Consider the following 56,364-nt stretch of genomic DNA (forward strand, 5'->3'; position numbering starts at 1 on the left):
AGCGCGCACCGCGGACGACGCCGAGGCCGCGGACCTCACCGCACGGGCCGAGGCCGCGCTCGCCGGGGGGGGGGGGGGGGGGGGGGGGGGGGGGGGGGGGGGGGGGGGGGGGGGGGCCCCCCCCCCCCCCCACACCCCCTTTGCTGCGCGGAGCGCGGCCCGGCGGGCCCGGCGGGCCGCGCTCCGCTAGGCGCGGCCCGGCGCGCGGCTGCGCGGAAGCACAGAGCGGCCGGCGCGGAAGCACGGAGCGGCGGGCGCGGTAGCGCGGAGCGGCGGGCGCGGTAGCGCGGAGCGCGGCCCGGCGGGCGCGGTAGCGCGGAGCGGCGGGCGGGCCGTACGTGGAAAGGGCCGCCCCGTTGGGGCGGCCCTTTGGGGGGAGCGGTCAGACCGCGGTTATGCCGCGCTTTTGGCGGGCCCACAAGAGGGGGCCGCTCAAGAGGTAGGCGCCTACGAGGAGGCCCAGGGTGGTGGTGGGGTCCAGGGCGACGGCTACCGCGCCCAGCGGGAGCAGAAACTTCGGCGCCCGCTTGAGCGCACCGATCTTCAGGTACGGGAACGAGCTCACCATCGCGATGGCCAGCGCGGCCACGAACAGCGGCGCCGCCCACCGGCCGGCGTCCGGCCGCACCAGTACGGCGATCACCGCGATCGCCGCCGCGATCGTCGTCGGCACCCCGGAGAAGAACCGGCCGTTCTTCGGCGACACGTTGAACCGGGCCAACCGGATCGCCGCGCAGATCGCGACCAGCGCGCACGCCGCACCGGCCACCACTGTCGGACTCGGCCCGACCAGCCACGCGAACACCACGACGGGCGTCGCGATGCCGAACGAGCACATGTCGGCCAACGAGTCCATCTGGGCACCGAACGGCGTCGAGACGCCGAACGCACGCGCCAGCGCACCGTCCGCGCCGTCGAACAGCACGCAGCCGAGCAGCACGGCCGCGGCGATCCGCACCTCACCGTGCAGAACCGCGAAGATCGCGGCCAGACCCAGCAGCAGGCTCGCCAGCGTGCACGACTGCACCAGCGCGAACTGGCACCGCCGCGACAGCGTGCGCTCACCCGTGAGCAGCGGCACGTCCTGGGGGGCCTCGTTCGCCAGCACCTCAGCGGCGCTGGGGCTCGCATCGAGGGCGCGCCGACGGACGGGGGCGCCGCGCACGACGTCACCGGCTCTCGGGGCTACCCCGTCGGGCCACGTGAGCGTGGTGTACGGACCGACCGGCTGCACGTCGACGCCGGGCGGAGCGCCCGTGTCGAGCCCGCCGCGCCGCCTCACCAGCACGCGTCGGGCGAATGTGCCGCCGCGACGGAGCCCACGGCTCCATCGTCGGCCAGCCGGACGGGGGCGGTCGGCACGCCGCCGCCAAGGTCTCGCTTGCACCCCGAATTCCTCCTGGGCCTGCGCCGGGTCGATGGCTTCGTCGATTCGGTGCGACGCGCCAACTACGTGGACCGCGAGCGTCTCCTACGCCTGGGTCCCGAACTTGCGGACGTACATTCGCATATACGTAGGACCGCGTTCAGATGTTCGACCAGAAAGTATGAGTTCCCCGTGAACGTGCCGCCCAATCAGAAAGCGACTCAAACATGGGCACACACTGGGCCCGACCCCCACACGGACCCGCCTCCCTCACACGGCCCCGCACGTTCAACCAGCTCATAGCCGTGCGGTGAACTTCACGGTACCGCACTGTAGCCAGCTCGGTGATACTCGTCACAGCCGGCGTGAAGCCCCCAAAGTGTGGGTAAGCAGCGTCACTCCCACTCGATGGTGCCCGGCGGCTTGCTCGTCACGTCGAGCACGACCCGGTTGACGTCACGTACCTCGTTCGTGATGCGGGTGGAAATCGTCGACAGCACCTCGAACGGCACCCGAGCCCAGTCGGCGGTCATCGCGTCCTCACTGGTGACCGGGCGCAGCACGATCGGGTGCCCGTAAGTACGCCCGTCGCCCTGCACCCCCACGCTCCGCACGTCGGCGAGCAGCACGACCGGGCACTGCCAGATGCTGCGGTCGAGCCCGGCCGCCGACATCTCGGCACGGACGATCGCGTCGGCCTCGCGGAGCAGGTCGAGCCGCTCGGCAGTGACCTCACCGATGATGCGGATCGACAGGCCGGGGCCGGGGAACGGCTGGCGCCAGACGATCGCCTCCGGCAGGCCGAGCTCGAGCCCCACCTGGCGGACCTCGTCCTTGAACAGCGTCCGCAGCGGCTCGATCAGCTGGAACTGGAGGTCCTCCGGAAGGCCGCCGACGTTGTGGTGGCTCTTGATGTTCGCGGTGCCCGTACCGCCGCCCGACTCGACGACGTCGGGGTAGAGCGTGCCCTGGACGAGGAACTGCACGGTCTCGCCGTGCTCACCGGCCTCGGCGACGAGCTCGCGCTCGGCGGCCTCGAACGTCCGGATGAACTCGCGTCCGACGATCTTGCGCTTCTGCTCCGGGTCGGTGACGCCCTTCAGTTCCCGGAGGAACTGCTCCTGCGCGTTGACGACCTTGAGCTTGATGCCGGTGGAGGCGACGTAGTCCTTCTCGACCTGCTCGGCCTCGCCGGCGCGCAGCAGGCCGTGGTCGACGAAGACGCACGTGAGCTGGTCACCGACGGCCTTGTGGACGAGGGCCGCCGCGACGGCGGAGTCGACGCCGCCGGAGAGCGCGCAGATGACCTGTTTGTCGCCGACCTTCTCCTTGATCGCCGCGACCTGGTCGGCGATGACGTTGCCCATCGTCCAGTCGGGGCTGATGCCGGCGACCTCGTAGAGGAACTTCTCCAGCATCTTCTGGCCGTCGGCGGTGTGCAGCACCTCGGGGTGGAACTGGACGCCCGCGAAGCCGCGTTCGGTGTTCTCGAAGGCGGCGACGGGTGCGCCCGCGGTGGCGGCGGTGACGACGAAGCCGGCGGGGGCCTGGCTCACGGCGTCGCCGTGGCTCATCCAGACGTTCTGCTCGGTCGGCAGACCGGCGAAGACGACGCCCGGGTCGAGGACGGTGAGCTTCGTGCCGCCGTACTCGCGGTTGCCGGTGTGGGCGACGGTGCCGCCGAGGGCCTGGGCCATGGCCTGGAAGCCGTAGCAGATACCGAAGACCGGGACGCCGGCGTCGAACATGTTCTTGTCGACGCCCGGGGCGCCGTCGGCGTAGACGCTGGACGGGCCGCCGGAGAGGATGATCGCGGCGGGCTTGCGGGCGAGCATCTCGTCGACCGGCATCGTGTGCGGGACGATCTCGGAGTAGACCTTGGCTTCCCGGATCCGGCGGGCGATCAACTGCGCGTACTGCGCACCGAAGTCAACGACTAGCACCGGGGGCGGAAGGCTCATAGCCCACAGGGTAGCGGCCCGTTGAGGGGCTCCAGGTCAAGGCACTCGCGCCTGGCGGCGCTCGACAAACAGCCGAGCTAGCGGTCGGCGGCGGCCGAGGAGGCCTCTTCGGCGGTCGCCTGGGCGGCGTCGGCCGGGGTGGGCTGGTCGCTGGCGGTGCTGGGCTCGGCGGCGCTGGGAACGGTCAGGCGTAGGGCGCCCTCGGCTTCGGCGGGGACTGCCGGGGTGTGGGGCGGGACCGGGGCCACGCGGCGGTAACCCTCGCCTTGCAGAGGGCGGGGATCGGGGTCGGTTTTGTTGGGCCAGAGGGCCATGGCTCGTTCGGCCTGGGCGGTGATGGACAACGACGGATTCACGCCCAGGTTCGCTGAGAGCGCGGCGCCGTCCACGACGTGCAGGTCCGGGTAGCCCCACACCCGGTGGTACGGATCCACGACCCCGGTCGACGGCGAATCCCCGATCGCACAGCCACCGATGAAGTGCGCGGTCATCGGTACGTCGAACGCCTCGACGAGGGTCCCACCCGCCATGCCACCGATGTGCGCGGCGGTCCGCCGCGTGGCCTCGTGCCCCAACGGTAGATACGTGGGGTTCGGCGCCCCGTGCCCCTGCCGCGTCGTCATCCGGCGGCGCCCGAACAACGTCCGCTTGGTGTACGTCGTCAGTGAATTGTCGACCGACTGCATGACGAGCAGGATGATCGTGCGCTCCGACCAACGGCGCAGCCACAGGATGTGCTTCGCCTTACCGACGTTGCGCGCCATCTCACGCAGCCACCCCACCCAGCGCGGCGAACCAGCAGAAGGGGGAGGCAGCACCGTCGTCAACAACCCCATGAAGTTGCTGCCACGCCCGTACCGCACCGGTTCGATGTGCGTGTCCGCGTCCGGGTGGAACGACGACGTGATCGCGACCCCATCGGCGAAGTTGTCGTCCGGCAGCACGGAAAGGCGGTTCGCCCCGAGCAGCGCCTCGGAGTTCGTCCGCGCGAGCACCCCCAACCGCGGCGACAGCGCGGGCAGCGAACCGCTGTCCCGGCACGCGTGCAGCAGTCGCTGCGTGCCCAGTGCGCTCGCCGCCACCACGACCTGCGACGCCGTGAACGTGCGCCGCCCACGCCCCCACCCGGTACGAACCGTGTCCACGGCGTAACCGCCGTCCACCGGGCGGATCCCCGTCGCGGTGGTGCGGTCGAAGACCACGGCCCCGCCCTGCTCGGCCAGGTACAGGTAGTTCTTGACCAGCGTGTTCTTCGCGTTGTGCCGACAACCGGTCATGCACTCGCCGCAGTGCGTGCACCCAACCCGCTGCGGCCCGGCCCCGCCGAAGTACGGGTCGTCGACCCGGACACCCGGCGTTCCGAGGAACACCCCGACCGGCGTCGGATGGAACGTGTCCCCCACGCCCATCGAAACCGCCACCGTTCGCATCACCCGGTCCGCCGGCGTCTCCCGGGGGTACCGGCGCACGCCGAGCATCCGCGAGGCCTGATCGAAGTATGGCGCGAGCTCGGACTTCCAGTCGGTGATGTGCCGCCACTGCGGGTCGTCGTAGAACGCCTGTGGCGGCTCGTAGAGCGTGTTGGCGTAAACGAGCGACCCACCACCCACCCCGGCGCCCGCCAGCACGAGCACGTCCTTCAGGAGCGTGATCCGCTGGATCCCGTAACAACCGAGCCACGGCGCCCACAGATAGCGACGCACGTCCCACGACGACCGGGGCAGCTCGTCGTCAGCGAACCGGCGGCCCGCCTCGAGCACCGCTACCCGGTAGCCCTTCTCGGTCAGGCGCAACGCGCTGACGCTGCCGCCGAACCCGGAGCCGATGACCACGACGTCGAAGTGATCGCCCATGATCCGGAACCGTTACATCAGCTAATGGGACTGTCAACGGTTGCGTGTCCCAGATACGTCGTCGTCGGATCGGGGACGTCGATCTCGTGGAACCCCAGCCGGTCGTAAAAGGCGCGCGCCTTCACGTTGGTCGGCACCATCCCCAGATGCACTGCCTCGACGCCACGCGCAGCCAGCGTGGCGAAGAACCGCTCGATCAGCGCCCTCCCGTACCCACGACCCTGCGCCGAGGGCAGCAGGTCGATGTGCAGGTGTGCCGGATAGGGCTCGAGCTGCGGCCAGAGCATGCGCTCAGGGTTGTGCATGATGCGCACCAGCTCGTCGGTGCGCGACGTCCCGGACGTGACCGGCCACCGCGAAGACACCGACGGCAGCCACTCGCCTCTGAACCGCTTCACGAACGCGACCGTGTCGGCCGTCCCCACGATGTAGCCGACCGCCCGCTCCCCGTCGTCGACGACGTACGCCAACTCCGGCTCGAACGCCACGTACGGGTCGGAGAACGCCGTCGGGAAGATCGACGGGTCCGGGTAGAGCGGACGCGCGTCGCCGCCCTCGTGGCCGGTGCGCACGCAGACGTCGCGCACGGCCTCGAGGTCGGCGTCACCGTAAGGACGGATGACCAGCTCAGGGGCAGACAACCAGATCGACCTTCTGGAACGCCTTCACGTCGGAGTAACCGGTCTTGGCCATCGACCGGCGCAGACCACCGAACAGGTTCAGCCACCCGTTCGGGTCGTCGGCGGGCCCGTCGACGACCGTCTCGAGGCTGCCCAGCGGCCAGTCCGACGACGCCGGGACGTAGGCGCCGCGCGGCAGCTTCGGGTGCGACGCCATCGGGTGCCACCAGGCTCCGCCGGCGGGCGCCTCGGCGGCCACCGAGAGCGGCTGGCCGAGCATCACCGCGTCGGCACCGCAGGCGATCGCGCGGGCGATGTCACCGGAGGTCTGCAGCTCGCCGTCGGCGATGACGTGCACGTACCGGCCGCCGGTCTCGTCGAGGTAGTCACGACGGGCCGCGGCCGCGTCGGAGATCGCTGTGGCCATCGGCACCCGGATGCCGAGCACCGAGTCCTCCGTGGCCCACTTGTCGGCACCGGTGCCGACGATGACGCCAGCCGCGCCGGTACGCATCAGGTGCAGCGCGGTCTGGTAGTTCGCGCAGCCGCCGACGATCACCGGCACGTCGAGGTCGGCGATGAACTGCTTGAGGTTGAGCGTCGGACCGGACGTCGTCACGTGCTCGGCGGAGACGACCGCGCCCTGGATCACCAGCAGGTCGACGCCGGCCGCGACGGCCTCGAGCGCGAGCTCGAGGGTGTGCTGCGGCGAGATGCGCACGGCGGTGGTGACGCCGCCCTCGCTCATGACCCGGATGCGGTCGCTGATCAGCTCGGGCTTGATCGGCTCGGCGTACGCCTCCTGCAGGCGGCGCGTGCGCCGGGGGCCGTCGGAGAGCGAGGCCAGCTCTTCGAGCAGTTTGGTCGGGTCGTCGTACCGGGTCCACAGGCCTTCGGCGTTCAGGACGCCGAGCCCGCCGAGCCGCCCGATCTCGATCGCGGTCTGCGGGCTCATCGTGGCGTCGGACGGCGTGGCCACCAGCGGCAGGCCGAAGCGGAACGCGTCGATCTGCCAGGCCAGCGACGTGTCGTTCACGTCGCGGGTGCGGCGCGAGGGAACGATCGCGACCTCGTCCAAGTGGTAGGCGCGGCGGGCGTTCTTGCCCATCCCGATCTCCACCGACATGTTCACTTCAAGCCCCTTGTCCGTCGGCGCCGCGCCGTCAAAGCTCCGAGTCTATGCGGGGGCCCAGCAGCACCACCGGACCCCCGACTGCTCAGGACTTGCGGGACGCGTAGTTCGGCGCCTCGACGGTCATCTGGATGTCGTGCGGGTGGCTTTCCTTGAGCCCGGCCGCCGTGATGCGGACGAAGCGGCCGCGCTGCTGGAGGTCGGCCACCGTGCGGGCACCCACGTAGAACATCGACTGGCGCAGACCGCCGACCAGCTGGTGCGCGACAGCGGAGAGCGGCCCGCGGTAGGGCACCTGGCCCTCGATGCCCTCGGGGATGAGCTTGTCGTCGGTGGCGACGTCGTCCTGGAAGTACCGGTCCTTGGAGAACGACTGCTGCCGGCCACGGCTCTGCATCGCACCGAGCGAACCCATGCCCCGGTAGGTCTTGAACTGCTTGCCGTTGATGAACTGCAGCTCGCCGGGGCTCTCCTCGACGCCGGCCAGCAGCGACCCGAGCATCACGGTGTCGGCGCCGGCGACGAGCGCCTTCGCGATGTCACCGGAGTACTGCAGACCGCCGTCGCCGATCACCGGCACACCCGCCGCCTTGGCTGCGCGGGCGGCCTCGAAGATCGCGGTGACCTGCGGGACGCCGACGCCGGCGACCACGCGGGTGGTGCAGATCGAACCGGGACCGACGCCCACCTTGATCGCGTCGGCACCGGCGTCGATCAGCGTCTGCGCGCCTTCCTTCGTGGCGACGTTGCCGCCGATCACCTGGGCCCGGGTGTCGGCCTTGACCCGGCGGATCATCTCGGCGACCGCCCGGTTGTGACCGTGCGCGGTGTCGACGACGATGATGTCGCACCCGGCGTCGACCAGCGAACGGGCGCGCTTGTACGAGTCTTCACCGACGCCGACCGCGGCGGCCACGACGAGCCGGCCGTCGGCGTCCTTCGTGGACAGCGGGAACTGGTCCTTCTTGACGAAGTCCTTGTGGGTGATGAGGCCGCAGAGTCGGTTCTCCGAGTCGACCAGCGGCAGCTTCTCCACCTTGTTGGCGCGCAGCAGCCGCAGCGCCTCGTCGGGATCGACGCCGACCGGCGCGGTGACCAGCGGCATCGGCGTCATGACCTCGCGGACGCGGCGCGTCGGGTCGGTCTCGAAGCGCATGTCGCGGTTGGTGACGATGCCGACCAGCACACCGTCGGCATCGACGACGGGAAGCCCGGAGATGCGGTACCGGCCGCAGGCGCGGTCGACGTCGGCGAGCGTGTCCTCGGGCGAACACGTCACCGGGTTGGTGACCATGCCGGACTCCGACCGCTTGACCTTGTCGACCTCCTGGGTCTGGTCGTCGATCGAAAGGTTGCGGTGGAGCACGCCGACGCCACCCTGGCGCGCCATCGAGACCGCCATCCGCGCCTCGGTCACGGTGTCCATCGCGCTGGACAACAGCGGAATACGGACGGTGATCTCCCGGGTCAACCGGGTGCTGGTGTCGACCTCGCTCGGCATCATGTCGGACTCACCCGGCAACAGCAGCACGTCGTCGAACGTGAGGGCCGTGGGGGCGAACAACTCGGCGAGGGAATCCGGCGCGGCGTAAATGTCAGGGAACGAGTCGACCTCAGGCAGCATGCCTCATCGTAGCTGTCAACAGGGGTCCCCTGAGTCACCCCGTCCGGCACCTGTAGGTGCCCCTGTGACCTGGGATAACTAATGAGATTTGCTGAATCGGTGCGGTACGACTGATCCGTTACTCGCCAGTACAGGGGGGTCACCAAGTGGTAGATCTCACCCTCGTGACCGTTCGCCGGATCCTTGTCCCGTTACTCACGCTCGCGGTGGTGCTCGGCGTCACCAGCCCGGCTTCGGCCGCCGCTCCGCCCGCGCCTCGCAACACCACGATCACCTCGTTCGACGGGACGTCGATCGTCGTCAACTTCTTCCCGGCGACCGGCCTGAAGGCCGGGCAACGAGCACCGTCCGTGTTGGTCGGTCCCGGCTGGGGTGGCGCCGGTGAGAGCAATCCGGACGCTCCGGCGGTCGCGGGGCTGCGGCAGAACGGCTACAACGTCCTCACCTGGGATCCGCGTGGTTTCGGGCGCTCGGGCGGCGCCGCGTCGGTGGACTACTACCGCTACGAGGGCAAGGACATGCAGGCGCTGCTGAGCTGGCTCGCCACGCAGCCGGAGGCCCGCCTGGACCGCACGGGCGACCCGCGCGTCGGCATGGCCGGAGGCAGTTACGGCGGCGGCATCCAGTTCGTCACCGCAGCGCTCGACCGCCGGGTGGACGCGATCGTGCCGACGATCGCCTGGAACTCACTGGTCAACAGCATGTACCCGAACCGCACCGCGAAGACGGGCTGGGGCAACCTGCTCTGCGCGTACGGATCGGCCGGCACGAACCGGGTGGCCCAGCAGGTCAAGGACACCTGTGCGCTGGCCCCCACCGGTGCGCTGCCGAGTGCGGCGCTCGAGAGCTGGTGGCGCGACCACGGCCCGGCCGGGCGGCTGATCAGCAGGGTCCGCGTTCCGACGATGATCGTCCAGGGCACCGTCGACACGCTGTTCCCGCTGCGGGAAGGCATCGCGAACTATCAGGCCCTGCGCAGCAACGGCACGCCGGTGAAGATGGTGTGGTTCTGCGGTGGGCACGGCACGTGTCTGACGCCGGCCGGGGCCGCCGGGCACGTGGAGGCGTTGACCGTGGCGTGGTTCGACCGGTGGCTCAAGCGGGCGAAGGTCGGTACGGGGCCGGGGTTCGAGTACGTGGACGATGGTGGGGTGTGGCGCGGGGCGCAGAGGTATCCGCTCAACACCACCCGCCGGGTCACCCGGTCCGGCTCCGGGACACTGGCGTTCAGCCCCGCGGACACCTCCGGCAGCGACATCGCCGCCGCGCCCGCCGCCACGGCCGTGACCGTGCCGGGTCCGGCCTACCGCGGGCAGGTGGTCGGCTCGCCGACGTTGAAGCTCACCTATAAGGGCACCGGCAACAGGACACAGACGTCGCTCTACGCCCAACTCGTCGACGGCGCCCGGGTGCCGGGGAACTTCGCCACCGCGTTCCGGGTGACGCTCGACGGCAAGCAACACACTCTCGAGGTGCCGCTCGGCGCGGTCGCCTGGAACGGGGCCTCGTTGTCGCTGCAGATCGTCGGCGGCTCGCGGCTGTACTTCCCGCAACAGGTCACCGGGTCCGTGACGGTTCGCGCGACAGTGACATATCCAGTAACGCCGCCAGCACACACCGTAAGTTTCAGCGGCAACTGATTCGAAACCCCTCCCACCGTCGTGTCAAGGGGGAAGGCGCGGAGAACCACGTCGGGCTACGGTGGGTGCGTGCAGGAGGAACCGCTAGACCCGTTCGCGGGCGACCCGACCGACCCGACGTCAGCGCTCGAGGACGACGGGCCGGGCCGTGGGGTGCAACCGCTCACGGCCGAGGAGCGGCAGGACGTCCTCGACGACCTCGCGGACCTCGACGTCTACGAGGCGCTGCTCACCGCCCGCGACATCCGCGGGCTGGTCGTGGACTGCGAAGACTGCCGGGTCCCGCACTACTTCGCGTGGGACCTGCTGCGGGCCAATCTCCGGCACCTGCTGGTGGCCGGGCGCACCCGCGTGCACGAGCCGGCGTTCGACCCCGATCCGGCCGAGTACGTCACCTGGGAGTACGCCCGCGGGTACGCGGACGGCATGCAGGACGCCGTCGAGGACTCGGACGACTCTGACGCCTGAGCGTCAACGCGCGCCTGAGCGTTGACGCCGAAAGCTCACTCCGTAGCCGCGGACTCCGCACCCTGCTCGGCCGGCGCCTGATCGTCCGGCTCGGCCGTCGACGGCTGTTCGCTGCTCGGCTCCGGATCGGGGCTCCGCGTCTCCGGCGGCGGCTCGGGGCTCTGCGTGGTGGGATCGGGGTCCGGCGCACCAGTGGTCGGGTTCGGATCCGTCGGCGCCGTCGATCCTCCGCCGGTGGTCGGCGTCGGCACCGTCGACGTACCGGGCGGCGTCGCCTGCGACGTGCCGCGCCCGCCGCGCGGGTTGCGCTGCCACTTCGACCTCGCCGACGAATCGGGCGAGTTGCTGCCACCGCTCGTCGACGGCGATGCGCTCGGCGAGTTCCACCGACTACCGGGCACCGCCGGGAAGTCGGGGATCGCGGCCGTCGTCTCCAGGTCCTGGGCGAGCCGATCGGCCTCGTCGGAACCCTCACGGACACTCTCGTCCATCTTCTGCTGCGCTTCGTCGTAGTACCGCTGGGCGGCGTCGGTGTCGCCGCGGTCGAGCGCCTCGCGTGCCTTCTGCAGCGACGTGTGCGCTTCCTGGCTGGCCTCGATCGAACGCGCGCGCTCCGCGTAGATGACGCGGCTGATCGGCCACAGCTTGTCGCCGGGGTGGGCCGTGGCCGCCGCGGCGACGCTTCCCGCCGAACCGGCGGCGAGTACCGCGGCCACCGCGGCCGTCGCGACGACGACCCGGTCGAACCGCCGACGCCGGACGCGGCGGCGCCCCAGGTCGGCGACCGGCTTCTCGTCGCCGGCGGGAGGCAGCCGGTCGAACGACGGCTGGAACTGCTCGGTCGCCGCTTCGCTCGGACGCACCGGCGGGAGCTGCTCGGTGGGGCGCGCGTAACCGGCGGCGACGAACGCCGAGCGCACCGACTCGTCGATGCGGTCGGGGTCAGCGAACGCCGGAAGCTGCGCGGTGTCGTCGAAGAGAGGCAGGACGTCCGTGTCGTCCTCACGGGCCGGCGCCAGCAGCATCGAGGTCGGCGCCTCGGCCAGCCTCAGCGGCGGCAACCCCTCGTCGAGGTCGTCACGCCAGGTCGTCAGCAGACGTGCGGTGACGTCAGCCCGGTAGGTGGCGGGAAGCTCGCCCCGCCCCAGGGCATCGAGGAGTGCGTCGTCGCGAAGGATGGCGTCCACCCCGGCATCAGTGTCGGCGTCGTGAAATTCGTTCACGCCGTCTCCCGGACCATTGGATCGACGGTGCGGCGCAAGCGGTTGAGCGCCCGGTGCTGGGTGACGCGCACGGAGCCCGCGGTCATGCCCAGCGCCTGACCGGTCTCCTCGGCGCTCAGCCCGACGGCGATGCGCAGGAGCAGGACGTCGCGGTGCTGGGACGGAAGTGTGTCGAGCAGATCGCGCATGCGCCGGGACGCGTCGGCCTCGATGGCGTAGCCCTCGGGCCCGACGCCCGGCGCCGCCGTCTCGGGCACGGTCTGCATCGGAACGCCGAGTTCGCGCGCCGCTACCCGGTGCGCGTCGGTGACCTTGTTCGCTGCAATGCGGAACAGGAACGCGGTGAAAGGGCGCCCCTGGTCGCGATAGCGAGGCAATGCGTGCAACACCGCGAGACACACCTCCTGCGCTACGTCGTCCGCCGTCGTATACGTTCCGCCGCCTGCCCGGCCCAGCCGGGCGCGGCAGTACCGCACCACCATCGGCTGCACCTGCCGGAGCAGCTCCGCCGTCGCGGCCGCATCCGACCGCGCTGCGAGAGCCGCCAGCACGTCCAGGCCGCGCTCGACACCGTCCCCGGTGATCCCAGCCCCGGTAAGCCCTGTCCCGGTCATCGCCGTCCTGTCGAGGGACTGCACTCGTCTCCGCGCCCGCCTGGCTCACACGTGCGGGGCTCACGTCCAAGCCTGACCACGATTCCTGACCGTAGCCTGCCAGCCCTAGTCGCGGGCGGCACCTGTCCGCTCGGCCCAATCGCATCCCCCGGAAGGACGAGGCGGCCTGGCCCGGACTGATTCGTCAATCCGCAGGTCAGAGGGGGACAGATCAAGTTCTCAACTACTCCGTTAGGTCGCGAACACTCCACTCACCACAAACATCGCGGAGCGTGACGACGGTGCCGATGGGAACGCTGAGTGATCAGGACCTGACACATCGGACGGTCCGGAAACTACCCAGGTTGGTATTTCACCCGGGATTGCTCGCTCCGCCAATCGGCCGTCCGGCCAATGCGAGGGGTCGGGCGGGCAGACTGCCTGACGCGAATCGACGCAACCCGATGCCACCGGGGGTCGTTTCGACGCAAGATCGATTCAAAAGGTGCCGCCGGGAGCGTTTCCCGCCTGCTACCAGGGGCATTAGCTGAATCGACCGCACTTGCACTTGGAGGACCCATGGCCGACGTCCGCCGCCTTCCGGGACCCAACACCGATGTATGGGATTGGCAGCTGCACGGTCTGTGCCGCGGCCTCGACAGCGCGTTGTTCTTCCATCCCGACAACGAGCGGGGCCCTTCGCGGGCCAGGCGGGAGTCCGCCGCCAAAGAGATCTGCGCGTCCTGTCCCGTCGTCGACCCGTGCCGGGCGCACGCGCTGGCGGTGCGGGAGCCGTACGGGGTGTGGGGCGGCCTGTCCGAGGCCGAGCGCAACCAACTCCTCGGCACCGGCCGCGGCGACGCCCTGCTCCCGCCGGTCGAGTCCGAGGACGTCGTCCGCACCGTCTGATCCCAAAGACGCAAAGGGCCGGTGGGAAGCCCCACCGGCCCTTTCGCGTACGAACAGCAGGCTCAGAAACCCGGGCCGTGGCTGTGCGAGTGGCCGTGGCCACCGTGCGAGTGCCCCGCGGGCTCCTCCTCGGCCGGCTTCTCGACGACCAGGCTCTCGGTCGTGAGCAGCAGACCCGCGATGGAGGCCGCGTTGGCCAGCGCGTTGCGCGTGACCTTCACCGGGTCGACGACACCCTGCGCGAGCAGGTCGCCGTACTCGCCGGTGGCAGCGTTCAGGCCGGAACCGACGGGCATGTCGGCGACCTTCGACACCACGACGCCACCCTCGAGACCGGCGTTCTCGGCGATGTTGCGCAGCGGGTAGGACAGCGCGGCGCGGACGATCTTGACGCCGGTCGCCTCGTCACCGGTGAGGCCGAGGTCGCCGTCGAGCGCCGGTGCAGCGTGCACGAGAGCGGTGCCGCCACCGGCGACGATGCCCTCTTCCACGGCCGCCTTGGTCGCCGAGATGGCGTCCTCGATGCGGTGCTTCTTCTCCTTGAGCTCGACCTCGGTGGCCGCGCCCACGCGGATCACGCTGACGCCGCCGGACAGCTTCGCGAGGCGCTCCTGGAGCTTCTCGCGGTCCCAGTCCGAGTCGGACGCCTCGATCTCGTTCTTGATCTGGGCGATCCGGCCGGCCAGGCCCTCGGCGGTGCCGCCACCGTCGACGATCGTCGTGGTGTCCTTGGTGACGGTCACCCGGCGAGCGGTGCCCAGCACGTCCAGGCCGACCTGGTCGAGCTTGAGGCCGATCTCGGGGGCGATGACCTGCGCACCGGTCAGCTCGGCGATGTCGCCCAGCATGGCCTTGCGACGGTCACCGAAGCCGGGCGCCTTGACCGCGACGACCGTGAAGGTCTTGCGGATCGAGTTGACGACCAGCGTCGAGAGCGCCTCACCGTCGACGTCCTCGGCGATGATCAGCAGCGGCTTCTTCGACTCGACGACCTTCTCCAGCAGCGGGAGCAGGTCGGTGATCGACGAGATCTTCTCGGTGGTGACGAGGATGCGAGCGTCCTCGAGGACCGCCTCGAGGCTCTCGGCGTCGGTGGAGAAGTAGGGCGAGATGTAGCCCTTGTCGAGCTGGAGACCCTCGGTGACCTCGAGTTCGGTTTCCATCGCCGAGGACTCCTCGACGGTGATGACACCGTCGGTGCCCACGACGTCCATGGCCTCGGCGATCAGGTCACCGATGGTGGCGTCCTGGGCCGAGATCGTGGCGACGTGCGCGATCGACTGCTTGGACTCGACCGGGGTGGCCTTCTCCAGCAGTGCGTTGTTCACGGCCTCGACGGCGGCCTGGATGCCCCGGCGGACCGCGATCGGGTTCGCACCGGCGGCGACGTTGCGCAGGCCCTCGCGGACCAGCGCCTGCGCCAGCACGGTGGCGGTGGTGGTGCCGTCACCAGCGACGTCGTTCGTCTTGGTGGCGACCTCCTTGGCGAGTTGGGCGCCGAGGTTCTCGTACGGGTCGGTCAGCTCGACCTCACGAGCGATGGTGACACCGTCGTTCGTGATCGTCGGGCTGCCGAACTTCTTGTCGAGGACCACGTTGCGGCCCTTGGGGCCGAGCGTGATCTTGACGACGTCAGCGAGCGCGTCGACACCGCGCTCGAGGCCCTTCCGGGCGTCGTCGGAGAAGGAAAGAATTTTCGCCATCTGTTTTGGCAGTCCCTATCTAGGTGCGGCAGGCAAGAAACGCGTTCGCCCCGGCGGCGAGCGGCCACGATGGCCGCCGCCACCGGGGCGAACGCGTCAAGACAAGGCTTACTTCTCGACTACCGCGAGGACGTCGCGGGCCGAGAGCAGCAGGTACTCCTCGCCGGCGTACTTGACCTCGGTGCCGCCGTACTTCGAGTAGATGACGGTGTCGCCGGCCTTCACGTCGACCGGGACGCGGGCGCCCTTGTCGTCGATGCGACCCGGGCCGACCGCGAGAACGGTGCCCTCCTGGGGCTTCTCCTTGGCGGTGTCCGGGATGACGATGCCGGAGGCCGTCGTCGTCTCGGCCTCGTTCGCCTGGACCAGGATGCGGTCCTCGAGCGGCCTGATGCTGACCTTGGTAGCGGTCGTCACGTCTTTGTCCTCCCCCTTCGTGGGGTGCAAACCGTTGCAATCCACCGGTGCTTCACGGAGCGGCTCGCCGTCGCGGGGATCAAGACGCCCTCGTGCACGAGTTGGCACACTCGAAGGTCGAGTGCTAAGCGAAACCCTAGCAGCTGCTGGCACTCCGTCAAGCCGAGTGCCAGCTGGTCACGTGGACGTTTATGGCGTCGCCGCGGCGGTATACGGAGGGCGGTCATCCGGCTTCTTTCTCAATCTTTCTCGTAGACACGAGGAAGTTTGAGCGTATAGTTGCCGGGAGCGACTGCGTAGTTACTTTGCGTACTGAGTTTACCGATTTTCGAGTGACCGGGCCGCAGAGTTCACGAACCGTTGACACGCCTACTCTTCCCATGCTGGGTACGTGAGAGAAGAGTTGGTTCCAACCGGGGCCACGAGGCGGACCCCGCTGGAGGTGCGGAAACGATGCAGGCTTACATCGGCGACCGGGTCCACGTGCACGGCCACACGGCCGGGGTTCCGGACCTTTGGGGCGAAGTCCTGGAGGTGCGCGGCTCGGAAGGTCAGCCGCCCTACCTCGTCGCCTTCAACGACGGTCACCAGGGCCTGATCTTCCCTGGTCCGGACGCGGTCATCGAGCACACCTACGCGCGCAGCTGATCCTGTTTCCCCTTTCCGTTTGCTGGGCATCGGCCCGGCATGGGAAGGATTCGGGTCGGAACAGCGTCCTGGACCGATCGAACGCTGATCGCGTCCGGCTGGTACCCCGAGGGCGTCGATTCCGCCGCTGAGCGGTTGAGCTACTACGCCTCGAACTTCAGCATCGTCGAGGTCGACTCGACCTACTACTCCCCGCCGGCGGAGAACACCGCTGCCCTCTGGGCCGAGCGCACGCCGGACGACTTCACGTTCAACATCAAGGCGTTCGCGCTGCTCACGCAGCATCCGACGCGACCGGGGTCGCTGTACAAGGACCTGCGGGAGTCGGTGGGAGACGAGAAGAAGAACGTCTACCTCAAAGATCTGGACGACGCTGTCGTCGATCAGGTCTGGGAGCGTTTCCTCGCCGCGCTCGAGCCGCTGCGGGCCGCGGGCAAGCTCGGCGCGCTGCTGTTCCAGTTCCCGCAGTGGTTCCCGATCGGGCGCCGCAACCGCGAGTACCTGCTGCAGGTCAAGGAGCGCTGCGCGCCGGACCGCATCTGCGTCGAATTCCGGAACAAGACGTGGCTCTCGCCGGAGAACCAGGACGAGACGCTGCAGTTCCTGACCGACTACCAGCTGCCGTACGTCATCGTGGACATGCCCCAGGGGCATCCGAGCTCGGTGCCGCCGATCGTCGTGGCGACGAGCGACCTGGCGGTGGTGCGCTTCCACGGCCACAGCGAGAAGTGGACGTCCAAGGACATCCACGAGAAGTTCGGGTACCGGTACTCGCAGGAGGAGCTGGCGTCGTGGGCGGGCCGGATCCAGGCCCTCCCGGCGAAGGAGACGCACGTCCTGATGAACAACTGCTACTCCGACTACGCGCAGACCAACGCACGCCAGCTGATCGATCTGCTGGAGAAGGCCTGATTCATCCGGTTAGCTGAACGGCATGAACCGGAGGATCAGGGCGTTTCGCCGGGGTGTGGCGGCCACGACCGCGTTGCTGCTCGCCGTTGTCCCGGGTACCGCGTGCAGCGGCAAGGAACAGGAAGTACCCCCTCCCAGTCCGCAAGCCGTGCAGCCGGAGGCGGAGCCGTCGCCGGCTCCGCCTCCCGAGCTGCCACTCGGAGGGCGGGAGATCTTTCCGCGCTACCGGGTGGTCGCCTACTACGGCAGCATCGGCGGCGGGACGCTCGGCGTCCTCGGCGAGCAACCGCCGGAGCAGATGATCCCCCGCCTGCGCGCGGCCGCCGCCCCGTTCGCCACCCCCGACCGGCCGGTCCAGATCGCGTTCGAACTCATCGTCCGGATCGCCGACCGCAAACCCGGCAGGAACGGCATCTACAGCCACAGCATCAAACCGGACGTGATCCGCCGGTACGTCGAAGCCGCCGAAAAAGCGAAAGCGCTGGTCATTCTCGACGTGCAGCCCGGCCGGCTGAGCTTCCTCGACGCGATCAAGCCCTACCGCTGGGCTCTCGAACACCCGAACGTCGGCATCGCGCTCGACCCGGAGTGGCGGGTCGCCTGGAACCAGGTGCCGGGCAAGGTCATCGGGCGCGTGTCGGCCGCAGAGGTCAACGCCGCCTCGGCCTACGTCTCCGAGCTCACCCGGGCCGAGCAGCTTCCCGAGAAGCTGTTCCTGCTGCACCAGTTCCGGCAGGCGATGCTGCCCGACGTCGAGAAGATCCTTCCGCGGCCGGGTCTGGCGATGGTGCAGCACGTCGACGGGTTCGGCACCCGCCGCGAGAAAGATGCCACCTACGCCGCGGTGCGGCGTCCCGACCAGTTCAAGCTCGGCTACAAGCTCTTTTACGACGAAGACGTGGACGTCTATCAGCCCGCCGAGGTGCTGACCTTTCCGAACCCACCCGACTACATCAGCTATCAGTAGGGCCGGCCACGCTCGATCTCACGGCGACGCGGGTGGGGCGGGACCTGGTTGCCGGCGCCCCAACCCAGCACCTGGACCGTCGTCGTGGTCGACGTGAGGGCGCGCTTCGCGTTGCGCTCGTCGGACTCGAGGCGGGCGTGTGCCCGGTCGCGGATCTTCGCGACCGCCAGCATCAGCGTCTCGTCCCGGCCCGACGACACGCTGTTCATCACTTCGACGGCCTGGTCCGCGGCCATCACCGCGTCGTCGAGTCGCCCGACCGCCGCCATCGTCGTGCTCGCGGCGGCCAGCGAGCGGGCCAGATCCGGCAGGTGGGGTGCGGGATCCTCGTCGGCCAGGCCGCGGCGGATGTCGACAGCTTCCGCGACCGGCGACAGCGCCTCGATCGGCCGTGAGAGCCGCACCAGACGGTTCGCCAGGTTGTGCAGCGAGAGCGCGAGCTCCGGCAGGTAGGCCTCGCCGACGGTGTCCACCAGGCGGCGGTAGACCGTCACGGCCTCCTCGACCGGCTCGAGCGCCTCCTCCATCCGCCCCGCTTCGGCCAGCCGGATCCCCAGGTTGTTCAGCGACGCCGCCAGGTTGGGCAGGTACTCCAGCGAGTTCGACGCGACGAGCCGTCGGTAGACGGCCACCGCTTCCTCGGCGGGCTGCAGCGCGTCGGCGGACCGTCCGGTCTCGGCCAACCGGTTGCCGAGGTTGTTCAGTGCGAGCGCCAGCTGGGGCAGGTGCCCCACCGAGTCGGCCGCTACCAGCCGCCGGTACACGACGACCGCTTCCTCGGCGGGCTCGATCGACTCCTCCCAGCGCTCGATGTCCGCCAGGCCGATCGACAGGTTCGTCAGCGAGAACGCGAGTTCCGGCTGGTAGGCCGCCCGGTTGATGACCGACAGCCGCCGGCACACCGCGACCGCCTCCTCCACCGGGTCCAGCGCGTCGTCGCGACGGCCGACGTCGGTGAGCCGGATGCCGAGCGTGTTCAGTGACGCGGCCAGCTCCGGCAGGTACGAGACCGAGTCCTGGGCCGCCAGCCGCCGGTAGGCCACCGCGGCCTCCTCCGCCGGGGGCAGGGCCTCCTCGTGGAGTCCGGCCTCGGCCAGCGCGGCGCTGAACAGGTCCAGCGACATCGCGAGGTCCGGCAGGTACGACGGGTCGGCCACCGCGAGCCGCCGCTGCACCGCGACCGCGTCCTCGGCCGGCGCCAGCGCGTCCTCGACCCGGCCCAGCGCCGAGAGTCGGATTCCCAGGTTGTTGAGGCAGCGGGCGTACTCGGTCAGCTCGTGCGGCTGCGGATCCGCGCCCGGACGCGCGGCCGCGACCAGCCGCTCCGACACCGCGGCGGCGATCGCCGCGCGGCTCGGCGTGAAGCCGACCGACAGCACCAGCGAGTCCAGCTGCCGCACGGTGTCCAGCGGCATCTCCCGCGCGCTGATCAGGTCGGTGATGACCTTCGTGTACCTGGTCGGCGCCAGCAGCGTCAGCGGCACCGCGTACCGGCCCGGCGCGGTGCGCAGCAGCCACGGCAGCGACACGCTGATCCGGTTCTTCGCCCGCTCCTGCCGCCGCGACGGCGTCGGCGCCGACAGGCACCGGATCAGCGTCGTCGCCGCGTGCAGCGCGGCCAGCGGATCGGCGTCGCCGGCGATGCTGGAGACGACGGCCGACCACTCCGGGTCGGCCAGGCTCCCGGCCAGGTCCAACAGGTGCGCGTCGGCCAGCCGCGCCGGACGCGGCGGCGACCAGCCCTGTTCGGCCGTCCCGCGGTAGAGGCGCGCCAGCGCGATCGCGACCTCGGCGCGACGGTCCGGCGGCACCTGCCACGGCGCGGGGACCGATCGCAACGCCCGCACCGCCGCTTCCGGCGTCGCGGCCGGCAGCAGGCTCACCACGGCCATCGCCCAGTCGCGCTGACCGTCCTCGATCGCGCATCCGGCCGCGGCCAGCACCGCGGACACCTGTCGCCGCTCGTAGGCCAGCACGCTCGCGACCGGATCCGGTCCCCCACCGTCCCGCCGGGTGTGGCGACGCAGCGACGGCGCGGTCGCGTCGAGCACGCGCAGTGCGGCGTCGGCATAGAAGTCGAGCGTCGTCGCCCAGAGGCCGGCGGGCGCCGGGGACGTGAGCCGTTCCAGGTCGACGCGCGGCAGCACACCGTCGGACACCGCCCGGTTCGCGAACGCGGCGACGGCGGCGCGCCACAGGGCGTCCGACGCCACCGGACCGAGCTGCTGCGGCAGCGGCGGCAGCCAGATCGGCGCCGGCGCGACCCAGGAGCGCAGGCTGTGGGCGTCGGAGAGGTCGGTGAACCATCCGTCGGGCGAGCGCGCCAGCAGCAGCACCCGCACGTACGGAGCGGCGCCGTACTCGTCGATCGTGGACAGCAGTTCGCCGACCAGCGGACCGACCGACTCCGCGTGGTCGACGACGAGCAGCGTCGGCGTGCGGAGCTCGACGATCGCGCGGATCCCGGCGATCAGCTCCGGAGCTCGGCGCAGCTCCTGTTCCCACTGCGGCTGGTCGGGGCCGGTCAGCTCCAGGTCGGCCGGGCTGGTCGTCCGCCAGGTCGCCGGTGGCAGGTCGACGAACCCCGCCAGCCAGCCGCGGGCCTCCAGCGTCGCGCAGATCTGCTGGCCGGCGTGCGTCTTGCCCTGGCCGCCGGCGCCGCAGAGCAGGCGCAGGACGGGTCCGCGGTCGGCCTGCGTGGCCCAGGCGACGAGCTCGTCGACCTCGGGGCGCGGCTCGGTGGGCACGATGCCTGCTTCTGGGCGCAGCCACTCCGAGGCCAACCCGACCGGGACGAAGCCGAACGGCTCGAAGAGCAGGTCGCGGACCTCGTCGAGCGAGGTCGGCACCGGCATCGGCGCGCGGACGCGGTCACGCAGGTCGTCGCCCGCGAGCACGGGGAGGTTGTCGGGCTCGGCGCTGGGGCCGGCCTCGATCGCCAGGAGCCCGCCGTAGCCGGCCTGGCCGCCGGCGTTGTAGTCCCCTGGCTCGTAGTGGCCGCCGTAGTAGCCGGTGTCGTACTCGCGGTACCGCGCGGGCTCTTCGTAGGGGTCGCCGTAGCCGTACTCGCGGTGGCCGTACTGCGCCGGTGGGTCGTAGTGCGACGGCGGGTCGTAGCGGGACGGCGGGTCGTAGTGCGACGGCGGGTCGTAGTGCGACGGCGGGTCGTACTGCGCGTGCGGGTCGTAGGCCGATACCGAGCCGAGGCCGGACTCGTACGGGTCGTAGGCCGGCGAGCCCGGCCCGTGCCCCGGCGGACCCTCGTAGGCGACTTCTAACGGATCGCGCCGCGCGTCACGGATGTCGACTTCCACCCAACCGCGCGAGGCCCGTCGACCATCAGCCACCGCAGGTTCCCATGCTGTTTGCGGCTCCTTCGGCTCCCGACTGACACAGCGACATCGTGAGCACCGTCGCTCGCCACCGACCTCTCTGCCATCACTCCGTTGAACCCGCGTCGGTTCAACGGAGGAGAATCTTCTTCCGTGGAGATTTCGGACGTCGAGGCGCTGCGTTCGGCGGCAGGTGTGGCCGCGCTGTCCGGCGCCGCGACGCAGGGTGATCCGCTCGCGTCGGCCACCCGGTTGCGGGCCGCCGGACACGACCCGCACCTGGTCTCGCTCGCGCTCACCCAGCAGCGGCTACGCCGCTCCGCCGCGGTCAAGCTCGGGTCCGATGCGGCCGTCATGTTGTTCACTGATGACGCCGTGGAGCAGGCCACCCGATCGAGCGTGGCCGGGCGACGGGCGTCGCGGCTGGCCCGTAGCGGTGCGCGTCGGGTCGTCGATCTGGGCTGCGGAGCCGGATCGGACCTGATCGCGCTGGCCCGCGCCGGGCTGGACGTGACCGGAGTGGAGCGGGATCCGGTGACCGCGGCGGTGGCGGCCGCGAACGTGGCTGCGTTGGGGTTCGCCGACCGGGCGCGGGTGATCTGTGCCGACGCGACGTCGGTGGAGCTCGACGGGTACGACGCCGCGTTTCTCGATCCGGCGCGCCGGGCGGGTGGGCGGCGGGTGTTCGATCCGGATGCGTATTCGCCGCCGTGGTCGTTCCTGCTGTCGGTGGCCGCGCGGATCCCCCGGACCGTCGTGAAGGTCGCGCCGGGGCTCGATCACGATCGGATTCCGCCCGGCGCGGAGGCGGAGTGGGTGTCCGAGCGCGGCGACGTGCTCGAAGCCGCCCTCTGGTTCGGCCCCCTCGCCGAATCGCCCCGCCGAGCGACACTGCTGTCCGGCGCGAGCAGTCCCGCCGCGTCCGGTGCCGGCGGCGCGCCCGCTGCGGGCGAGATCACCGGATCCGGGGAGCGGGAGGCTTCGGTCGGGGAGATCGGGGACTACGTCTACGACCCGGATGGGGCGGTGATTCGGGCGCATCTGGTCGCGGAGCTGGCGGACCGGATCGAGGGTCGGTTGCTCGATCCGGCGATCGCGTACCTCACGACCGATTCACCGCACACCACCCCGTTCGCCCGGGGCTACCGCGTCGAGGACGTGCTCCCGTTCGGCGTCAAACGACTCCGCGCCGAGTTGGCGCGAAGGGGCGTCGGACGCCTGGAGATCAAGAAACGCGGCACCGCGGTGACCCCCGAGCAGCTCCGACCGCAGCTCAAGCTCAACGGCCCGAACGCGGCGACGCTCGTCCTCACCCGAGTGTCCGGCGCGCCGATCGCCCTGATCTGCTCTCAGCTGACGGTCTCCACGAACAGCTTCGCGTAGCGGATGGCGTCGACGCCGAGGGCGACGTCCAGCACCGGCGCCGGGAAACCACGGTGCGGATCCCAGTCCTTGTCGCTCTCCGCGCGCCGGTCGACGACCGTGCACCCGCGGGTGTACCGACCCTCGAGCTCGACGCGTACCGGCAGCGCCTCGGTGGTCAGGCCGTCGGGCGCGATCACCGCCGCGACCGCCCCGGCGTCACCGATCTCGGCCGACCCCAGCTCACCGTTCATCCGGAACAGCAACAGTTGACCGGCCAGCCGCGCGGACGGCACGTCGGACGCGGCCATCGCGGTGGCCTCCGTCTCGGACACGCGCACCGAGTAGAAGACGTCGAGCCCGTACATCGTGATCGGGACGTCCGCGCCGAACACGACAGCGGCCGCCTCCGGGTCGGCGAAGACGTTGAACTCCGCCGCCGCGGTGACGTTCCCGCCGTTCACCGCACCGCCCATCAGCACGATCCGCTCGATCTTCTCCTGCACCTCGGGGTAGGTGCGCAGGAGCAGCGCGATGTTCGTCATCGGTGCGAGCGGCACCAGCGTGACCGGGGTGTCCGACCCGAGCAGCAGGTCACGCAGCAGTTGGACCGCGGGACGCCGGTCGAGGGGACGGGTGGACTCCGGGAGCCCGAGGTCGGCGAGACCGTCGGCACCGTGGACGTGTTCCGCGGTCTGCGTGGCAGCAGGCTCCGCGATGTGCGGCGGGTCCAACAGCGGACGCCGCGCACCGGCCGCGACCGGGAGGTCCAGCGGCGCCCCGGCCACGTCGAGCACCCGCAGCGTGTTCTGGACGACCGGCTCCAGTCCGGTGTTCCCGGCCACGCACGTGACGCCACGCAGGTCGAGGTCCGGTGAGTTCACCGCGAGCAACAACGCCAGCGCGTCGTCGACGCCGGTGTCGACGTCGAGAACTACCGGTCTACCGGACTGAAGTCCCATGAGTGCGCCTCTCGTCGGAGCCAGTGGTTCGGCGGGTCGGCCAGCGCTACCGGCTCCGACCGCCACCGCGAGATCACCACGAGCCGGTTGTCGGCCGACGTGAAGACCTCGGAACTGACGTGCCCCATCTTCCGCTCGAGCTCGGGCACCGCCACCGCACAGGCCCAGTCGACGAGATCCTGGTGGGCCTCGGGATGCGCTGCCATCTCGACCATCCGCACGATCATCGGGGCGCCCCCACTTCGTGCGCGGACATCACGACCTCGGTGACGGGGAGGGACGAGTCGGCGGGCAGGTCGAGCGGCGACGGCGCGACCCCGGCCGCCACCAGCCGCGATCCGAGCGCGGCGACCATCGCGCCGTTGTCGGTGCACAGCTTCGGATGCGGCACGCGCAGCTGGATGCCGTTCGCCGCGCACCGATCCGCGGCCAGGGACCGCAACCGCGAGTTCGCCGCGACTCCCCCGCCGATCAGCAGCGTCTCCACCCCGTGCTGCTTGCACGCGTCGATCGCCTTCGCGGTGAGCACGTCGGCCACGGCCTCCTGGAACGACGCCGCGACGTCGGCCACCGGGACCGGCTCGCCGGAGCGCTGCCGGGTCTCGATCCACCGCGCGACAGCGGTCTTCAGGCCGGAGAACGAGAAGTCGAACCGGTGCTCGGCGTAGTCGCGCGGACCGGTGAGCCCACGCGGGAACGCGATCGCCGCCGCGTCGCCCTCGCGGGCCGCTTTGTCGATCGGCGGCCCGCCAGGGAACGGCAGGCCGAGCACCCGGGCGACCTTGTCGAACGCTTCGCCGGCCGCGTCGTCGATCGTGGCGCCGAGCGCTTCGACGTCACCGGTGAGGTCGTCGACCAGCAGCAGCGAGGAGTGCCCACCGGACACGAGCATCGCGATCGCCGGTTCGGGCAGCGGCCCGTGCTCCAGCGTGTCGACGGCGACGTGCGCGGCGAGGTGGTTGACGCCGTACAGCGGCTTGTTCAGGGCCACCGCGTACGCCTTGGCGGCCGCGACGCCGACCAGCAGCGCCCCGGCAAGGCCCGGACCCGCGGTGACCGCTATCGCGTCCACGTCGGCGAGCGTCACGTTCGCGTCGGCGAGCGCCCGGTGCACGGTGGGCACCATCGCTTCCAGGTGCGCGCGGCTCGCCACCTCGGGCACCACGCCACCGAACCGCGCATGCTGATCGACGCTCGACGCGACGGCGTCGGCCAGCAGGTCGTAGCCGCGGACGATGCCGACGCCGGTTTCGTCGCAGGACGTCTCGATGCCGAGCACCAACGGCTCGCTGGTCATGCGTTCTCCCCTGGTGCGTCCAGACGCATCACGATCGCGTCGGCGCCGCTCGGTTGGTAGTAGCCGCGGCGCAGGCCGATGGCCTCGAAACCGCGGCGGGCGTAGAGCCGCTGGGCCGGGCCGTTGTCGGCCCGGACCTCGAGCAGCACCTGCCGGGCGTGGCGTCGCACCGCCTCGGCGAGCAGTTCGTCGAGCAGCCGCGCGCCCAGGCCGTGCCCCTGCCGGTCACGGCGGACCGCGATGTTCTGCACCCACGTGTCGTCGGGGCCGTAGACGCACAGCCCGGCGTACCCGACCACGTCGTCGCCCTCGAGCGCCACGCGGTACCAGCGGGTGTCGGCCTGGGCCAGTTCGGACCAGAACATGCCCGGCGACCATTCCTCGTCGCCGAACAGGTCACGTTCGATCGGACCGACCGCCTCGATGTGCCACCAGCGCATCGGAGCGGTGACGGTCTGCACCACTCCGGTCACGTCAGCACCGATTTCGCGGTACCGGGCTCCACGGCGTCGGGGCGCCGCAGGTAGAGCGGCGTCAGCGGCTCGGCGGGGGCCTTCGCGAGCACCCGGTCGGCGGCGCGCACCGCCAGACCTTCGACGGTCGGGTACAGCGGCTCGGCGACCGGCAGGCCGAGCTGCTCGGCGTAGAGCGCCGCGCCGCTGCCGACAGCGGTCAGGCCCGCTCCCAGCTCACCGGCGTCGAGGCGCTCGCGCAGGTGCGCCGGTTTGGCGACGTCGGGCCCGTGAACGCGTGCCCCGGTGGCGTCGTAGGTGGCCCAGTACACCTCGCGGCGCCGGGCGTCGGTGGCAACGAGCAGGGGACGCCCTGGCCCGGCGAGACCGTCGAGCGAACAGACCGGGTACGCCGGTATGCCCAGGGCGTCGGACAGGGACGCAGCGGTCACCAGACCGACACGGAGACCCGTGAACGGACCGGGACCTACCCCGGCCACGACCGCCGCCAGGTCACCGGCGGACGCACCGGCATCGGACAGCGCCGCGGTGATGCTCGGGGCGAGCGTCTCGCCGTGCCGCCGGGCGTCCACGACGACCTGCTGGGCGCGGACCGTGATCGCGGTGGGGGCGGTGATCTCGACGACGCCGACGGTGACGGCCGCCGTGGCCGTATCGACTAGCAGAACAAGCACGCGGCAAGCCTAGGCGTTGCGCTGCGGATCGTGTTCACGGCGCGGTGCGTAGTGGAGCCGACACAGCGCGCTTGGGCCGCCGCCGGGCTGCTTCGCCAGGACCGAGCTCCAGCCCGTCCGCGAGTCCGGTGGTCAGCAGGACTCCCCAGGCTCGGCAGACGATCGAGCCGGAGAGCGTCCCGGTGTCGAAGGGCAGCGTCGACGAGCCGGTGAGCAGGATGTTCGTGTTGTCACCCGAGGTGAGAGGACGCGCTGCGCAAGCAGATCGACACGGGCGTCAAGGAGCTGGGGCACGACCCGACCACCGGCCAGTCCACGTCGGTGCACGGCTACTCGGCCTACCGGTACGAGTTCAGGTACGGCAGCGCGCACGCGTACAGCTACTTCGTCTTCAAAGGGACGACCATGGTGCAGGTGCTCTGCCGGTGGGCGGATCGCCGGGACGACGTCCAGCGCGGCTGCGACGGACTGCTCGCACTCTGACGATCATCTGACCCCTGAACTGCGGTCATACGGTGTTGACGCGTACCCACCTGTGGCACGACTGTGTCCGGTACGCGACAGTGTTTGCGTCGGCATCAGCACAGCTAAAGCGTCATCCGCGCAGGAAGCTGGACACAAGTCAGGGCTGGTGAGCCCTGACGACCGATCACGGGGCGCCCGAACCAGGAGATACGGAACATCCCGTAGTCACACTGGTCACGCTAGTAGTGCGGTGAAGCGTCCGAGCATGGTTGTCTGGCTCTCCCGCTCCACCTAGCGTGCATTACGCCGCGCTGGACCTATACGGAGAGAACGGAACAGGCAGTGAGCTACGACCCGAACCAGCCCTATGGCGGGCAGCCGTCCGACCCGTACGGTCAGCCGGCCAACCCCTACGGCCAGCCGCCCGCCTCGGGTTCGCCGTACAACCAGCCGTCCTCGGGCTCCCCGTACGACCAGCCCGGCTCCGGCGCTCCCTACGGCCAGCCCGGCTCCGGTGCCCCGTACGGCCAGCCCGGCTCCGGTGGCCCCTACGGGCAGCCGCCGATGAACCCGACCGCGCCGTTACCCAACGACCCGTACGCGCCGAACGACCCGTACGCGAACCCCAGCGCGGGGGCCTACGGCAATCCGAGCGCGGGGGCCTACGGCGCCGACCCGTACGCCCAGCCCCAAGGCGCGTACGGCGCTCCGGGCGGCTTCCCGCCGCCCACCCCGCCCAAGAAGAAGAACACCGGCGTCATCGTCGGTGGCATCGTCGCGGTGGTCGTCGTCATCATCGCGGTGTGCAGCATCGGTGGGTGGCTGGTCACCAAGAGCGACAGCGGCAACGACACCGCCGACGGCAAGACGCCGAGTGCCCCGTCCACGACGACGCTGCCCACGCAGGGCGCGTCCTCGGCGGCACCGAGCACCGGCCCGTCGGTCGACACCAGCCGTCCCGAGGTGGCCCCGGCCGGTGCGCCGTTCACCACCCGGCTCCCGGAGGGCTTCCAGGAGGTCAAGGCGCCGAGCTCGGAGACGACGGGCGCGAGCAGCGAGTACACCGCTGCGCTGGCGACCTCGGCCAACGAGGCCAACGACTTCGTGATCCTCGACTCGTACACGCTCCCCGCTGACACCAGCACGATCAGCGACTCGCAGCTGGAGACCGAGTTCGACGGCCTCGTGAAGCGGATCGGACAGGACCCCTCGACCCGGAAGAACGTCACCTACAACGGGTACAAGGGCTACTTCTACACGTTCGACTTCGGCACGGCGAAGGCCTACAGCTACTTCATGTTCAACAAGACCAAGGAGATCCAGGTCCGCTGCCAGTGGGCCGACCAGGAGTCGCAGATCCAGACCGGCTGCGAATACGTCTTGAACAACCTGACGATCGACTGACGGTCGCCTCGGACGGTCGGCCGGGGGTGGGTCACTCTTCGATCACGGATCGGCAACCATCCACCCCTGCGGCCCCGGGCGCCTGCACCATCAACGCACACAACGAACGCCGCCGACTAAACCCCTGGTCGGCGGCGTTCGCGGTGCCTAGGCCCTGTTTTAAACAGGGCCTAGCCCTGGAACTGCGTCTTCAGCTCCCGCTTGAGCACCTTGCCCGACGGCCCCAGCGGGAACGAGTCCACGAACTCGATGATCCGTGGGTACTTGTGGCCGGCCAGGTGCGTCTTCGCCCAGCCGATGATCTGCTCCTTGTCGGGTGACGCCCCAGGGTTCGGGACGATCACCGCGCAGACCTCCTCACCGTGCGTGGCGTGCGGCACCGCGATCACGGCGACCTGTGCGACGTCGGGATGGCGCATGAGCACTTCCTCGACCTCGCGCGGGTACACGTTGAACCCGCCGCGCAGGACCATGTCCTTCTTGCGGTCGACGATCGTGATGTAGCCGTCCTCGTCCTTGGTGCCGAGGTCACCGGTGCGGAACCAGCGGTCGACGATGGCCTCGGCGGTGGCCTCCGGCCGGTTGAGGTAGCCCTTCATGATGTTGTGGCCGCGGATGACGATCTCGCCCAGCTCACCGGTGGGCAGGAACTCGATCCGCTCCTCGATCTCCGGCCGCGCGATCTCCGCGTCGACACCCCAGATCGGGCGGCCCACAGTGCCCGGTTTCGTCGGCCAGTCCTTCTGGTTGAACGTCGCGACCGGCGAGGTCTCGGTGAGGCCGTAACCCTCGTAGACCGGGATCTCGAAGACCTGCTCGAACTGCTCGAGGACGGCCAGCGGCAGGGACGCCCCACCCGAGATCGCGAGGCGCAGCGGCGGCTTGTCGTCCGATTCCGCGTCGCGCAACGCGTCGAGCAGCGCGATGTACATCGTCGGCACCGCGATGAAGTTGGTGACCTTCTCCTTCAGCATCAGCGCGAGAGCGCCGGGGCCGTCGAAGCGCGGCATCAGCACGAGCGTGCCGCCGGCGCGGAACGTCACGTTCAACGAGACGGTCTGGCCGAACGAGTGGAACAGCGGCAGACAGCCGAGGACGACGTCGTCGGGCGTGGTGTCGAACGACGAGATCACGCTCGTGTCGACGTTCATCACGATGTTGAGGTGCGTCAACATCGCGCCCTTGGGCTTTCCGGTGGTGCCCGACGTGTAGAGGATCACCGCGACGTCGTCGGGCTCGGCCTGCTCGTAGGTGGCGATCGGCTCGGCCTGCTGGGCGAGCTCGTCGAGGCGGGGAGCCTCCGTGTCGGCACTGAGCACTGTGAACAGCGGCACTCCGGCCAGCTCGGCGCCCTTCGCACCCTCACCCAGCAGCGGGCCGGCGCAGACGAACAGCTTCGAGCCGGAGTCCTTGAGGACGTACTCGATCTCCTCGGCACGCAGCAGCGCGTGCACCGGCACCACTACCGCGCCCAGCGCCGCCGCGCCGTAGTACGCGAAGACGAAGTGCGGCGTGTTCGGGATGAGGATCGAGACGCGGTCACCGGGGCCGACACCCTGGGCTCTGAGCACGGCGGCATAGCGCTTGGCCTGGTCCCAGACCGCGGCGTACGGCAACCGGAGATCGCCCAGAACCAACGCGGGGTGGTCCGGACGCCGCGCGGCGGTCTCGGCGAGGATCGAGGCGACGGAGAGGGGCAAGGGGGACCTCCGGGCGGCGGCAGCGACGACGTCCCTCGATCGTGCCACCGCCACCAGCCAATCGCAGAGGGTTTCCCCAGGCCGCAGCCCTGTCGCAACGGTTGCGCACCGGTGCGGCATACTTCGGCCACGTGTCTCCGTTCGCACTGCTGCGGCGGCCCGTCGTGGCCCGGCTGCTCGCGTCCAGCCTGCTCGGACGCCTACCGACCGGGATGGTTCCGGTCTCGCTCGTCCTGTTCAGCCGGGGCAGCGACGTCGGCTACGGGGTGGCCGGCCTGTTCGCCGCGGCCTACACCGCCGGAGGGGCCGTCGGCCAGCCGTTTCTCGCCCGCTGGATGGACCGCACCGGCCAGACCCGGATCATCGTCGGCGGGAGTGTGATCAGCTCGCTCGGTCTGGCCGCGCTGCCGTTCTGCGGTGTCGTCGGCGGCATCGTCATCGCCGCGCTGGCCGGTGCCGCGACGCCACCGCTCGAACCGGGGCTGCGCGCGATCTGGCCCCACGTGCTCTCGGGGCCCGACGTGCCCCGGATCTACGCCCTGGACGCCGCCGCCCAGGAGCTGGTCTTCGTCGCCGGGCCGCTGTTGGTGCTACTGGCCAACACGTTCGGCCCCGCCGGTGGCCTCTACGCGGCCGCGGCGATCGGGCTCCTCGGCGCGCTCTGGTTCGCGGCGGCACCGGAGTCCCGCGAGTGGCGTCCGGTGCAGGTCGGTGAACGTCACTGGGCCGGTGCGCTGCGTCCGGCGCGGCTCCGCCGCCTCTACCTCGGCCTTCTGCTGGCCGGGCTCGCGATCGGAACGTTCCCGGTGGCCGCGGCGGCGTTCAGCGAGGCGTCCGGCGACCGCGGCTGGACGACGTGGCTGGTCGCGGCGAACGCGGGCGGCGCGCTGATCGGCGGTGTGTGGTTCTCCGGACGCTCGCACCGCTACTCCCCCGGCCGGGTGCTGCCCTGGCTGCTCGTCGCGCTGGGCTTCGGCTACCTGCCGCTGGCGTTCCTGCCGACTGCATCCTGGGTGTTCCCGCTCGCGCTCGCCCTGACGCTGGTCAGCGGTCTGTTCCTGCCTCCGCTGCTGACGCTGACGTTCCTCGTCATCGACCGACTCGCACCCGAGGGCACGGTGACCGAGGCGTTCGCCTGGCTGATCACCGCGTTCCTCGTCGGCAGCTCCACCGGCGCTGCGCTCGCCGGGGCGATCGTCGCGCAGACGTCGGCCAGCTGGGTGTTCGTGCTCGCGTGGGCCGCGGGGCTGATCGGTTCGCTACCGACGTTCCGGCTGCTCACCGAGCGCGCGTAGCCGCTCGGGCCAGTCGCCGCCGTGCGGCACCAGAATCGCGGTGCGCACGTCGGAGTCGTCGTCGCGGTCGAGCCGGATCTCCAGGTAAGCGTCGGTGAGCTGCTCGACGAGTCCGGCGCCCCACTCCACCACCGTCACGGCGGCGTCGACGTCGGCGTCCAAATCGAGATCGTCGACCTCGGCGACGTCGCCCAGCCGGTAGGCGTCGGCATGGACGAGCGGGAGCCGACCACCGGGGTGGATGCGCGAGATCACGAACGTCGGGCTGGTGACCGCGCCACGGACGCCGAGACCGGCACCGATCCCCTGCGTGAGCTGGGTCTTTCCGGCGCCGAGCGGGCCGACGAGCACGATCAGGTCACCGGCCCGCAGCAGCGGGGCAAGTGACCGGCCGAGGTCCCGGGTGTCCTCCGGGGTCTTCAGTTCCATCAGGCACCCTTTCGGCGCAAAATTCGATCCAACGCACGCCGCTGCTGTTCGCCGGCCCGGCGCGCCCAGCCGCGGCGCTGCCTCGCGGCCGCGACCTCGGTGCGGCGCGGCGCCTCGGTCGGACGTCCTCCGCCCGCGACCTGCGCGGCCCGGCGGAACAGCTCGGCCAGCGCCCCGTTCGTCGCGTCGGCGTGCTCCATCAGCGTGCAGTGACCGCCGTCGGCGATCTCCAGCAGCGCCGCTCCCGGCAGCAGCTTCGCGATCTCCCGCGTGTGCTCCACCGGCGTCAGCTGGTCCCGGTCACCGCAGACGACGAGCGTCTCGACGTCGGCGAACGCCTCCAGCGCGGCATAGCGGTCGTGCTGCGAGAGCGTGCTCAGGTAGCCGGCGATGACCTCGACCTTCGTGCCGTCGTTCATCCGCTCGACGTACTCGACCAGCGCCGGGCTGGGGTTCGACGTGCCGAACCCGTACCGCTCGGTGAGCAGGTACGCCAGGTCGCTGCCCGAACGGCGGCCACGCTCGGCCATGATCGGCTGCCAGCGCAGCACCTTGGTCAGCGTGGGCGTCAGCGCGCCGCGTAGCCAGGCCACGATCGGCGGGAACCCGAGCGCGACGTCGTCGAGGTGCCCCGCGGACGTGGAGATCAGCGCGGCGCCGACGACCCGGTCGAGCACCAGACCGGGATGACGCTCGGCGAGCGCCATCAGCGTCATGCCGCCCATCGAGTGCCCGGCCAGCACCAGCGGCCCGTCGGGTGCGATCTTCGTGATGACCTCGGCGAGCGAATCGGCCAGCTGGTCGATCGTGTAGTCGCCGTCGGGGCGCGGCCCGGAGTGCCCGTGGCCGGGCTGGTCGTAGAAGACCATCCGCAGCTTGGGGTCGTCGTTGCCGGTGAACACGCGGCGCTGGAAGTGCCAGGTGCCCATGTCGAGGGCGAACCCGTGCACGAAGACCACTGTGAGATCCGGCTCGCCGTCCGCCTCGACCACTTCCACGTACAGGTCGACGCCGTCCGCGGTGACGATCTGCGCGCTGTCGTAGGGCAGCGCGCCGAACGGCTCGTCGGCGTACGGATCACCGATGCGTCGGCGGCGGCGGGTCGCGAACCGTTCCGCGGCGACTCCGGCCGCCGCGCCGGCGGCCATCGAACCGACCAGCGCCCCGGCGAGGCCGAACGCGCCCTTCGCCAATCCCACCGCTATGCCCCCGCCCCGATGTACCGGCGCGGAACACGTGCACCGATTCGTGTCACGATCTCGTAGTTGATCGTCCCGACGACTTCGGCCCAGTCGTCGGCGGTGGGTCCGTCGGGTGCGAACAGGATCGCCTCGTCACCGTCGGACACCGGGTCGTCGCCCACGTCGAGGACGAACTGGTCCATGCACACGCGCCCGGCGATCGTCCGGCGTTTTCCGCCGAGGAGCACCGGAGCCTTGTTGCTCGCGTGCCGCGGGATGCCGTCGGCGTAACCGAGCGGGATCACGGCCAGCGTCGTTTCCGCCCTGGTGTGGTACGTGTGCCCGTAGGAAACGCCGTGCCCTTCGGGGACCCGTTTGGCGATCAGGACCTCGCCGCGCAGTGTCATCGCCGGGCGCAGCGCCGTCCGGATCTGCTGCGGATTCGGCGAGAGGCCGTAGATCGACACACCGGGCCGGACCAGGTCGAAGTACGCGTCCGGCAGCGTCAGAGTGGCCGCGGAGTTGGCCATGTGCCTGATCTGCGGGTTGATGCCGTGCTTCTCGGCGGTCTCGAGTCCCTGCTGGAACGTGGCGATCTGCGCGGCGATCGACGGGTGCCCCGGCTCGTCGGCGCAGGCGAAGTGGCTCCAGACGCCGACCGCCTCGACAGTGCCCTCGGCCTGCGCCTTGGCGGCGGCGGTGAGCAGATCGGGCCAGTCGGCCGGCGTCGCGCCGGAGCGCCCCAGTCCGGTGTCGACCTTCAGGTGCACGCGGGCCGCTCGTCCGGCCGCCTTCGCCGCCGTGACGACGTCGTCCAGCACGCGGATGCTCGGGACGCCCAGGTCCACGTTCGCCGCAACGGCCGCGGTGAAGTCGGTGCCCGGTGCGTTGAGCCAGCTGAGCATCGGCGCGTCGAAGCCTGCGGTGCGGAGTTCGAGGGCCTCGGTGACCGTGGCGACGCCGAGCCACGTGGCTCCGCCGGAGAGCGCGGCCCGCGCAGCGGGCACCGCGCCGTGCCCGTACCCGTCAGCTTTGACCACGGCCATCGTCGCCGCGGACCGCGTGGCCGCACGCTCTGCCAGGTGTGCGGTGTTCGCCCGGATCGCGTCCAGGTCGATCACCACTTCCGCTTGCGCCATGCGTTTTATTCTCCCAGCACTCGGCGAACGGCGGTCGGGAGGTGGTCGAGCACGCGGGACGCGACGACCGGACCGGCCTCGGCGGCCAGCCGCCCCGCGGTGCCGTGCACGAACGCCCCCGCGGCCGCGGCGTCGGCCGGTGCGAGGCCTCCGGCCAACAGCGAGCCGATCACTCCGGAGAGGACGTCACCGGTGCCGGCGGTCGCGAGCTCCGGCACACCCGCTTTGACGACGTGCACCGGCGCGTCGTCCGGGCTTGCGATCACCGTCCGGTAGCCCTTGAGCAGGACGGTGACCCCGAGGTCGCGGGCGGCTCGGCGCGCGGCGTCGATGCGGTCCGGGCCGACGTCACCCGCGAGCCGCGCGAACTCGCGGTCGTGCGGGGTGAGCACGGTCGGGGCGGTGCGTTCCCGCAGCCACTCCGGGTGCTCGGACACGATCGTCAGGCCGTCGGCGTCCAGCAGCACGGGCAGGTCGGTGCCGAGCACGTGACGCACGGCGTCCACCGCGTCGTCGTCGGTACCGAGACCGGAACCCACCACCCAGGCCTGCACCCGACCGGCGTCGGCCACCGATTGCGCGGAGACGACCTCGGGGTGGGCGGTGCGGACCGCATCGCGGGCCGCACCGGCGTACCGGACGTAGCCGGACGGCCCGGAGAGCGCCCCGCCCGTGCAGAGGATCGCGGCACCCGGGTACTGCTCCGAACCGGCCGCGATACCGACGACACCGCGGGTGTACTTGTCGTCGGACGGGCCGGGGCGAGGCCACCACCGGGCGACCGCTTCAGCCGTCACCAGCCGGGCCAGCGGTGCGCCCGGAAAGCTCAACCCGATGTCGACGAGCTCCACCAGCCCCGCCCGGACGGCACCCTCGCCCACCAGGAGACCGGCCTTGAGGCTCCCGAACGCGACGGTGATGTCGGCGGTGATCGCCGCACCGGCCACTTCACCGGTGTCCGCGTCGACGCCGCTGGGCAGGTCGACGGCGATGACGATCGACCCCTGTGCGCGCCACTCGTCGGCGGCCGTGGCGAGCCGTGCCGCGTCCGGACGCAGACCGCCCCGGCCACCGATGCCGAGCAGCCCGTCGACGACGACGGCCGGGCGCTCGCGGACGTCCTCCAGCTCGACGAGCCGGCCGCCGGCCGCGCGCAGCGCCGTCAGACCCGCCCGGTGGACGCGTTCGTCCTGGACTCCGGCGACCGCTCGCACCACTGCACCGCGGCGGGCCAGCGCGGCACCGGCGTAGAGCGCGTCCCCGCCGTTGTCGCCTTTGCCGACCAGCAGCACGACGGGTGCGCCGTAGACGCGGTCGAGCACGTCGACGCATCGCCGGGCCAACCCGGCGGCGGCTCGTCGCATGAGCCCACCCGGCGGGACGTGCGCCATCGCCTCGCGTTCGGCGGCCCGGATCGCCTCGACCGACCACGCGCCGGTGAGAACACCGTCTTCAGGCCGGTTTCGGGCGGCAGGGTGGGGGACGCAGGGGCCGGAGGTCACGAGCCCTCCGCCACGACCATCGCCGAGGCTATGCCGCCGTCGTGGGACAGGGACAGGTGCCAGCGGTCGATGCCCGCTTTCGCCGCGGCTTCGGCGACCGTGCCCTTGACTTCCAGCCACGGACGCCCGGCGGCGTCCGGAACGATTTCGCAGTCGTGCCACTGCAGCCCGCGGGGAGCGCCGAGTGCCTTCGCGACGGCCTCTTTCGCCGCGAACCGGGCGGCCAGCGAGTCCGCCGGGCGCGGGTGGCCGTCCTGGTTGACACGCTCCGCGTCGGTGAACAGACGCTCCGCGAAATTCGGGGTGCGTGCCACCGCGGCGGCGAACCGCTCGACGAGCACCACGTCGATTCCGACACTAACGATCACCCCAACACCCTGGCATGTCCGCCCGGATCAATGGCACCGTGGCTCCCGTGCCACCTCTCACTGGTCGAGTAGCCCTGGTGACCGGAGCCAGCCGTCAGGCCGGTATCGGCGCCGCGATCGCCCGCCGTCTCGTCGCCGACGGGGCGTCCGTGCTGCTCCACGGCTGGGACGCCCACGACGCCGAGCAGCCGTGGGGAGCCGGCGGGCTCCGCGAAGTCGCGATGGACCTGGCCACCGACGGCGGCCGGGTCGCCACGGCCGCGGCTGATCTTGCGGATCCGAGCGCGCCCCGGATGCTCGTCGGGTCGGCTCTCGACCAGTTCGGGCGCCTGGACATCGTCGTCGCGAACCACGCGCGGTCGGTGCCGTGGGGACCGCTCGAAGAGGTGACCGCCGAGGAGATCGACAAGTCCTACGCGGTCAACACCCGGGCGACGCTACTGCTCGTGAAGGAGTTCGCGGCCACCGAGCCGACCGACGGTCGGGTCGTGCTGCTGACCTCGGGGCAGGGCCAGGGGCCGATGCCCCTGGAGATCCCGTACGCGTCGAGCAAGGCCGCGCTGGCCGGCATGACGCCGAGCCTGGCGGCGGCGTTGGCGCCCCGCGCGACCGTGAACTGCGTGAACCCGGGTCCGACCGACACCGGGTGGGCGACGGAGGAATTGAAGGAAGAGGTTGCGGCAAAGAACCCGGGCAAACGCTGGGGTGAGCCCGATGATGCCGCCCGCTTGATCACCTGGCTGGTGGGCCCCGAGGCAGGGTGGGTCACCGGCCAGGTGATCAGTTCCGACGGCGGATGGGGGTTGGTGCGGGGCTGAGTCCCGCACCACTCATTCGACGGTGACGGACTTGGCCAGGTTGCGGGGCTGGTCGACGTCGTTGCCGCGGGCCGCGGCGATCTCGCACGCCAGCACCTGCAGCGGCACCACGGTGGTCAACGGCGCCAGCAGCGTCGTCGTCCGCGGCACCCGGATGATGTGGTCGGCGTACGGCTCGACCGCGTGGTCGCCCTCTTCGGCGATGACGATCGTCCGCGCACCCCGCGCCCGCACTTCCTGGATGTTCGACACGATCTTGTCGTGCAGGAGGCTGCGCCCCCGCGGGGACGGCACCGTGATGACCACCGGCACGCCGTCGTCGATCAGCGAGATCGGGCCGTGCTTGAGCTCGCCGGCGGCGAAACCCTCGGCGTGCATGTACGCCAGCTCTTTGAGCTTGAGCGCGCCCTCGAGCGCCACCGGGAAGCCGACGTGCCGACCGAGGAACAGCACCTGCTGCGAGCCGGACAGGTCCCGGGCCAGCTTGCGCACCGGCTCCATCGTCTGGAGCACCTCGGCGACCGCATCCGGCGTCGCCTTGAGCTGGTCGACGATCGCCGCGACCTCGTCGGAGTACTTGATGCCGCGGATCTGCGCGAGGTGCAGGCCCACCAGATACACCGCGATGATCTGGGTGACGAACGCCTTGGTCGACGCGACAGCGATCTCCGGGCCGGCGTGCGTGTAGAGCACACCGTCGGACTCGCGCGGGATCGTCGAACCGTTCGTGTTGCAGACCGCCAGAACGCGCGCCTTCTGCTCCTTGGCGTGGCGCAGCGCCATGATCGTGTCCATCGTCTCGCCGGACTGGCTGATCGCGATGACCAGCGTCGACCGGTCGAGCACCGGGTCGCGGTAGCGGAACTCGCTGGCGAGCTCGACCTCGACCGGGATCCGCGTCCAGTGCTCGATCGCGTACTTGCCGACCAGGCCGGCGTTGTACGACGTTCCGCAGCCGATGACGAAGATCTTGTCGATGTCGCGGAGGTCCTGGTCGGTGAGCCGGACCTCGTCGAGCGAGATCTCGCCGTGCTCGGTCAGGCGGCCGCGCAGCGTGTCGGCGATCGCCTGGGGCTGCTCGGCGATCTCCTTGAGCATGAAGTAGTCGTAGCCGCCCTTCTCGGCGGCCGACACGTCCCAGTCGACGTGGTAGTCGCGCACCTCGGCGGCAGCGCCGGCGAAGTCCGTGACGATGATGCCGTCCGCGGTGACCTCGACGACCTGGTCCTGGCCGAGCTCGACGGCGTCACGGGTGTACTCGATGAACGCGGAGACGTCGGAGGCGAGGAAGTTCTCGCCCTGGCCGCGGCCCGCCACCATCGGCGAGTTGCGGCGCGCCCCGACGACGACGCCCGGCACCTCACGGTGGACGACGAGCAGCGTGAACGCGCCCTCCAGCCGGCGGCAGACGGTGCGCATGGCCTCGGCGAGCCGACCCGTGGTCTCGTCGGTGCTGGTGGCGGCGTAGTTCTGGCCGTCCAGCGACCAGTAGGCCTCGGCGATCAGGTGCGCGGCGACCTCGGTGTCGGTGTCGGAGCGGAACTCCACACCCCGGTCCTCGAGTTCGGCGCGGAGCACCGCGAAGTTCTCGATGATGCCGTTGTGGATGACCGCGATGCTGCCGTCGGCCGACAGGTGCGGGTGCGCGTTGCGGTCGGTGGGCCCGCCGTGGGTGGCCCAGCGCGTGTGGCCGATGGCCGTGGACGCGTCGGTGCTGCCGACCGTGCTGTCGGCCTCGGCCAGTACGGCCGTCAGGTTGGCCAGCTTGCCGGCCTTTTTTTCCAGGGCGATCCGGCCGCCGTCGACCACGGCGATCCCGGCGGAGTCGTAGCCCCGGTACTCGAGGCGCCGAAGACCTTCTACGACGATGTCGACCGCGCGACGGGGGCCGGTGTAGCCAACGATTCCACACATGGTGCCGAGATTACCCAAGCGACTACCGGACCCCCTATGGCGGGATGACACAGAGCGACGTTCGGCGTTAACTCTCGACCTTTCGGACAGTAAGCCGGTCGGAGGTCGGTGATTTCCGCAACATCAGCACCACGACGATCACCAGCCACAACGCCCCATAGGCCGCGCCGGCTACTACGTCGGTCGGATGGTGCATACCGCGATAGACGCGACACAGCCCGACGACCGCCGCGAGGGTGAACACGGCGGCCAGCCAGCGGCCCGGGTGCTTGCCGGTCCGGCGGCACAGCAGGACGGCCAGGATGCCGTAGCAGGCGACGGTTGCGCCCGTGTGTCCGGACGGAAAACTGCTGGTCGGAGGCGCGATGTCGAGGTGCTGCACGGACGGCCGCGGACGATCGACGAGCGAGGAGACCAGCAGGAAACCCCATACCTCGCCGACGACGGCCAGCACGATCGCGGTCGGCTCGAGCCAGCGCCGGTACACCAACCGGGCAGCGAGCCAGCTGACCACCGTGACGGTCGTGACCGTCGACGTCTCGCCGAGCAGCGTCGCGAACGCGGTAACGTCGTCCAGCGCCGGCGTGCGGCGCTGGGCGAACCAACCCGGCAGGGCGGCGTCCGGAGGCGCTTTCGTGACGAGCCATCCCGCACCGAGCGTGACCGCGACGAGCGCGGCCCAGGGCAGCACCAGGCGCGGCAACCAGTGCGCCGTCTCGGTGACCGCGGCGCGGAATCCGGGCAGCGGCCGCGGGTCGGCGTCCGGTTCGCTGCGCTCGGGCTCGATGCCTGCGGTCAGCACGTCGGTGTGCGCCAGGCCTGCCTCGCGTCGCCAGATCTGGAACACGATCGTCGTCGCTGTCACCCAGCCCAGGCCGACGAGGCAGCCGCCGACGACGTCGCTCAGGTAGTGCACGCCCAGCGCGATCCGGGAGAAGCACACCGCGAGCACGATCACCGCCGCTGCTGCCCAGCCGGCTTTGGGCACGCGCCCCCGGTCCAGCCAGAGCAGCACCAGGACCGCGCAGCCCACGAACGCCCCGAGGGCGTGCCCCGACGGGAACGAATACCCGTCCGCATACGCGACCGCCTCCGGCAGCGTGGGCCGCGCCCGCTCCACCACCTCTTTCAGGACGACGCCCAGCAGCGCGCCGCCCCACGTCGTCACCAGGGCCCAGATCGCGAGCCGGGGCCGGTCGACGGCCAGCAGCCAGATCGCCACGATCGTGGCGACCAGGCGGAACGTCTCCGGCCGCCCGACCGTCGAAATGGCTTCGAGCGTGTCGACGAATGCCGGGTGCTTGGTGGCGAGGCCGTTCAGCGCCTGCGCGACGTCGAGGTCCAGGCCCGCGACCGGCCCGTCGACGTTCTTGACGACGACGGCGAGCAGCGCGACCGGCACCGCGACGGCGCACGCCACCGCGAGCGCGACCCCGAAGCGGACCAGCAGCCGCCGGTCCGCTCTGGGTTCCGCGCTACCCGACGTCGGCGACAACCTTCGCGATGCGGTGGGCGACGGCCTCCGCGTCCTCCTGGCTGGCGGCCTCCACCATCACGCGGATCAGGCGCTCGGTGCCCGACGGGCGCAGCAGCACCCGCCCGGTCTCGCCCAGCTCGCGCTCGGCCTCGGCCACGGCCGCCGCGACCGACTCGGCCGCGGCGACCGCGGCCTTGTCCTGCACGCGGACGTTGATCAGTACCTGCGGCAGCCGCGTGACAGCGCTCGCCAGCTCGGCGATCGTCTTGCCGCTGGACGCCATGCGCGCCATCAGGTGCAGCGCGGTGAGCAGACCGTCGCCGGTGGTGGCGTGCGCCGGCATCACGACGTGGCCACTCTGCTCGCCGCCCAGCGCGAGGTTCCGCGCCCGCAGCGCCTCCAGCACGTACCGGTCGCCGACGCCGGTCGTGACCAGCGCGATCCCGGCTTCCTTCATCGCGATCGTCAGGCCCAGGTTGCTCATCACGGTGACGACGAGCGTGTCGTCGATGAGCGTCCCGGCGTCCTTCATCGCCAGCGCGATGATCGCCATGATCTGGTCGCCGTCGACCGTGTTGCCGTCCGCGTCGACAGCGAGGCAACGGTCGGCGTCGCCGTCGTGGGCGATGCCGATGTCGGCGCCGTGCTCGAGGACGGCTTTCCGCACCACGTCGAGGTGGGTGGAGCCGACGCCCTCGTTGATGTTCAGGCCGTCCGGCTCGGCCGCGATCGGGATGACCGTCGCGCCGGCCCGCCGGTAGAGCTCGGGGGCGACCGCGGACGCAGCGCCGTTCGCGCAGTCGACGACGACCGTGATGCCCTCCAGGCGATGCGGGAGCGTCGTCAGCAGGTGCTCGACGTACACCTCGCCGCCGTCGAGGTAGTCACCGATCCGGCCGACTCCTGCGCCCGCCGGACGCGTCCACTCGCGGGCCGCGTTGTGCCGGATCGCTTCCTCGATCGCGTCTTCGATCTCGTCCGGAAGCTTGTGCCCGCCACGGGCGAACAGCTTGATGCCGTTGTCGGGCATCGGGTTGTGGCTCGCCGAGAGCATCACGCCGAGGTCGGCGCCGAGCTCCGCGGTCAGGTGCGCCACCGCCGGTGTCGGCAGCGAGCCGACTCTGGTGACGTCGGCGCCCGCGCTCGCGAGACCGGCGCAGACCGCCGCCTCGAGCATCTCGCCGCTGGCCCGGGGGTCACGCCCCACCACGGCCTTCGGACGCGGTCCCTCGACCCCGGCAAGCACATGTGCCGCGGCGACGGCGACCGCCATCGCGAGTTCCGGCGTGAGGTCGCCGTTGGCGAGGCCTCGAACTCCGTCGGTACCGAACAGACGACCCATCAGTCCCGCCACTCCGCGGAGGTCACGACCGCTCGCTCCGAGCGGTACGGGTGAAGTGAAATGGCCTCACGGGCCCGACCGTAGCGGGTCGAGAAACGCAAACCTGTCGGGTGTGCGACGTCGCAGTGCCCGGACCAAGCCGCCCCCGTGTAACACACCGGCCGGTGGCGAGGACCGCCACCGGCCGGGTCAAACCCTGGTAAAGATCAGCGCTTGCTGTACTGAGGCGCCTTACGGGCCTTCTTGAGACCGTACTTCTTCCGCTCCTTGACCCGGGGGTCACGAGTGAGGAAGCCGGCCTTCTTCAGGGACGGACGGTCATCGGGCTCGACGGTGATCAGCGCACGCGCGATCGCGAGCCGGAGCGCACCGGCCTGGCCGGTGATGCCGCCGCCACGCAGGCTCGCGATGACGTCGAACTGCTCGGTCTTCTCGAGGGTGACGAACGGCTCACGGATGAGCTGCTGGTGCACCTTGTTCGGGAAGTATTCCTCGATGGTGCGGCCGTTCAGCTTGAACTGGCCGGTACCCGGAACGAGCCGGACCCGGACGATGGCCTCCTTGCGGCGGCCGACCGTCTGGATCGGCTTCTCCGCGACGACAGGGATGGTCACGCTGAAAGTCTCCTACTGCTGGCTGCGGTGTCGCGGATTACTGAGCGACCTGGTTGATCTCGAACGGCTCCGGCTTCTGAGCGCTGTGCGGGTGCTCCGGGCCGGCGTAGACCTTGAGCTTGCTCAGCAGCTGGCGACCGAGCTTGTTCTTCGGCAGCATGCCGCGAACCGCGAGCTCGATGGCCCGCTCCGGCCGCATTTCCAGCAGCTCGTTGTAACCGACGCGCTTGAGGCCGCCCGGGTAACCGGAGTGCCGGTAGGCGACCTTCGTCTCGCGCTTGTTGCCGGTCAGGGCGACCTTGGACGCGTTCACGACGATGACGAAGTCACCGGTGTCGACGTGGGGCGCGAAGATCGGCTTGTGCTTGCCGCGCAGCAACTGCGCTACGTGGGTCGCGAGCCGTCCGAGGACGACGTCGTTCGCGTCGATGACGTGCCACTGACGCTGGACGTCTCCGGCCTTCGGGCTAAACGTACGCACGGGTCTACCTTGTCTCGTCAGTTCTCGGGTCCGCTGGCCGCTCACCGGCGGTTGAGCGCGCAAGTGATCCGGGCGAGTCAACCCCGCGGAAGCAGAAAGCGCGCAACAGCAGCTAAGGATACCCGGCAAATTCGAGCATGGTCAAAAGCGGCGTGCGCTGGGCTTTGCTGAACAGCCTAGGAGATGCGACGCACGGTTGCTGCGGAGGGTAAGTAGGCTCGGCGGCATGACCACGCCGCCTCCGGGCCACCCGGGTTGGGACAGCCCACCCCACGGTCGGCCCGGTGCCGACGAGCCCGACACCGCGAACCAGCCGCCGTCGGGCGACCAGGCGTACCCGTACGGGGGCCAGCAGCAGCAGGGATACCCGCCGGCGCAGGACTATCCGCAGCAGGGTTACCCCCAGCAGGGAGCGCAGCCGCAAGGGTACGGGCAGCAGGAGTACCCGGAGCAGGAGCGCAGCTGGTTCGAGCCCTCGCCGAAGCCTCCGGGCTACCAGGAGGGCCCGTCGGGGCAGCACGCCGCGCAGCAGCAGGGGTACCAGGAGCAGGGCTATCCCGACCAGCGCTATCCCGATCAGGGGTACGCGGAGCAGGGCTATGCGGACCAGGGCTACCAGCAGCAGGGCTACCAGGGTCAGCAGGGCTATCAGGAGCAGGCGCCGTACGCGCCGCCCCAGTACCCGGATCAGCAGTACCCGGATCAGCAGCAGTACGGCGGCGGGCAGCAGTACCCCGACCAGGGGCAGTACGGCGGCGGGCAGCAGTACCCCGATCAGGGGCAGTACGGCGGCCAGCAGCAGTACGGCGGCCAGCAGCAGTACGCGGACCAGCAGTACTCCGACCAGCAGCAGTACGGCGGTGGGCAGCAGCAGTACGGCGGTGAGCAGCAGCAGCAGTACGGCGGCCAGCAGGGTCCGCAGTACGGCGACACCCGGTACAACGACCCGCGCTACCAGCAGACCGACCCCCGCTACGGGGAGTACGGGGGGGCACCGGCCAGCGGCGCTCCGTACTCCGGTGCGCCCTCCAGCGGCGCACCGGCCGCGTACCCACCGCTGGAGGGACCGGGCGGCGACCCGTACGGCTCCTCCTACCAGTACGGCAGCGGTTTACCGGCCCGCGCGGAAGGCGATCGTCACACGTCGGTGACCCCGACCCGCCCCCGGCTCGACGAGCCCCCGGCGGACGAGAACGGTGGCCGCGGCAAGCTGATCGCGATCATCGCCGGCGCGGCCGTGCTGGTGCTCGTGCTGGTCGGCATCGGCGGCTTCCTGTTCTTCCGGGACGACGACTCGACCGACAAGGCGGCCGCACCCGCACCTTCCGCGAGCAACAAGAGCGAGGCCCCGTCGCCGAGCGAACCCGCGAGCGCGAGTCCGACCACGTCGGCGAGCGGCGCGGGCGACAAGCTCGCGTCCCGTGACACCGACCCGTCGCCGCTCGAGCTCACGGCGATCAGTCTGCCCAAGTACACGCTCTCCACCAGCGGCAGTTACACCCGCACCGGCCAGGACAAGGCCGCCGACTGCGGCAAGTCCGTCGACGGCGGTGCGGTGGCGCTGGTGAAGAAGCTGAAGTGCTCCGAGGTGACCAGCGTCACCGCCGTGAACACCACGACGAGCTGCGCGGTGACGTTCGGCGCGCTGAACTTCCCGGACGCCGCGACCGCCGCCCAGGCGGAGACCGCGATCAAGGGCAGCACGGCCGGAAGCTTCGTGCCGCGTCGGCACAACGTCGCGGCGGAGGGTCAGTCCGGCAAGAAGGACTGGTGGTTCTACCGCAAGGCGTACGGCCACTGGCTGGTGTTCTCCAGCGGTGCGTACACCTCGGGCAAGAAGGCCGAGAAGGACCCGGTCATCGACACCTGCTCGCAGGACTTCCTGTACTACGTGATCGACGCGCTGGACAAGCGCCGCTAGGTCGCCTGCTGCACGAGCAGCGCGACCTGGACGCGGTTCGTGCAGTCGAGTTTCGTCAGGACACGGCTGACGTAGGTCTTGACCGTCGTCTCGCTGGTGCGGAGGCGCTCGCCGATCGTCGCGTTCGAGAGCCCCTCGGCGACGAGGTCGGCGACGTTCCGCTCGCGCGGGGTGAGGTTCGCGAGCCGCTCGCGGGCGGCTCGGCGTCGGTCCGAGTCGTCGGGCATGACGTGTTCGAGGACGATCCGGGCCGCGGAGGGCGACAGGTACGCCTCGCCGGCGTGTGCGGCCCGGACCGCGGCGGTCAGTTCCGCTGGTGAGCAGTTCTTGAGCAGGAAGCCGGCCGCGCGGTTGTGCACCGCCCGCAGCACGTTCGGTTCGGCGCCGAACGACGTCAGCACGACGACCGGTACCGCGGGGTTGCGTCGTCGTAGCTCCTCGACGACGCCGAGGCCGTCCAGCTCGGGCATCCGGATGTCGACGAGCACTACGTCGACGCCGGGAGCACTCGCCCGTTCGACGGCCCCGCGCCCGTCCGCCACCTCCGCGACGACGGTGAGATCGTCGGCGGCCTCCAGCACCGTGCGGATACCGGCCCTGATCAGCGGTTCGTCGTCGGCGATCAGCACCCGGATCGTCATCCGCCACCGACCAGCATCGCGGCCGGCAGCACGCCGAACAACAGGACCGCGGTCACCGCGCCCAGCAGCGCGACCCGGCGCGGGCCGCCGGTCACCGGCGCCGGCTCGGGCTCGGGCTCGGGCTCCTCGATGGGCAACAGCACGCTGAGCCGGGCCTCGCCGCCCTCGCAGCGCAGGTCCGCGAATCCGCCCAGCGCCTCCACGCGTTCCCGCATCCCGACGACACCGTGGCCGCCACCGGAGAGAGCGGCGTCGTCAACCGGATTGACGATCGTCAGCAGCAGCGCGTCCGACTCCCAGCCGAGCGTCACCGCCACCGGACGGCCCGGTGCGTGCTTCCCGGCGTTGGTCAGACCTTCCTCGACGACCCGGTACGCCGCCCGATCCGCGTCCGGGCCCAACCGGCCCGCCGCACCGCTGCCCGAGACGGTGACGGCCACACCGGCTCGGACGTAACCCGCGACCAGCGCGTCGAGCTCGTCCAGCCCCGGAGCGTCGAGGTCGTCGCCGTGCCGGAGCGAGCCGACGACCTCGTGCAGCTCCCCCAGCGCTTCCCTGGCCGAATCCGCGAGCCGGGTGATCGCCTCCCGCTGCCCGGTCGGCAGGTCACCGACCTCCAACGCCGCAGCCTGGATCGAGACCAGGCCGAGCCGATGGCCGAGCGCGTCGTGCATGTCGCGCGCGATCCGCAGCCGCTCCCGGAGCCGCTCCCGCTCGGCCGACAGCTCCCGGGCCCGACGAAGCTCCCGGTTGCGCCCGCGGAGCGCCGCGAGCAGGTCCGCGTGCTGGCGCAGATAGCGCCCGGCGACCAGCGGTAACACGACGAAGACGAGGTACGGCGTGATCGCCTGCAGAACTGGCTCGGTGAACGCGGCCACGATCGGGACGCCGAGACCACCGACCGCCGCGCCCACGGTCAGCATCGCGTCCGCGCGCGTTCGCGCGCGCCGGCCCGCGCAGAACGCCGTCCAGAGCAACAGGACGTACGCACAGCCGGTGACGGTCGCGAGTACCACCGCGACGACGAACGCGGCGGAGGACCAGCGGCGCGAAGCCAGGATCGCCGCTCCGGCCACGAGCGCGTGCAGGGCTGCGCCGAGGGCCGACGTATGGACCGCAGGAATCGTCAGCAGTTCACCGGCGAAGGCAGCCAGCGGTAAGAGGGCGGCGACGATGCGATGTCCCATGCCCAGCAGGCTACGAGCCGGCGTCACCGCCTACTTTGGTTTCCGGCGGGTGCGACTTTCGCGAGCTGACGCGCCGGGTCGGCGTCCCTAGCGTGCGGGGCGTGCTCGAACTGCGGAACCTCTCCAAGCGCTACGGGCGGACGCTCGCCGTCGACGACGTCTCGTGCGTCGTGCACCCCGGCCGGGTCACCGGCTTCCTCGGCCCGAACGGGGCGGGCAAGTCGACGACGATGCGGATGATCGTCGGCCTCGACCGGCCGTCGAACGGCCAGGTCCTGGTGAACGGTGTGCACTACAGCGCCCTCCGGGAGCCGCTCCGGCACGTCGGCGCGCTGCTGGAGGGGCCGTCGGCGCATAGCGGGCGCAGCGGGTATCACCACCTGCTCTGGCTCGCCCGCTCCAACCGCGTCCCCACGGCGCGGGTCCACGAGCTGCTCTCGTCCGTCGGCCTGGACGACGTCGCGCGCCGACGCGTGGGCAGCTACTCGCTCGGCATGAAGCAGCGCCTCGGCATCGCCGCAGCGCTGCTCGGCGATCCACCGGTGCTGCTGTTCGACGAACCGACGAACGGGCTCGATCCAGCGGGCGTCCGGTGGCTGCGCGACACGCTGCGGTCCTTCGCCGAGGAGGGACGCACGGTGCTCGTCTCCAGCCATCTGATCAGCGAGATGGAGCTCACCGCCGATCACCTGCTCGTCCTGGCCCGCGGCCGGCTGCTCGCCGACGCCCCGCTCGACGAGTTCCGCGGCGCCACCGCCCTCGAGGACGCGTTCCTGCAGGCGGTGAGCGAGGCATGATCGCCGCCGAGCTGATCAAGTTACGTACGCTGCGCTCCACACCGTTGACGCTCGGCCTGGCGCTGCTCGTCAGCGGCGGGCTGAGCGCCCTGGTCGGCCTGAGTTTCCGCAACGGCACCGTGCGCGGCGAGTTCGATCCGGTCTTCGCCGCGTTCTACGGCCTGACGGTCGGGCAACTCCCGCTGGTGGTGTTCGCCGTGCTGGCGGTGGGCTCGGAGTACCGCTCCGGCACGATCCGGGCCTCATTGGCCGCCCTTCCCCGGCGCGGCCGGTTCTTCGGCGCGAAAGTCGGCGCGACGCTGCTGGTCCTCGTCGTCGCGGCGCTCGCCACGGTGGCCACCAGCGCCGTGACCGCCCAGCTCACGCTCGGCCGGCGCCGGGCCGAGCTCGACGTCCTACTGCCGGCAGCCGCCGGAGCCTGGCTCTCGCTGACGCTGATCGGGCTGTTCGCGCTCGGTATCGCCACGCTCGTGCGCAGCTCCACCGTCGCCCTCGGGGTGCTGCTCCCGCTGATGCTGCTCGGCTCACAGGGGCTGGGCAACGTCCCCGGTGTCAAGGTCGTCACCCAGTTCCTGCCCGACCAGCTGGGGTGGGTGGTCATGCACCTCGCCGGGCCGCAGGACGACCCCCGCTGGGCCCGCGACTACGGCCCCTGGACCGGCCTCGCCCTACTGGCCGTCTGGGCCGCAGCCGCGCTGATCGCCGGGTACGTCAACCTGCAGAAACGAGACGCCTAACAACGGCGGTGGAGCCCGTCGTTCTCGACGGGCCGTGCAACTAGCGCGTCCGCTCGACGCGACCCGAATCCCACACCGGCTCGGCGGTCTCCCGCACCCGGCCGTCCTCGGCGAACGACAGGAACCGGTCGAAGCTCCGCGCGAACCACCGGTCGTGCGTCACCGCCAGCACGGTGCCGTCGAACGCCGCCAGCCCCTCCTCCAGGGCCTCCGCCGACTGCACGTCGAGGTTGTCGGTCGGCTCGTCGAGCAGCAGCAGCGTGCAGCCCGACAGTTCGAGCAGCAGCACCTGGAACCGGGCCTGCTGGCCACCGGAGAGCGTCGCGAAGTCCTGGTCGGCCTGCGACTGCAGCCCGTACCGCCGCAGCGCGGAGATCGCGCGTCCGCGATCGAGTCCCCGCCGGGTTCCTTCCCCCCGCCCGAGGATGTCGACCAACGGCTTCCCCACCCACTCCGGGTGCTCGTGCGTCTGCGCGAACAGCCCGGCGACGACCCGGGCGCCCAGCTTCCACGCCCCGGTGTGGGTGACCGAATCACCGCCGAGCAGCCGCAGGAAGTGGCTCTTGCCGCTGCCGTTCGCGCCGAGCACGGCCACCCGCTCGCCGTAGTAGACCTCCAGGTCGAACGGCTTCATCAGCCCGGTGAGCTCCAGCCCCGTACACGTCACCGCGCGGACGCCGGTGCGCCCACCGCCCAGCCGCATCTTCACGTTCTCGGTCACCGGACGCTCCGGCGGCGGACCGGCCTCCTCGAACTTCGCCAGCCGCGTCTGCATGGCGTGGTACTTCGCCGCCATCGCCTCGCTGTTCTTGGCCTGCTGCTGCAGCGTCCGGACGAGGTCTTTCAGTCGTTGATGCTCCTCGTTCCAGCGTTTGTGCAGCTCGTCGAGCCGATCCAGGCGCGCCGTGCGGGCGTCGTGGTAACTGGCGAAGCCACCGCCGTGCACCCAGGCCGAGTGCGCCTCGAGCGTGACGACGTGCGTGGCCGTACGGGCCAGCAACTCCCGGTCGTGGCTGACGAACAGCACGGTCTTCGGCGTCTCCACCAGGCGGTCCTCGAGCCAGCGCTTGCCCGGCACGTCGAGGTAGTTGTCGGGCTCGTCGAGCAGCAGCACCTCCTCCGGCCCCCGGAGCAGCGCCTCCAGCGCGAGCCGCTTCTGCTCGCCGCCGGAGAGCGTGCGCACCATCCGGTGCTGCGCCCGGTCGAACGGGACGCCGAGCGCGGCGACCGTCACCGTGTCCCACAGCACCTCGGCGTCGTAGCCTCCGGCGTCACCCCAGCCGACCAGCGCGTCGGCATAGCGCAGCTGCGTTGGCTCGTCCTCGCGCTCCATCATCGCGAGCTCCGCGGCCTCCAGCGCCTCGCCGGCCGCCCGCAACGCACCCGGCGCCAACCCGACGAGCAGGTCGCGCACGGTCGTCTGGTCACGCACCGAGCCGATGAACTGACGCATCACGCCCAGCCCTCCGACCCGCACGACCGATCCGGCCTGCGGGGTGAGGTCGCCGGAGATCATCCGCAGCAGCGTCGTCTTGCCGGCGCCGTTCGCGCCGACGAGCGCGACTGTCGCTCCCTCACCGACCCGGAACGACACCTCGCGGAACAATTCGCGTCCGTCGGGCAGCGTGTGCCCCAGCCCCGATGCTTCTACATAGCCCACGGGGGGAAGATTCTCCCGGAACCCCGCTCGCCGGTCACCCCGGTTTTCGGTCATCCCGGTTTTCGGTCATCCCGGTTTTCGGTCACACAGTCTCGAGGAGTGCACGATGTCGAACAACCCCCGTGCCGGACAACCGGCCGAACCGTCCGACCTCGTCGACGTCGCCCACCTGATCACGGCGTACTACGCCGAGCACCCCGACCCGGCCGCGATCGAGCAGCGGGTTGCGTTCGGCACGTCCGGGCACCGCGGTTCGAGCCTCAAACGGGCCTTCAACGACGACCACATCGCCGCCACCAGCCAGGCGATCGTCGAGTACCGGGCCCAGCAGGGCACCGACGGCCCGCTCTACCTGGGTCGTGACACGCACGCGCTGAGCGAGCCGGCCTGGACGACCGCGCTGGAGGTCTTCGCCGCGAACGGCGTCACGGTGCTGATCGATTCCCGGAACGGCTACACGCCCACCCCGGCGCTCTCGCACGCGATCCTGGCCTGGAACCGCGGGCGCACCCAGCACCTCGCCGACGGCGTCGTCGTCACCCCGTCGCACAACCCGCCGGACGAGGGCGGGTTCAAGTACAACCCGACGCACGGCGGCCCGGCCGACACCGACGCCACGAAGTGGATCCAGGAGCGGGCGAACGAGCTCATCGCCGACGGCCTGCGCGGCGTCAAGCGCATCCCGCTCCAGCGCGCGCTGCAGGCCGACACCACGTCGAAGTACGACTACCTCGACAAGTACGTCAGCGACCTGCCGAACGTCGTCGACCTGGAGGCGATCGCCGCGTCGGGGCTGCGCATCGGCGCCGACCCGCTGGGCGGGGCCAGCGTCGCCTACTGGGGAGAGATCGCCGAGCGCTACAAGCTCGCGATGACCGTGGTGAATCCGCTGGTCGAGGGCGACTTCCGATTCATGACGCTGGACTGGGACGGCAAGATCCGGATGGACTGCTCGTCGCCCTCGGCGATGGCGTCGCTGATCAGCCGTCGGTCCGAGTACGACCTGGCCACCGGCAACGACGCCGACGCCGACCGGCACGGCATCGTCACGCCCGACGCCGGGCTGATGAACCCGAACCACTACCTCGCGACAGCGATCGAGTACCTCTACGCCCACCGCGAGGGGTGGCCGGCCGACGCGGCGATCGGCAAGACGCTCGTGTCGTCGTCGATGATCGACCGGGTGGCCGACTCGCTCGGCCGGCGCCTGGTGGAGGTGCCGGTCGGCTTCAAGTGGTTCGTGCCGGGGCTGCTCGACGGGTCGGTCGCGTTCGGCGGCGAGGAGAGCGCCGGGGCGTCGTTCCTGCGGCGGGACGGGCGGGTCTGGACCACGGACAAGGACGGGCTCATCCTCGACCTGCTCGCGGCCGAGATCACCGCGGTGACCGGGAAGACGCCCAGCGTCCACTACGCGGCCCTGACGGAGCGTTTTGGTGCACCGGCCTACGCCCGCGTCGATGCGCCCGCTACGCGCGAGCAGAAGGCGCGGCTGGGCAAGCTCTCGCCGGAGCAGGTGACCGCCACCGAGCTGGCCGGGGAGCCGATCGTCGCGAAGCTCACCGAGGCACCCGGCAACGGTGCCGCGATCGGCGGGCTCAAGGTAGTCACCGAGTCCGGTTGGTTCGCGGCGCGACCCTCGGGCACCGAGGACGTCTACAAGATCTACGCCGAGTCGTTCAAGGGCGCCGACGACCTCGCGCGCATCCAGGAGGAAGCCCGCGAGGTGGTCGGCGCGGCTCTCAAGGGCTGACGAACTCCCTCATCGCCTCCGGGGAGTCGGGAAAGCCGTACTCGCCCAGCAGCATCGAGAAGTTGCCGAAGCGCGTGTCGTCCCAGAGCCACGGCCCTGGGGCGGCCGCCAGCACCTGCGCCAAGCGCTGCTGGCGGTCGTCGAGCTCCGCGAAGGATGTCCCTTCGTGCACCGGCCCGTGCGGGCACGCCAGCCGCAGCGCCTCCCCGGCGATGGTCAGCGCCGGCGACCCCTGCACCTGCGGCAGCCGCGCCAGGAACGCGTTGAACGCAGCCGTGTCGTGCTCCCGTCCCAACTGCCGCAGTGCGAGCGCCGCGTAGCCGGCCAGGTCCCCGTCCAGATACGGCATCCGGACGTCCGGCGCGCTGCCACCGCCCGCCCAGTGCAGCAACTCCGCGGCGACCCGGTCCCCGGACCGGGGCCCGTCGAGCTTGGCGGCCGCGATCGCACCGGCCCACCGGACCACCGGCCGCTCGTCGACCAGCGCGCGAGCGGCCATCCGCTCGCTGCCCGCGGCACCGAGCAGCCCGGCCGCGACGACAGCCGCCGCGGTCTCGGCCTCGTCGCCGACCGCCGCGAGCGCGTCCAGCGCCGCCAGCGACACGTCCGGGTCGTCGTCCGGGAACCAGCCGATCGTGTACGCGGCGACGAGCGCGACGCCGTCGTCGTCCGGCAGCGCGCCCAGCGGCGTCGCCCCAGCCAGCACATTGGGTCCCTCGGCGGCGAACGCCACCGCTGCGGGCCGGGCGGCGAGGCGGCGCAGCAGCGGTAACCCGGCCGCGACGGCGTCGTAGGCACGTTCCTCGGCCAGCGCGTCGACCTTGGCCGCCTCGTCGATGCTCAGGCCGTCCCAGCCCTCGCGGAGCAAGCGCGCCATGACCTCCTCGCCGCCGATCGCCTCGAGGCGCAGGTCCTCGATCGGCAACAGCTCGGGCAGCCACGCCTCGTCGCCACCGATCGCGATCAGGGCGACGAGTTGCCCGATGAACGCGCGGTCGGGCACCGACGGGTCGGCCAGCAGGTCGAGCAGGAGAGGCACTGCGTACGCGCTGGCCGGGTAGCGGGTGCCCTGGTGGACGATGCTGTTGAACAGCTCACCCAGCGCCTCGTAGCGGACTTCCGCGTCGTCCGAGCGCAGTGCGGCGATGTTGCGGGGCACGTCTTCGGCGGTGCCGTAGGCATGCGTGAGCGAGGACCAATCAACCGTGGAGGGCACACGGACATCCTCGCGTCCCGTCCGCTCAGGACGTGGGGAGGGTCCGCACCCGCCTCGTCAGGTCGATGCGCGCCGCGAGCTCCTCATCGGGTGGGTACTCCACCGCCATCAGCGTGAGCCCGTGCGGTGGCGCGACGTGGACCCCGCCGGCCCGGTCGGCCAGCGTGAGCAGCGACGCCGGCCAGGACGCCGGTTTCCGTCCCTCCCCCACCGCGAGCAACGACCCGATCAGGCTGCGCACCATCGAGTGGCAGAACGCGTCCGCCGCGAGGTGGGCCTCGAGCACGCGGCCCGGGCCCTCGGGAGACACCTCCCAGCGGAACTCCTGCAGCGCACGGATCGTCGTCGCGCCCTCACGGCGGCGGCAGAACGCGGCGAAGTCGTGCTCGCCCAGCAGGCCGGCGGCGGCCTCGCGAAGGGTCTCCAGGTCGAGCTCGCGGGGCCAGGCCAGCGTGTCGCGCCGCCGCAGCGGCTCGGCGCCCCACCGGGCATCGGTGACCCGGTAGAGGTAGCGCCGACGCATCGCGCCGAACCGCGCATCGAACGACGGGTGCGCGCGGGTCACGGCACGCAGTCTGACGTCGCCCGGAAGAACACCGGAGAGCCGACGGACCAGGGACGGCCCGAGGGTTTCCCAGACCTCGACGGGAAGGTCGCAGTGGGCGATCTGACCGGCCGCGTGCACCCCCGCGTCGGTGCGGCCGGCGACGGTGAGCGCGACGTCCGTTCGGGTCACCCGCGCGAGCGCCTCGGTCAGCTCACCCTGCACCGTGCGCTGACCGCGCTGGATCGCCCACCCGGCGAAGTCCGTGCCGTCGTAACTCAGGTCCAGCCGGACACGAACGAGCCCGCCGCCCCCGGCATCACCGGGAACAGCGGGCTCGTCTGCGATCAGGATCAGGCCTTGTCAGTCGAGTCAGACTCGGCGGCGTCGTCGGCCTTGGCCTCCGCGACGTCAGCCTTGGCCTCGGCGGCCTCCGCCTTCGCCTCGGCAGCGTCGGCCTTCGCCTCAGCGGCCTCGGCACGAGCCTCGGCAGCGTCGGCCTTGGCCTCGGCGACGTCCGTGTCAGCAGTCTCGTCAGCAGCCGGGGTCTCGTCGGCCCCGGTCTCGCCCGACAGGGCTGCAGCCTTGTCGTCCTTGGCGAACTTGGTGCCGCGAGCGCGCTCGGCCTCACCGACGGCCGTCTGCGCCACGGTCAGCGCCTCGACCAGCTCGATGAGCGCCATCGGAGCATTGTCACCCTTGCGGGGCTCGAGCTTGACGATCCGGGTGTAACCGCCGGGGCGGTTGACGTACCGGGGGCCGATCTCGGCGAACAGGTGACCGACCACGTCCTTTTCCCGCAGCAGGCTGAGCACCTGGCGACGGGCGTGCAGGTCTCCGCGCTTGGCGAAGGTGATCAGCCGCTCGGCGTACGGGCGCAGCCGCTTCGCCTTGGCTTCGGTGGTGGTGATCCGGCCGTGCTCGAACAGCGCCCGTGCCAGGTTCGACAGCAGGTGCTTCTCGTGCGCCGGGCTACCGCCGAGGCGGGGACCCTTGGTGGGCGTGGGCATCTTCCTTGCTCCTCGGTTGGCCGCTCCGCGGCCGGTCCCCAACGGGAACCGGCCCCGGCCAGCGGGTTACAGCTGCTCGGTCTCGGCGTAGTCGGCGCCGTCGTAATCGGCGTCCGAGAAGGTGTCCACGACGTTCGCCGGGTCGAACCCGGGCGGGGAGTCCTTGAGCGCGAGACCCATCGTGGCCAGCTTCATCTTGACCTCGTCGATCGACTTCGCACCGAAGTTGCGGATGTCGAGGAGGTCGGCCTCGCTGCGGGAGATGAGCTCACCCACGGAGTGGATGCCCTCACGCTTGAGGCAGTTGTAGGAACGGACCGTCAGGTCGAGCTCCTCGATCGGCAGCGCCAAGTCGGCCGCGAGTGCGGCGTCCTGCGGCGACGGGCCGATGTCGATGCCCTCTGCGGTCTCGTCCAGCTCGCGGGCGAGCCCGAACAGTTCGACCAGGGTCGAACCGGCCGAGGCGAGAGCCGTCCGCGGGGTGAGCGAGTTCTTCGTCTCGACGTCGATGATCAGCTTGTCGAAGTCCGTGCGCTGCTCGACACGAGTGGCCTCGACCGCGTACTTGACCTTCAGCACCGGGGAGTAGATCGAGTCGACCGGGATCCGGCCGATCTCCTGCCCGGGCTGCTTGTTCTGGACAGCCGAGACGTAACCACGTCCACGCTCGACGGTCAGCTCCATCTCGAGCCGGCCCTTCGCGTTGATCGTGGCGATGTGCAGGTCCGTGTTGTGCACGGTGACGCCGGCCGGCGGAGCGATGTCCGCGGCGGTGACCGTGCCCGGGCCCTGCTTGCGCAGGTACATCGTGACCGGCTCGTCGTTCTCGGAGCTGATCACGAGCTGCTTGATGTTGAGGATGAGCTCGGTGACGTCCTCTTTCACCCCCGGAACGGTGGTGAACTCGTGCAGGACGCCGTCGATCTTGATGCTGGTGACAGCGGCACCGGGGATCGAGGACAGCAGCGTGCGCCGGAGCGAGTTGCCCAGCGTGTAGCCGAATCCGGGCTCCAGCGGCTCGATGACGAACCGGGAACGGTGCTCGTTGACCTGCTCTTCGGTCAGCGCGGGGCGCTGGGTGATGAGCACTACCTACTCCTGTCGGTCAGGGCGTCCGCTATATGACGCCCGCCAAAAAAACTACAGACACAACAATGGTACGGCCGACGCCGAGGCGTCGGCCGTCACCGATTACTTCGAGTAGAGCTCGACGATCAACTGCTCCTGGACCGGCGTGTCGATGACCTGCCGGGCCGGGAGAGCGTGGACCAGGATCCGCATCTGGCTGGAGAGGACCTCGAGCCAGGCCGGGATGCCCCGGGAACCCGCCTCGGCGCGCGCCACGACGAACGGCGTGAGCTCGCGGGACTTCTCCCGGATCTCGACGATGTCGTTCTCGCTGACGCGGAACGACGGGATGTCGACCTTCACGCCGTTGACCAGAACGTGGCCGTGGCGGACGACCTGGCGCGCCATGTCGCGCGACTTCGAGAAGCCCGCGCGGTAGATGACGTTGTCCAGGCGCGACTCCAGGATCTGGAGCAGGATGTCGCCGGTCTTGCCCTGCTTGCGGTTCGCCTCGACGTAGTAGCCGCCGAACTGCTTCTCCAGAACGCCGTAGATGCGCTTGGCCTTCTGCTTCTCACGAAGCTGCAGCAGGTACTCGCTGTCCTTGGTGCGCCCGCGGCCGTGCTGGCCCGGCGGGTAGGGACGAACCTCGATCGGGCACTTCGGCGACTCGCACTTGCTGCCCTTGAGGAACAGCTTCATCTTCTCGCGCCGGCAGCGCCGGCAGTCAGCACCGGTGTAACGGGCCATTTCTCCTCAGTCTCCTATTACGTGGTGCTGATCAGACGCGGCGGCGCTTGGGCGGGCGGCAGCCGTTGTGCGGCATCGGGGTGACGTCCGAGATCGATCCGACCTCGAGGCCGGTGGCCTGGAGCGAACGGATCGCGGTCTCGCGGCCGGAGCCGGGACCCTTCACGAAGACGTCGACCTTGCGCATGCCGTGCTCCTGCGCCTTGCGGGCAGCGTTCTCGGCGGCCATCTGCGCGGCGAACGGCGTCGACTTACGCGAGCCCTTGAAGCCCACGTGGCCGGCGGACGCCCAACTGATCACGTTGCCCTGGGGGTCCGTGATCGACACGATCGTGTTGTTGAACGTGCTCTTGATGTGCGCGTGGCCGTGCGCGACGTTCTTCTTTTCCTTGCGCCGGACCTTCTTGACCCCGGCGCCACGGCTCTTCGGTGGCATTACTAAAAGTCTCCTCGAGAAAATGCGGTAGCTAGCTGGGCAGCGGGGCTGTTACTTCTTGCCCGGCTTCTTCTTGCCGGCCACGGTCTTGCGCGGGCCCTTACGGGTGCGCGCGTTGGTGTGCGTGCGCTGACCGCGCACCGGAAGGCCGCGGCGGTGCCGGATGCCCTGGTAGCAACCGATCTCGATCTTGCGCCGGATGTCGGCGGCAACCTCGCGGCGCAGGTCACCCTCGACCCTGAACTGACCCTCGATGTAGTCACGAAGGGTCACCAGGTCTTCGTCCGACAGGTCACGAACGCGGGTGTCCGGGTTGAGCCCGGTCGCCTTGATCGTTTCCAGCGAACGGGTCCGGCCGATACCGAAGATGTACGTGAGCGCG

At 70.7% G+C, this 56,364-nt stretch carries 51 protein-coding genes and 1 pseudogene (1 of these 52 only partly in view); 15 read left to right on the plus strand and 37 right to left on the minus strand.

The features are described 5' to 3' along the window. Nucleotides 1-382: 382 nt before the first annotated feature. From ACGFY5_RS30290 to guaB, 6 genes are all read right to left on the minus strand, one after another. Nucleotides 383-1,282: a CDP-alcohol phosphatidyltransferase family protein gene (locus tag ACGFY5_RS30290; protein WP_392725087.1), complete on the minus strand. Its 900-nt coding sequence runs from the start codon at nt 1,280-1,282 to the stop codon at nt 383-385. 479 nt (nt 1,283-1,761) lie between these two features. Continuing rightward, nucleotides 1,762-3,327: a glutamine-hydrolyzing GMP synthase gene (gene guaA, locus ACGFY5_RS30295; protein ID WP_392725089.1), complete on the minus strand. Its 1,566-nt coding sequence runs from the start codon at nt 3,325-3,327 to the stop codon at nt 1,762-1,764. Nucleotides 3,328-3,404: 77 nt separating this feature from the next. Further along, nucleotides 3,405-5,180: a GMC family oxidoreductase N-terminal domain-containing protein gene (locus ACGFY5_RS30300; RefSeq protein ID WP_392725090.1), complete on the minus strand. Its 1,776-nt coding sequence runs from the start codon at nt 5,178-5,180 to the stop codon at nt 3,405-3,407. A gap of 17 nt (nt 5,181-5,197) precedes the next feature. After that, the gene (locus ACGFY5_RS30305; protein WP_392725092.1) at nt 5,198-5,821 is read right to left on the minus strand and encodes a GNAT family N-acetyltransferase; all 624 of its coding nucleotides are present in this window, start codon (nt 5,819-5,821) and stop codon (nt 5,198-5,200) included. Further along, a complete protein-coding gene (locus tag ACGFY5_RS30310) occupies nt 5,808-6,926 on the minus strand; it encodes a GuaB3 family IMP dehydrogenase-related protein (RefSeq protein WP_392726343.1) in 1,119 nt (372 codons plus the stop codon). Before ACGFY5_RS30310 ends, ACGFY5_RS30305 begins: the two co-directional genes overlap by 14 nt. Nucleotides 6,927-7,017: 91 nt before the next feature. Next, nucleotides 7,018-8,556 (minus strand): IMP dehydrogenase, encoded by a 1,539-nt coding sequence (guaB, locus tag ACGFY5_RS30315; RefSeq protein ID WP_392725093.1) that lies wholly within the window; start codon nt 8,554-8,556, stop codon nt 7,018-7,020. 164 nt (nt 8,557-8,720) lie between these two features. Here guaB and ACGFY5_RS30320 point away from each other — a divergent pair, with 164 nt between their 5' ends. Together ACGFY5_RS30320 and ACGFY5_RS30325 are read left to right on the plus strand one after the other, a co-directional pair. Continuing rightward, nucleotides 8,721-10,196: an alpha/beta hydrolase family protein gene (locus ACGFY5_RS30320; RefSeq protein ID WP_392725095.1), complete on the plus strand. Its 1,476-nt coding sequence runs from the start codon at nt 8,721-8,723 to the stop codon at nt 10,194-10,196. A gap of 69 nt (nt 10,197-10,265) precedes the next feature. Then, complete coding sequence (locus ACGFY5_RS30325; RefSeq protein WP_392725096.1) at nt 10,266-10,664, plus strand: DUF5319 family protein; 399 nt, start codon at nt 10,266-10,268, stop codon at nt 10,662-10,664. Between the two features lie 35 nt (nt 10,665-10,699). On the opposite strand, the gene ACGFY5_RS30330 is transcribed toward ACGFY5_RS30325, so the two are convergent. Continuing rightward, nucleotides 10,700-11,887 carry a hypothetical protein gene (locus ACGFY5_RS30330; RefSeq protein WP_392725098.1) on the minus strand — a complete coding sequence of 396 codons (1,188 nt, stop codon included), beginning with the start codon at nt 11,885-11,887 and terminating at the stop codon, nt 10,700-10,702. After that, nucleotides 11,884-12,501: an RNA polymerase sigma factor ShbA gene (gene shbA, locus ACGFY5_RS30335; RefSeq protein ID WP_392725099.1), complete on the minus strand. Its 618-nt coding sequence runs from the start codon at nt 12,499-12,501 to the stop codon at nt 11,884-11,886. Before shbA ends, ACGFY5_RS30330 begins: the two co-directional genes overlap by 4 nt. Nucleotides 12,502-13,059: 558 nt before the next feature. On the opposite strand from shbA, the gene ACGFY5_RS30340 reads away from it, so the two are divergent. Next, nucleotides 13,060-13,389: a WhiB family transcriptional regulator gene (locus ACGFY5_RS30340; protein ID WP_392725101.1), complete on the plus strand. Its 330-nt coding sequence runs from the start codon at nt 13,060-13,062 to the stop codon at nt 13,387-13,389. Nucleotides 13,390-13,451: 62 nt separating this feature from the next. On the opposite strand, the gene groL is transcribed toward ACGFY5_RS30340, so the two are convergent. Further along, complete coding sequence (gene groL, locus ACGFY5_RS30345) at nt 13,452-15,092, minus strand: chaperonin GroEL (protein ID WP_392725103.1); 1,641 nt, start codon at nt 15,090-15,092, stop codon at nt 13,452-13,454. Nucleotides 15,093-15,200: 108 nt separating this feature from the next. Continuing rightward, nucleotides 15,201-15,509, minus strand: a complete 309-nt coding sequence (gene groES / locus ACGFY5_RS30350; RefSeq protein ID WP_392725104.1) for a co-chaperone GroES — start codon at nt 15,507-15,509, stop codon at nt 15,201-15,203. Nucleotides 15,510-15,962: 453 nt separating this feature from the next. Here groES and ACGFY5_RS30355 point away from each other — a divergent pair, with 453 nt between their 5' ends. From ACGFY5_RS30355 to ACGFY5_RS30365, 3 genes are read left to right on the plus strand one after another with little or no spacing between them, the layout of a single operon-like run. After that, on the plus strand, nt 15,963-16,157 hold the full coding sequence (locus tag ACGFY5_RS30355) for a DUF1918 domain-containing protein (RefSeq protein WP_392725105.1): 195 nt from the start codon (nt 15,963-15,965) through the stop codon (nt 16,155-16,157). Nucleotides 16,158-16,196: 39 nt separating this feature from the next. After that, nucleotides 16,197-17,069: a DUF72 domain-containing protein gene (locus ACGFY5_RS30360; protein WP_392725106.1), complete on the plus strand. Its 873-nt coding sequence runs from the start codon at nt 16,197-16,199 to the stop codon at nt 17,067-17,069. A gap of 22 nt (nt 17,070-17,091) precedes the next feature. After that, nucleotides 17,092-18,036, plus strand: coding sequence for a hypothetical protein (locus tag ACGFY5_RS30365; protein WP_392725107.1), 945 nt, complete (start codon nt 17,092-17,094; stop codon nt 18,034-18,036). On the opposite strand, the gene ACGFY5_RS30370 is transcribed toward ACGFY5_RS30365, so the two are convergent. Further along, nucleotides 18,030-21,350 carry a tetratricopeptide repeat protein gene (locus ACGFY5_RS30370; RefSeq protein ID WP_392725108.1) on the minus strand — a complete coding sequence of 1,107 codons (3,321 nt, stop codon included), beginning with the start codon at nt 21,348-21,350 and terminating at the stop codon, nt 18,030-18,032. The genes ACGFY5_RS30365 and ACGFY5_RS30370 overlap by 7 nt on opposite strands. 171 nt (nt 21,351-21,521) lie before the next feature. Between ACGFY5_RS30370 and ACGFY5_RS30375 the strand changes: the two genes are divergently transcribed. Then, nucleotides 21,522-22,751 carry a methyltransferase domain-containing protein gene (locus ACGFY5_RS30375; protein WP_392725110.1) on the plus strand — a complete coding sequence of 410 codons (1,230 nt, stop codon included), beginning with the start codon at nt 21,522-21,524 and terminating at the stop codon, nt 22,749-22,751. Here the strand turns inward: ACGFY5_RS30375 and ACGFY5_RS30380 are convergent. From ACGFY5_RS30380 to tsaB, 5 genes are read right to left on the minus strand one after another with little or no spacing between them, the layout of a single operon-like run. Further along, nucleotides 22,718-23,692: a nucleoside hydrolase gene (locus ACGFY5_RS30380; protein ID WP_392725111.1), complete on the minus strand. Its 975-nt coding sequence runs from the start codon at nt 23,690-23,692 to the stop codon at nt 22,718-22,720. The genes ACGFY5_RS30375 and ACGFY5_RS30380 overlap by 34 nt on opposite strands. Further along, nucleotides 23,665-23,919, minus strand: coding sequence for an antibiotic biosynthesis monooxygenase (locus ACGFY5_RS30385; protein ID WP_392725113.1), 255 nt, complete (start codon nt 23,917-23,919; stop codon nt 23,665-23,667). The genes ACGFY5_RS30380 and ACGFY5_RS30385 overlap by 28 nt, the downstream gene beginning before the upstream one ends. Further along, a complete protein-coding gene (gene tsaD, locus ACGFY5_RS30390; protein ID WP_392725115.1) occupies nt 23,916-24,989 on the minus strand; it encodes a tRNA (adenosine(37)-N6)-threonylcarbamoyltransferase complex transferase subunit TsaD in 1,074 nt (357 codons plus the stop codon). Before tsaD ends, ACGFY5_RS30385 begins: the two co-directional genes overlap by 4 nt. Beyond that, nucleotides 24,986-25,429 carry a ribosomal protein S18-alanine N-acetyltransferase gene (rimI, locus tag ACGFY5_RS30395; RefSeq protein WP_392726344.1) on the minus strand — a complete coding sequence of 148 codons (444 nt, stop codon included), beginning with the start codon at nt 25,427-25,429 and terminating at the stop codon, nt 24,986-24,988. The genes tsaD and rimI overlap by 4 nt, the downstream gene beginning before the upstream one ends. A gap of 29 nt (nt 25,430-25,458) precedes the next feature. After that, entirely contained in the window at nt 25,459-26,136 is a 678-nt protein-coding gene (tsaB, locus tag ACGFY5_RS30400; RefSeq protein ID WP_392725116.1) for a tRNA (adenosine(37)-N6)-threonylcarbamoyltransferase complex dimerization subunit type 1 TsaB, read from the minus strand. A 321-nt stretch (nt 26,137-26,457) separates the two neighbouring features. Between tsaB and ACGFY5_RS30405 the strand changes: the two genes are divergently transcribed. Then, nucleotides 26,458-26,619: a hypothetical protein gene (locus ACGFY5_RS30405; RefSeq protein WP_392725118.1), complete on the plus strand. Its 162-nt coding sequence runs from the start codon at nt 26,458-26,460 to the stop codon at nt 26,617-26,619. 324 nt (nt 26,620-26,943) lie between these two features. Then, entirely contained in the window at nt 26,944-28,005 is a 1,062-nt protein-coding gene (locus ACGFY5_RS30410; protein ID WP_392725119.1) for a hypothetical protein, read from the plus strand. A 170-nt stretch (nt 28,006-28,175) separates the two neighbouring features. Here the strand turns inward: ACGFY5_RS30410 and ACGFY5_RS30415 are convergent, their stop codons facing one another. Beyond that, nucleotides 28,176-29,705 carry a long-chain fatty acid--CoA ligase gene (locus ACGFY5_RS30415; protein ID WP_392725120.1) on the minus strand — a complete coding sequence of 510 codons (1,530 nt, stop codon included), beginning with the start codon at nt 29,703-29,705 and terminating at the stop codon, nt 28,176-28,178. A gap of 131 nt (nt 29,706-29,836) precedes the next feature. Between ACGFY5_RS30415 and ACGFY5_RS30420 the strand changes: the two genes are divergently transcribed. Beyond that, a complete protein-coding gene (locus ACGFY5_RS30420; protein WP_392725121.1) occupies nt 29,837-31,000 on the plus strand; it encodes an MFS transporter in 1,164 nt (387 codons plus the stop codon). Here the strand turns inward: ACGFY5_RS30420 and tsaE are convergent. The 5 genes from tsaE to ACGFY5_RS30445 form a co-directional block, all read right to left on the minus strand. Then, nucleotides 30,965-31,429, minus strand: a complete 465-nt coding sequence (tsaE, locus tag ACGFY5_RS30425; RefSeq protein ID WP_392725122.1) for a tRNA (adenosine(37)-N6)-threonylcarbamoyltransferase complex ATPase subunit type 1 TsaE — start codon at nt 31,427-31,429, stop codon at nt 30,965-30,967. The genes ACGFY5_RS30420 and tsaE overlap by 36 nt on opposite strands. Further along, nucleotides 31,429-32,628, minus strand: a complete 1,200-nt coding sequence (locus ACGFY5_RS30430; protein ID WP_392725124.1) for an alpha/beta fold hydrolase — start codon at nt 32,626-32,628, stop codon at nt 31,429-31,431. The genes tsaE and ACGFY5_RS30430 overlap by 1 nt, the downstream gene beginning before the upstream one ends. Before the next feature lie 2 nt (nt 32,629-32,630). Then, the gene (gene alr, locus ACGFY5_RS30435) at nt 32,631-33,749 is read right to left on the minus strand and encodes an alanine racemase (RefSeq protein WP_392725126.1); all 1,119 of its coding nucleotides are present in this window, start codon (nt 33,747-33,749) and stop codon (nt 32,631-32,633) included. A gap of 5 nt (nt 33,750-33,754) precedes the next feature. Further along, nucleotides 33,755-35,140, minus strand: a complete 1,386-nt coding sequence (locus tag ACGFY5_RS30440) for an NAD(P)H-hydrate dehydratase (protein ID WP_392726347.1) — start codon at nt 35,138-35,140, stop codon at nt 33,755-33,757. 107 nt (nt 35,141-35,247) lie between these two features. Further along, a complete protein-coding gene (locus ACGFY5_RS30445; protein ID WP_392725128.1) occupies nt 35,248-35,619 on the minus strand; it encodes a holo-ACP synthase in 372 nt (123 codons plus the stop codon). A 47-nt stretch (nt 35,620-35,666) separates the two neighbouring features. Here ACGFY5_RS30445 and ACGFY5_RS30450 point away from each other — a divergent pair, with 47 nt between their 5' ends. Next, nucleotides 35,667-36,437 (plus strand): SDR family oxidoreductase, encoded by a 771-nt coding sequence (locus ACGFY5_RS30450; protein ID WP_392725129.1) that lies wholly within the window; start codon nt 35,667-35,669, stop codon nt 36,435-36,437. Between the two features lie 12 nt (nt 36,438-36,449). Here the strand turns inward: ACGFY5_RS30450 and glmS are convergent, their stop codons facing one another. The 5 genes from glmS to rplM form a co-directional block, all read right to left on the minus strand. Then, complete coding sequence (gene glmS, locus ACGFY5_RS30455; protein ID WP_392725131.1) at nt 36,450-38,351, minus strand: glutamine--fructose-6-phosphate transaminase (isomerizing); 1,902 nt, start codon at nt 38,349-38,351, stop codon at nt 36,450-36,452. Nucleotides 38,352-38,418: 67 nt separating this feature from the next. Then, nucleotides 38,419-39,846 (minus strand): phosphatase PAP2 family protein, encoded by a 1,428-nt coding sequence (locus ACGFY5_RS30460; protein WP_392725133.1) that lies wholly within the window; start codon nt 39,844-39,846, stop codon nt 38,419-38,421. Further along, complete coding sequence (gene glmM, locus ACGFY5_RS30465) at nt 39,827-41,170, minus strand: phosphoglucosamine mutase (RefSeq protein WP_392725135.1); 1,344 nt, start codon at nt 41,168-41,170, stop codon at nt 39,827-39,829. The genes ACGFY5_RS30460 and glmM overlap by 20 nt, the downstream gene beginning before the upstream one ends. A gap of 206 nt (nt 41,171-41,376) precedes the next feature. After that, on the minus strand, nt 41,377-41,784 hold the full coding sequence (gene rpsI, locus ACGFY5_RS30470; RefSeq protein WP_392725136.1) for a 30S ribosomal protein S9: 408 nt from the start codon (nt 41,782-41,784) through the stop codon (nt 41,377-41,379). A 37-nt stretch (nt 41,785-41,821) separates the two neighbouring features. Next, nucleotides 41,822-42,265, minus strand: coding sequence for a 50S ribosomal protein L13 (gene rplM / locus ACGFY5_RS30475; protein WP_392725138.1), 444 nt, complete (start codon nt 42,263-42,265; stop codon nt 41,822-41,824). A gap of 226 nt (nt 42,266-42,491) precedes the next feature. Between rplM and ACGFY5_RS30480 the strand changes: the two genes are divergently transcribed. Then, a complete protein-coding gene (locus ACGFY5_RS30480; protein ID WP_392725139.1) occupies nt 42,492-44,186 on the plus strand; it encodes a hypothetical protein in 1,695 nt (564 codons plus the stop codon). Here ACGFY5_RS30480 and ACGFY5_RS30485 read toward each other — a convergent pair. Next, a complete protein-coding gene (locus ACGFY5_RS30485) occupies nt 44,183-44,827 on the minus strand; it encodes a response regulator (RefSeq protein ID WP_392725141.1) in 645 nt (214 codons plus the stop codon). The two genes, ACGFY5_RS30480 and ACGFY5_RS30485, sit on opposite strands and share 4 nt — an antisense overlap. Continuing rightward, the gene (locus tag ACGFY5_RS30490; RefSeq protein WP_392725142.1) at nt 44,824-46,014 is read right to left on the minus strand and encodes a sensor histidine kinase; all 1,191 of its coding nucleotides are present in this window, start codon (nt 46,012-46,014) and stop codon (nt 44,824-44,826) included. Before ACGFY5_RS30490 ends, ACGFY5_RS30485 begins: the two co-directional genes overlap by 4 nt. A 101-nt stretch (nt 46,015-46,115) precedes the next feature. Here ACGFY5_RS30490 and ACGFY5_RS30495 point away from each other — a divergent pair. Then, nucleotides 46,116-46,775: pseudogene (locus ACGFY5_RS30495) on the plus strand (ABC transporter ATP-binding protein); the annotation flags it as partial. Between the two features lie 32 nt (nt 46,776-46,807). After that, a complete protein-coding gene (locus ACGFY5_RS30500; RefSeq protein WP_392725144.1) occupies nt 46,808-47,548 on the plus strand; it encodes an ABC transporter permease in 741 nt (246 codons plus the stop codon). 40 nt (nt 47,549-47,588) lie between these two features. Here ACGFY5_RS30500 and ACGFY5_RS30505 read toward each other — a convergent pair whose 3' ends face one another. Further along, nucleotides 47,589-49,208, minus strand: a complete 1,620-nt coding sequence (locus ACGFY5_RS30505) for an ABC-F family ATP-binding cassette domain-containing protein (RefSeq protein ID WP_392725146.1) — start codon at nt 49,206-49,208, stop codon at nt 47,589-47,591. Between the two features lie 106 nt (nt 49,209-49,314). Here ACGFY5_RS30505 and pgm point away from each other — a divergent pair, with 106 nt between their 5' ends. Then, nucleotides 49,315-50,958 carry a phosphoglucomutase (alpha-D-glucose-1,6-bisphosphate-dependent) gene (gene pgm, locus ACGFY5_RS30510; protein ID WP_392725148.1) on the plus strand — a complete coding sequence of 548 codons (1,644 nt, stop codon included), beginning with the start codon at nt 49,315-49,317 and terminating at the stop codon, nt 50,956-50,958. Here the strand turns inward: pgm and ACGFY5_RS30515 are convergent. The 7 genes from ACGFY5_RS30515 to rpsM form a co-directional block, all read right to left on the minus strand. Continuing rightward, on the minus strand, nt 50,948-52,174 hold the full coding sequence (locus tag ACGFY5_RS30515; RefSeq protein WP_392725150.1) for a hypothetical protein: 1,227 nt from the start codon (nt 52,172-52,174) through the stop codon (nt 50,948-50,950). The genes pgm and ACGFY5_RS30515 overlap by 11 nt on opposite strands. A gap of 25 nt (nt 52,175-52,199) precedes the next feature. After that, entirely contained in the window at nt 52,200-53,075 is an 876-nt protein-coding gene (gene truA, locus ACGFY5_RS30520) for a tRNA pseudouridine(38-40) synthase TruA (RefSeq protein WP_392726350.1), read from the minus strand. Continuing rightward, on the minus strand, nt 53,072-53,728 hold the full coding sequence (gene rplQ / locus ACGFY5_RS30525; RefSeq protein WP_392725152.1) for a 50S ribosomal protein L17: 657 nt from the start codon (nt 53,726-53,728) through the stop codon (nt 53,072-53,074). Before rplQ ends, truA begins: the two co-directional genes overlap by 4 nt. Nucleotides 53,729-53,794: 66 nt before the next feature. Further along, entirely contained in the window at nt 53,795-54,817 is a 1,023-nt protein-coding gene (locus tag ACGFY5_RS30530) for a DNA-directed RNA polymerase subunit alpha (protein WP_035857798.1), read from the minus strand. 102 nt (nt 54,818-54,919) lie between these two features. Continuing rightward, nucleotides 54,920-55,546 carry a 30S ribosomal protein S4 gene (gene rpsD / locus ACGFY5_RS30535; protein WP_344647607.1) on the minus strand — a complete coding sequence of 209 codons (627 nt, stop codon included), beginning with the start codon at nt 55,544-55,546 and terminating at the stop codon, nt 54,920-54,922. Between the two features lie 31 nt (nt 55,547-55,577). Beyond that, on the minus strand, nt 55,578-55,982 hold the full coding sequence (gene rpsK / locus ACGFY5_RS30540; protein ID WP_035857800.1) for a 30S ribosomal protein S11: 405 nt from the start codon (nt 55,980-55,982) through the stop codon (nt 55,578-55,580). 51 nt (nt 55,983-56,033) lie between these two features. Further along, nucleotides 56,034-56,364, minus strand: the 3' portion of a protein-coding gene (rpsM, locus tag ACGFY5_RS30545; protein ID WP_035857801.1) for a 30S ribosomal protein S13. 50 nt of this gene lie beyond the right edge of the window; 331 of the gene's 381 nt are visible here — the last part of the coding sequence; its start codon lies off the right edge, out of view; its stop codon occupies nt 56,034-56,036.

The organism is Cryptosporangium sp. NPDC048952 (genome assembly GCF_043197895.1).
Lineage (GTDB): Bacteria > Actinomycetota > Actinomycetes > Mycobacteriales > Cryptosporangiaceae > Cryptosporangium.

What these genes read in the sequence shown, in the direction of transcription:
- guaA (WP_392725089.1), bottom strand. Translation starts at nt 3,327, where the DNA reads ATGAGCCTTCCGCCCCCGGTGCTAGTCGTTGACTTCGGTGCGCAGTAC.
- ACGFY5_RS30300 (WP_392725090.1), bottom strand. Translation starts at nt 5,180, where the DNA reads ATGGGCGATCACTTCGACGTCGTGGTCATCGGCTCCGGGTTCGGCGGC.
- ACGFY5_RS30310 (WP_392726343.1), bottom strand. Translation starts at nt 6,926, where the DNA reads ATGTCGGTGGAGATCGGGATGGGCAAGAACGCCCGCCGCGCCTACCAC.
- guaB (WP_392725093.1), bottom strand. Translation starts at nt 8,556, where the DNA reads ATGCTGCCTGAGGTCGACTCGTTCCCTGACATTTACGCCGCGCCGGAT.
- shbA (WP_392725099.1), bottom strand. Translation starts at nt 12,501, where the DNA reads ATGACCGGGACAGGGCTTACCGGGGCTGGGATCACCGGGGACGGTGTC.
- ACGFY5_RS30340 (WP_392725101.1), top strand. Translation starts at nt 13,060, where the DNA reads ATGGCCGACGTCCGCCGCCTTCCGGGACCCAACACCGATGTATGGGAT.
- groL (WP_392725103.1), bottom strand. Translation starts at nt 15,092, where the DNA reads ATGGCGAAAATTCTTTCCTTCTCCGACGACGCCCGGAAGGGCCTCGAG.
- ACGFY5_RS30355 (WP_392725105.1), top strand. Translation starts at nt 15,963, where the DNA reads ATGCAGGCTTACATCGGCGACCGGGTCCACGTGCACGGCCACACGGCC.
- ACGFY5_RS30360 (WP_392725106.1), top strand. Translation starts at nt 16,197, where the DNA reads ATGGGAAGGATTCGGGTCGGAACAGCGTCCTGGACCGATCGAACGCTG.
- ACGFY5_RS30365 (WP_392725107.1), top strand. Translation starts at nt 17,092, where the DNA reads ATGAACCGGAGGATCAGGGCGTTTCGCCGGGGTGTGGCGGCCACGACC.
- ACGFY5_RS30380 (WP_392725111.1), bottom strand. Translation starts at nt 23,692, where the DNA reads ATGGGACTTCAGTCCGGTAGACCGGTAGTTCTCGACGTCGACACCGGC.
- ACGFY5_RS30385 (WP_392725113.1), bottom strand. Translation starts at nt 23,919, where the DNA reads ATGATCGTGCGGATGGTCGAGATGGCAGCGCATCCCGAGGCCCACCAG.
- tsaD (WP_392725115.1), bottom strand. Translation starts at nt 24,989, where the DNA reads ATGACCAGCGAGCCGTTGGTGCTCGGCATCGAGACGTCCTGCGACGAA.
- rimI (WP_392726344.1), bottom strand. Translation starts at nt 25,429, where the DNA reads ATGCGCTGGTGGCACATCGAGGCGGTCGGTCCGATCGAACGTGACCTG.
- tsaE (WP_392725122.1), bottom strand. Translation starts at nt 31,429, where the DNA reads ATGGAACTGAAGACCCCGGAGGACACCCGGGACCTCGGCCGGTCACTT.
- alr (WP_392725126.1), bottom strand. Translation starts at nt 33,749, where the DNA reads ATGGCGCAAGCGGAAGTGGTGATCGACCTGGACGCGATCCGGGCGAAC.
- ACGFY5_RS30440 (WP_392726347.1), bottom strand. Translation starts at nt 35,140, where the DNA reads ATGGCGCACGTCCCGCCGGGTGGGCTCATGCGACGAGCCGCCGCCGGG.
- glmS (WP_392725131.1), bottom strand. Translation starts at nt 38,351, where the DNA reads ATGTGTGGAATCGTTGGCTACACCGGCCCCCGTCGCGCGGTCGACATC.
- glmM (WP_392725135.1), bottom strand. Translation starts at nt 41,170, where the DNA reads ATGGGTCGTCTGTTCGGTACCGACGGAGTTCGAGGCCTCGCCAACGGC.
- ACGFY5_RS30480 (WP_392725139.1), top strand. Translation starts at nt 42,492, where the DNA reads ATGACCACGCCGCCTCCGGGCCACCCGGGTTGGGACAGCCCACCCCAC.
- ACGFY5_RS30485 (WP_392725141.1), bottom strand. Translation starts at nt 44,827, where the DNA reads ATGACGATCCGGGTGCTGATCGCCGACGACGAACCGCTGATCAGGGCC.
- ACGFY5_RS30490 (WP_392725142.1), bottom strand. Translation starts at nt 46,014, where the DNA reads ATGGGACATCGCATCGTCGCCGCCCTCTTACCGCTGGCTGCCTTCGCC.
- ACGFY5_RS30500 (WP_392725144.1), top strand. Translation starts at nt 46,808, where the DNA reads ATGATCGCCGCCGAGCTGATCAAGTTACGTACGCTGCGCTCCACACCG.
- pgm (WP_392725148.1), top strand. Translation starts at nt 49,315, where the DNA reads ATGTCGAACAACCCCCGTGCCGGACAACCGGCCGAACCGTCCGACCTC.
- rplQ (WP_392725152.1), bottom strand. Translation starts at nt 53,728, where the DNA reads ATGCCCACGCCCACCAAGGGTCCCCGCCTCGGCGGTAGCCCGGCGCAC.
- rpsD (WP_344647607.1), bottom strand. Translation starts at nt 55,546, where the DNA reads ATGGCCCGTTACACCGGTGCTGACTGCCGGCGCTGCCGGCGCGAGAAG.
- rpsK (WP_035857800.1), bottom strand. Translation starts at nt 55,982, where the DNA reads ATGCCACCGAAGAGCCGTGGCGCCGGGGTCAAGAAGGTCCGGCGCAAG.